Here is a 57671-nt window from a genome sequence, read left to right as displayed (position 1 = left end):
TCTCACGCCCCTTTTGGCTGTTCATCCTTTCGATTCAACAGTACATATTCCCGTTTATATCGCGAATTTTGTGCTTATGGACTATGGAACAGGGGTTGTTTTTGGTTGTCCAGCTCATGATCAGAGAGATTTCGATTTTGCGCGTAAATATGATCTTCCAATAAAACCCGTGGTTTTGCCAAAAGGAGAGCAAGCAGAAGATTTTGTCACACCTGAAACACCTTATACGGGTGATGGGGTGATGATCAATTCCAGTTTTTTGGATGGTTTGACACCCCGACAAGCTTTTGAAGAAGCTGCTAAAAAGCTTGAAAAACAAATGCTCAATGGGCAACCGCAAGGGAAGAAAACAGTGCAATTTCGTTTGCGTGATTGGGGGATTTCACGTCAACGTTATTGGGGGTGCCCCATTCCGATGATCCATTGTACAACTTGTGGGGTTGTTCCTGTTCCACGTGCCAATTTACCGGTTGTGTTGCCTGATGATGTTACTTTTGATCAACCAGGAAATCCTCTTGCACGACATGAAACATGGCAAAATGTTACTTGTCCTTCCTGTGGTCAACCTGCCAAACGCGAAACCGATACCATGGACACATTTGTTGACTCTTCTTGGTATTATGCACGCTTTACGGCTCCTTTTGCGCAGGGACCTGTTGACAAACAAGCAACAGCTGAATGGTTGCCTGTGCAACAATATATTGGTGGAATTGAGCATGCCATTTTGCATCTTCTTTATGCGCGCTTTTTTATGCGTGCTATGAAATTGGTCGGTCATGTGACGGTAGATGAGCCTTTTAAGGGGCTTTTTACCCAAGGGATGGTGGTGCATGAAACCTATCGGGATGATCAAGGGTGGGTTTCTCCAGCAGAAATTTCGATTGTTGAAAAAGATGGAAAGCGGTGTGCTTATAAATTAACCGATCAAAGTGAAGTGACGATTGGTTTGATTGAGAAAATGTCAAAATCAAAAAAGAATGTCGTTGATCCTGATGATATTATTGCATCTTATGGCGCTGATACTGTGCGTTGGTTTGTGTTGTCAGATTCTCCTCCCGAGCGGGATGTCATTTGGACAGAATCTGGTGTTGAAGGTGCACATCGCTTTGTACAGCGTGTTTGGCGCCATGTGGCTGTGAGTGCTTCTATTTTAAAGGATGTGGCGCCTTGTGCAGGGCATCAGGGAGCGGCTTTGGAACTCTCAAAGGTCGCACATCGCACGCTCCACGCTGTAGAAGATGATTTGGAAAAATTCGCTTTTAATCGGGCTATTGCACGCCTTTATGAATTCTTGAATATTATGGCGCCGTTGTTAAATAGGATAGAAAGTGTTGACGATGAAATGAAAGCTTCTTTACGTCAAGCTATGGATTTTTTTCTTGCTATGATTGCACCCATGATGCCCCATTTAGCAGAAGAATGTCATGCTGCTTTAGGGGGAAAAAATTTAATATCTGCGCTTGCTTGGCCTATTTATGATCCCACGTTAACCGTTGCGGAATGCTATACTTTGCCAGTACAAATTAATGGTAAAAAACGCGGTGAGGTGAGCGTTGCAGCAACTGCTGATGAGGTGATGATTAAAGAAGCGGTTTTGGCGTTAGATTTTGTAAAGGCGCAGCTAATTGAAAAGCCTGTGAAAAAAATCATTGTTGTTCCACAAAGGATTGTGAATGTCGTTTTTTAGAAGTTCTATTCTTGTCATTTTAGCTGGTGTATTCACACTGTTGTGTGGATGCAAAGTTGAACCGCTTTACCGTCAAGAGTTGCAGAGTGCAATGACAATGGATTCTGCTTCTTATGGGAATCCTGCTTCTGGATACCCTTCTGGACAAGCTTCTTTGGGATTAGCGCAAAAGCTTGCTTCTATTGTTGTGGAAGAACCTTCGGATCGTTTTGGACAAATGGTGCGCAACCATCTGCTTTTTCTTTTGTATGGAAATGGTGCTAAACCTTCTCTACCTGCTTATCAATTGGCATTACAGATATCCGTCTTTACAAGAGAATCTATGCAGATAGAGGTTGATTTCGAGAAAAAGAGAAAGGGACGACCTTCTGTTGGAACTGTTATGAGCAGAGCTTCTTACACTTTGCAGGATATGAAAAATACTCTTGTTGCAAAAGGAACAGCAATGATGAATGCATCTTTTGAGCGACTTCGTCAAGAATATGCAACGCTGCAAGCAGAAGAAGATGCAAAAAAACGTGTTGCGGAAGAGTTGGCTGAACAGATCTTTTTGTTACTTTCAAAAGATCTTTCCAATAAAAATTCTAGATATTAAGCAATATTTTGTCCTGTTTTTTTCCAGTCGTCGAGGAATATTTGCAACCCTTTGTCGGTGAGAGGGTGTTTGACCAGTGCTTTTAAGATTGCTGGTGGAACTGTTGCAATGTCAGCACCACTGAGTGCTGCTTCTTTGACATGATTAACGGTGCGGATTGAAGCGGCCAAGATTTGTGTTTCAAAGTTATAGTTATCATAAATTGTGCGAATTTCATGAAGCAGTTCACTTCCATCATTTCCACAATCATCAAGTCTACCAATAAAAGGTGAAACGAATGTTGCGCCTGCTTTGGCGGCTAATAAGGCTTGATTGGCAGAAAAACAAAGGGTGAGATTTGTTTTTAGTCCTGCTGCTGTGAGGGCTTTACAGGCTTTTAATCCATCGAGTGTTAAAGGAAGCTTGATACAAATATTGTCGGCAATCTTTGCTAAAACAGCTGCTTCTTTCATCATGTTTTCAAATTCTGTTGCTGCAACTTCAGCAGAAACAGGTCCGCTAACGAGAGCACAAATTTCTTTTGTAACATCAAGAATATTGCGTCCTGATTTTAGGATAAGAGAGGGATTGGTGGTGACACCATCAACAAGGCTTAAATTCTGTAACTCTTGAATTTCTTCAATATTGGCGCTATCCACAAAAAATTTCATCTCTAACCTCTTCTTTTTAGCTTTATCCTATTTTTTGTTATGCGCTATTGTTGACTGCAAAAGCAAGAGAAAGAATTAATATCTGTGTAAAGAACAAGAATGCTATGGTGTTAATCATGTACCCGTTTTCGGTAAAGAAATATGATTTATCGTTTCCACACCCATTTCATAGTGTTACTCGTGATAAGGTATAGAATTCATTGCGTACCAACATTTTTGCGTATTGGCATCTTTGCGTAGCGGTGTTTTTATATTTATGGAAATAAGCTAGCATTATCAAACACTTTGCTCATTTCCTATTTGCGATTGCTCTTGATATTTGAGAGTGCATCATAAGATACCTTCCTTTTTTAGGGGGTATGTTTAACTTTGTTTTTGATGAAAGCGGATGGATTTATTTTGTCGTAAAACACTGTTGAAGAACGCCTGTAAAATTTTACGCATGAAGGGTTTTTTTATGGTCAATTACATTGATTTATTCTGTGTTCTCCATTCTTCAACAATACGCTTTTGTGCTGCTTGTATTGTTGCTTGATTCTCAATCAAGCTGAAAGATGTATACACGTGTTTTCACGTTTTGGCACAAAGCCAAGGTGAATATTGTAACGGCTCCATTTGCAATATTATTCTCCCTATAATTAAAATCATGGGATACTCTTTCATCAATAAGGATTTACAAATGTTCCTCGATGGGGTTGAAATGAGAAAAATTCATCGTATTGAGGGTTTTATTACGATAGGTAAAATGATGATTATATCTTTATAAATCAGTTTGTTGAAGATAAATTGAGATATGAGGCGGTAAAAAAATAAAAGTGTGCGTTGGGAAGAAGTCATACTATGGGATCGCTTTGTTGAAGGATGCACTTAACCGATAGCATGTTGAATGCTTAATAGTGATGCGCTTTATTTGCACAGAAGAATGGCGCTGTTTTTTTTTGCTATAGAGTTTTTTATTATAGACGATGAGATTGGTTCTTTTATTGGCACTTTGGTGATGAAATGAGTATTAAAAAGAATTTTTGTTAGAAAAGTGTTGTAATCGGGGGGATTGAATCCTGCAATGAATTTTATAAGAGTGTTTAAAGATTAAGGTTTAGGCCTGTTGGTGTTCAATAGGTCGTAGATTGGTTTAAAAGATGAATTCAAACATGATAGAGGAAAAGATTGTATCCGTATTGGTTCCTCTTCCTGTTGCTCACGCTTATAGTTATAAAGTTCCATCTTCTATGGAGGTGAACGTTGGTTCCTTTGTTCGGGTTCCGTTGATGGGGCGTGAGCTTTGCGGTTTTGTTGTGGACGTTGGAGAGCAGACAGCCGATGGGCAAAAGTCTGCTCCTGTGGCGCGTGAAAAATTACGCTCTCTGCTTCATGTTTTTGATTGTCCCCCATTAAAGGCAGAAATGATCACATTTTTGCGTTTTGTTAGTCGCTATACAATGGCACCTTTTGGTCTTGTAGCACGATTGGTTTTGTCGGTACCGGCTGCTTTAGAGCCGGAAGCGCAGATGCTGGGTTTGCGATATTGTGGTGGAAATGTAGAACGTCTCACACCAGCGCGATCACGGATTTTGGAATTGGTGCGTAATGAGAAGATATGGACACGTTCTGGTCTGGCACATGCGGCTGGAACTTCGGTTTCTGTTGTTGAAGGTTTAAAAGCGCTAGGAATTTTTGAAGATGTTAAGGTTCCTGCTCCTGATCTTGTGGCAATGCCTGATCCTGATTTTTGTCCCCCTCAGTTGCAGGGAGCGCAAAATGAAGCAGCAACATTATTGCGGGAAGGTGTTTTATCTTCTCAGTTTCAAGTTTTTTTGCTTGATGGTGTTACCGGATCAGGAAAGACGGAAGTTTATTTTGAAGCGGTCGCTCAAGCCTTCAGAGGAGGTAAGCAGGTTTTAATTTTATTGCCGGAAATTGCTTTAACGCAGCAGTTTTTAGATCGTTTTTATGCACGCTTTGGCGCTGCGGCAGCAGAATGGCATTCTGATCTGACGCCACGTCGTAGAGAACGCGTCTGGCGGCAAGTTGCAGAAGGGCGGGTGCGTGTCGTTGCGGGGGCTCGTTCAGCACTTTTTCTTCCCTTTCATGAGCTTGGCTTGATTGTTGTCGATGAAGAGCACGATAGCGCTTATAAACAAGAAGAGCGCATTTTTTATCATGCGCGTGATATGGCTGTTGCACGGGGCTCTTTTGAGCATTTTCCTGTTATTTTATCTTCAGCAACACCGTCGATTGAAAGCCAAGCCAATGTTTTAAAAGGGCGTTATCAAAAGGTGCATTTACCTTCCCGTTTTAAAGAAGCTGCACTTCCACAGTTGCGGGTGGTTGATATGCGCCAAGGAGGGGTGCAAAAGGGGCGCTTTATTTCCTTTGCTCTTGAAAGGGCTTTAAAACAAACGCTTGATAAGGGCGAACAAGCTCTTCTTTTTCTTAATCGTCGTGGTTATGCACCTTTGACTTTATGCCGAATTTGCGGACATCGTTTTCATTGTACCGATTGTTCAAGTTGGTTGGTAGAACATCGTGCGCAAGGGCAACTGAAATGTCATCATTGTGGATATCATGAACCATTTCCTGAAGCCTGTCCTGAATGCGGAACCTTAGATCATCTTGTGGCTTGCGGACCAGGTGTGGAAAGAATTGCCGAAGAAACACAAATGCTTTTTCCTCAAGCGCGATCATTGATCCTCTCAACAGATCTCAAAGGAGGGATTGGGCAGTTGCGAAGCGAATTACAAGCCATTGCCAATGGCGATGTGGACATTATTATTGGAACACAGCTGGTTGCTAAAGGACATCATTTTCCCAAGCTCTCTCTGGTTGGTGTTATTGATGCTGATCTTGGTCTTGCCAATGGCGATTTACGCGCAAGTGAACGTACCTATCAGCTGCTTTCTCAAGTTACCGGAAGAGCAGGGCGTGTGGGATTGAAAAGTTTAGGATTATTGCAAACTTATCAACCAGATCATCCGGTCATCAAAGCCTTACTTGCATGCCAGCCAGAAGATTTTTACACACGTGAGATTGCAGCACGTCAGCATTATCATTTGCCTCCCTATGGGCGGCTTGCCTCTTTGATCGTGTCTGCACAACAGCGCCAAGCAGCAGAACATTATGCGCGCGCATTGCGTCAGGCAGCGCCACGGGAAAAAAATATCTCGGTTATGGGACCAGCAGAAGCGCCTTTGGCTTTGGTTCGGGGGCGTTATCGTTTTCGGCTTTTGCTGCAAGGACAGCGTTCTTTTGATATACAAGGGTTTATACGTGCAATGCTTAGCGGTACACCCAAAATGCCCAGTTCCGTTCGGGTTCAAATTGATATTGATCCGCAAAGTTTTTTCTAAAACCAGTATCGCATAAGTGAAGATCTCTTTGCTTAAGGTGCTTTACTTGAACTCTTATATTATTCAGAATAAGCATCCAGGCAGCAAAATATGATACATGTCCATTGCATTAAGTAGAGCCACGGGAAAAAATATCTTTGTTATAGAACCAGCAGAATCGCTTCTCTTCTTCGAGGGCACTATCATTTCGGCTTTCACTTCTTTTTTGTATGAGGGACAGTATCTTTTTGATAGGCGATTATAAGGGCTGAAAATGTTTAGCTGTACACCCAAAATACCCAATTCTATTCGAGTTCAAATTGATATTGATCTATGCTTCTTCTAAAATCAGTGCAATATAGTGCCATATAAAGTGAAGCTATGTGGGCTTAATGAAGGTCATGTTTTTGATAAAAAAATTTGAAAAGAGAGAATTTGTCGATATTTGAAGCTTATCCGGTATGAAAAATGATATATTGTCATTATAAATCAAAGTTTTGTATATTTAAAGAGTGTGCTTACAAGAAAATATTACTTGGTGAAATTTTTTAAAAGGAGTGGGTATTTGAAGAAAAAAGAGCAATGTTTTCTTTAATTTTTAGGAGGATATTCATTGTTTTTTTCTTTCTTATCAGTTTGAAATAATAGACTTTTTCAATCGCAGCTGCATCTCATTAAAGGTCTTGTGGTGATAAAGGGAGTGTTTTTTAGAGAAGAAGTGTTTTGTTATGGTGGCAAGGGCATTTGAAGAAAAATCAAAGAGAGTGAAAAAATCGCTCAGAGAATGTCAAAAAGAAGCATAAAAAAACTGTGATGCCATCCTGTATATCTAAAAAAATGCTTTTCAAAAATATTTTGAATATTTTATTAAAATTTTTAAAAAGCAGCGATTTGTGGTGTTGCGAGTCGGCTATGTCTATGCTAGAAACCAAGTGATTTTTGTTCTAGGTTTTAAGAAAAAGATTCTTAAGATTGAGAATGTCTGTTTCATTTCATCTGATAACTATCAGAGAGTCGCTCAAGGGAAAGAGGCGGTATTTCGTGTCGGATTCATTTTCTCTCATACCGCTGCCGTTGGTAGATCAACGCTATGCGCAAGCGCTTTTTGATTGCGTTCAAGAAGCCGGAAACGTTGAAAAGGTTGAAAAGGCAGTAGAGGATCTTTTGCTTGTTTTGGAGCATAAGGATTTAAAATGCTTTGTGCTTAGTCCATTCTTTTCAGTTAAAGAGCAAATTAAGGTGATGCAATCTGTTTGTGCAAACATCAAATTTGCTGATAAAAACGCAGGGCAGGTCATTGGTAATTTTTTACGCGTTATTGCAATAAACCGTAGGCTTAGTGCCGTATTTGGTATTTTACGTGCTTTTCAGCATTGTGTTGCACGCGCTCGTAGGCAGGTTACTGCGCAAATTGTTTCTGCGTGCCCTTTAAGTTCTCAACAAAGACAAGAGTTGTGTGAGGCTTTGGAAGGTGTTGTTGGAGGAAAAGTCTTGCTGCACATCATTGTGGATCCAACAATTCTTGGTGGATTAATCGTTCGTGTGGGATCGTCTCAAATTGATACGTCTCTTCTCACAAAATTGTCTTCACTTAAGCTTGCATTGAAAAAAGAGGTCAGCTGATGGATATTAGACCATCTGAAATTTCAAAAATTCTAAAAGAGCAAATCAAAAACTTTGACCAAAAGGCTGAGGTTTCAGAAATTGGTTGGGTTCTCTCTGTAGGGGATGGTATTGCTCGCGTTTATGGTTTGGATAATGTCCAAGCAGGGGAAATGGTCGCCTTTCCAAACGGTGTGCGTGGTATGGCACTCAATTTGGAAGTTGATAATGTTGGTGTGGTCATTTTTGGCTCAGATCGTGATATTCGTGAAGGTGATTGTGTAAAGCGGCTAGGCGCTATCGTCGATGTTCCTGTGGGTCCCGCTTTGCTTGGGCGTGTGGTTGATGCGTTGGGAAACCCTATCGATGGGAAGGGGCCCATTAAAGCAACAGAGCGTCGTCGTGTCGATGTTAAGGCTCCTGGAATTATTCCGCGTCAGTCTGTCCATGAACCGATGTCGACCGGATTGAAAGCGATTGACGCACTCATCCCTATTGGACGGGGGCAGCGTGAATTGGTGATTGGTGATCGCCAAACAGGAAAAACAGCAATTTTGCTCGATACATTTTTAAACCAAAAACCTTTTCATGAGACAGGGGCTGGACGAGAGCAAGACAAAGTTTATTGTATTTATGTGGCTATCGGTCAAAAACGTTCGACGGTGGCACAATTCGTTAAAGTTTTAGAAGAACGTGGAGCGCTGGAATATTCTATTATTGTTGCAGCGACCGCTTCTGATCCAGCACCACTGCAATTTATTGCACCTCTTGCTGGGTGTGCTATGGGTGAGTATTTCCGTGATAATGGGCAACATGCTTTGATTGGTTATGATGACTTATCAAAACAGGCGGTGGCGTATCGTCAAATGTCTCTTTTATTGCGTCGTCCTCCAGGTCGTGAAGCTTATCCGGGAGATGTTTTCTATCTGCATTCGCGTCTTTTAGAGCGGGCTGCGAAGTTGAATGCGGAAAATGGATCTGGGTCGTTGACAGCTTTGCCGGTTATTGAAACGCAAGCAAATGATGTTTCTGCCTATATTCCTACAAATGTGATTTCGATTACTGATGGGCAAATTTTTCTAGAGACTAATTTGTTTTATCAAGGAATTCGTCCTGCTGTAAATGTTGGTCTTTCTGTATCGCGTGTTGGTTCTGCTGCACAAATTAAGGCAATGAAGCAAGTTGCTGGCTCGATTAAAGGTGAATTGGCGCAATATCGTGAAATGGCAGCTTTTGCGCAGTTTGGCTCTGATTTGGATGCGTCAACCCAGCGTCTGTTAAATCGGGGTGCGCGTTTGACAGAGCTGTTGAAGCAGCCGCAATTTTCTCCGCTCAAAACAGAAGAACAGGTGGTGGTTATTTTCGCGGGTGTGAATGGCTATCTTGATGCTTTGGCGGTTTCTGATGTTGTGCGGTTTGAGCAGGGACTTTTAGTGCTTTTGCGTAGTGATTATCAAGATCTCTTAAAGGCAATTGCTGAGCAAAAGCAAATAACAGATGAGCTGAAAGATAAGTTGATAACTGTTCTTGATACTTATGCAAAAAATTTCTCGTGATGAATTGATGGAATGCTTGAATGGCTTCACTAAAAGATCTTAGAGACCGTATCGCTTCGGTTAAAGCAACACAAAAGATTACCAAAGCTATGCAAATGGTTGCAGCGGCAAGGTTGCATCGTGCTCAAGAGGCAGCGCAGTCTGCACGCCCTTATGCGAAGAGAATGGCTGATATTTTGACCAGTGTTGCTGCTGATGTAGATGGTGTTGATGCGCCTACTCTTATGCGTGGTACGGGGCGCGATGATGTACATCTTTTGGTGGTGTGTACTGCTGAGCGCGGTTTGTGTGGTGCTTTTAACGTGCAAATTGCTCGTCGTGCACGTGAACAGATTAAGGCATTGTTGGCGGCTGATAAAATAGTAAAAATTATCACTGTGGGTAAAAAAGGCGCGGATATTTTATCGCGTGATTACAAAGGCTTGATAATTGATCATATCGATTTGCATGCTGTAAAGCGAATTGGTTTTGCAGAAGCAGTGATGATTAGTCAACGGATTGTTGATTTATTCAATGAAGGCGCTTTCGATGTTTGTACGCTGTTTTATTCTGAATTTGTTTCCGTAATTAATCAGCGTCCAACAGCTTTGGATTTGATTCCAATGGTTGCTCCAAAAGCAACTGTTAGGGCAATAGATATTGTGGAGCAAACCGATCATAACAAAGGTTCACAATCGATTGTTTATGAATATGAACCTGATGCTGCGTCTCTTTTAGAGGCCCTTGTACCACGTAATCTTTCGGTGCAAATCTTTCGGGCTTTGCTAGAAAATGTTGCTGGTGAAATGGGCGCCAAGATGACAGCTATGGATAATGCATCGCGCAATGCGGGTGAAATGATTAGTAAATTGACGGTGGCTTATAATCGTCAACGTCAAGCACAGATTACGACAGAATTGATCGAAATTATTGCGGGCGCTGAAGCGCTTTAAATGGAGAAGGTAAGGATTGATGGTAAAAGCAGTAACCTCAAGCAAAGGAACAGAAAAAGGTGAAAAAAAGAAACCAGCTGCTCGTTCCAGCGTGAAAAAAGCCGCTTCGAAATCTCAAGTGGATGTAAAGGCTTCCTCTGTACCTGCGCGTGATGCAGCTAAAGATACACCTGTAAAAAAAGATACATCCGCAAAAAAAGAAGAGCGTGCAAAAGGCGCTGTTGGTGAAATCAAGCAGATTATTGGTGCTGTTGTTGATGTGCAATTTGAAGGTGAATTGCCAAATATTCTCAACGCTTTGGAAACAGAGAATTTAGGCAATCGCTTGGTATTAGAAGTTGCGCAGCATTTGGGTGAAAATACCGTGCGTACGATTGCTATGGATACGACTGATGGTTTGATGCGGGGCCAAAAGGTTGTGGATACAGGCACACAAATTAGCGTTCCTGTAGGAGAAGCAACGTTGGGACGTATTATGAATGTGATTGGGGAACCGGTGGATAATGTGGGACCAATCGCTTCAACCAAAACACGTTCTATTCACCAAGAGGCACCTGAATATGTTGAGCAATCGACTGTTTCGGAAATTCTTGTCACCGGTATTAAAGTCGTGGATTTGTTAGCCCCTTATTCTAAAGGAGGTAAAATTGGCTTGTTTGGTGGTGCTGGTGTTGGAAAAACCGTTCTCATTATGGAGCTTATAAACAATATTGCAAAGGCACATGGTGGCTATTCTGTATTTGCTGGTGTGGGAGAACGTACACGTGAAGGAAATGATCTTTATTATGAAATGATCGAAAGCCGCGTGAATGTGAATCCAAAAGAGAATAATGGTTCAACGGAAGGGTCAAAGTGTGCCCTTGTTTACGGGCAAATGAATGAACCACCAGGAGCGCGTGCGCGTGTGGCTCTTTCAGGATTGACAATTGCAGAAAGTTTCCGTGATGAAGGACAAGATGTTCTCTTCTTTGTGGATAATATTTTCCGTTTCACGCAAGCAGGAGCTGAGGTGTCTGCTCTTTTAGGGCGTATTCCTTCTGCTGTGGGGTATCAGCCAACTTTGGCAACAGATATGGGGGCGTTGCAAGAACGTATTACTAGTACAAAAACAGGCTCTATTACTTCCGTTCAGGCAATTTATGTTCCGGCAGATGACTTGACGGATCCGGCGCCGGCAGCGTCTTTTGCTCATTTGGATGCAACAACTGTTCTTTCGCGCTCTATTGCGGAAAAGGGGATTTATCCAGCGGTTGATCCGCTTGACTCTTTCTCGCGTATGTTGGATCCATTGATTGTGGGGGAAGAGCATTACACTGTTGCTTGTCAAGTGCAAACCATTTTACAACGTTATAGAGCGCTTCAGGATATTATTGCTATTCTTGGAATGGATGAACTTTCTGAAGATGACAAATTGCTGGTGGGGCGGGCGCGTAAAATTGAACGTTTCCTTTCGCAACCTTTCCATGTTGCGGAAGCCTTTACTGGTTCACCGGGGAAACTCGTTCCTTTGGAAGAGACAATCAAAGGCTTTAAGGGGCTTTGTGCTGGCGATTATGATGATTTGCCAGAAGCTGCTTTTTATATGGTTGGTTCGATTGATGAAGCACTTGAAAAAGGAAAGCGTCTCATGGCAGAGGCTTCTTAGTAAGAAGCTTCTTATTCAAGAGAAAACTGTCATGGGTATTTTTCGTTAAAAAGGACGAGTCGTTGGAGAAAACGGAGAGTCCTTATATCGGGTATTGTGGAGACTTTTGTGGAAAACAATAGAGAAGAGCATTTTTTATTTGAGCTTGTATCGCCTGAAAAAATTGTGTTTTCAGAGCAGGTCGTGTCTGTTGTTCTTCCTTCAGCCTCAGGTTATTTGACAGTTATGGCGCATCATGCGCCATTGGTGGCAAGTATTGTGTTGGGCAGTGTTCGTGTTCGCACCTCTGTGGGTGAAAAATTATTTGTTGTATGCGGGGGCGTTGCAAATATTACCTTTTCAGGCTGCTCTTTATTGGTAGAGCACGTTGTGGCTGTAGAGAATCTTTCTTTTGATGTATTAGAACAGCAGATTTTGCAGATTCAAGCGACGTTAGAAGGAGGGACAAGTGATGAGGACAATCATAAAATAGAGGCTTTTTTCCAGCAGTTGTCAGCTGATGGTGCTGTGTTGATAGAAGCGTAGCAGAGTTACAGGAAAAGATGACATGAGCGGAAAAAAGAGTACGGTTGTGTCTGCTAAAAGGAGTGCAAAACCTTTTCCTCATCCTGGTCGTGTCTTTGCGGGACCTTTGCCAAAGTGCTTTGTTTATATTTTTGCTTCTCTTATTTTGCAATGGGCTTATGGTTTAGGGGCTAATATTGTTCAGTCTAACATTGTCCATCTTACGGGTGATTTTCATGCAACTTTGGCCGAGACGACATGGCTGGTAGCGGCTTATATGGCGCCAAATGTGAGTGTAGCGATTATGTTGATCAAAATCCGCTATCAATTTGGGCTGCGCGCTTTTGCTGAATTATCAATTCTTGGCTTTGTTTTGGTTTGCGTGTTGCAGCTCTTTGTTACGGATTTGCGTTCTGCATTGATTATTCGCTTTTTTGCTGGGATTGCTGCTGCTCCTTTGGCTTCGCTTGCGCTGCTTTATATGATGGAGGCTTTTGCTCCAGCAAAGAAGTTTACTGTTGGTCTTAGTTTGAATTATATGAATGCGGCTTTAGCGGCACCTTTATCACGTTTGATTTCTCCTGATTTGCTGGAAAATGGTGGTTTTTCCAGTCTTTCCGCTCTGGAAATGGGGTTGGTTCTTATCAGCTTGGTCTGTATCTATACTTTGCCTCTTACTCCTGTTGTGCGTAGTAAGGTTATTCAAAAATTAGATTGGATAAGCTATGGTTTGATTGCTCTTGGTCTTGGATTAAATGCTGTGATCATGTCTGTTGGCATATTGTATTGGTGGTATGAAGCACCATGGATTGGTTGGGGGCTCGCACTTGCTATTTTCTCGTTGGCTATTGCTATTATTATTGAGCTTAATAGAGAAAAACCGTTGATTGATCTCCGTTGGATTTTCAGTAAAGAAATGGTCCAATCTGTTTTTATTTTATTTATTTTTCATGTTTTTTTATTGGAGCGGTCAAATTTGCCCGTAGGGTTTTTTAATCTTTTTGGTTTGCTCAATCGTGAGATGGCGCCCATGTATCTTGCGGTGACATTAGGGATTCTGTTAGGGGGGGCTGTTTGTGTCTTTTTTTTACGGGCGGGGCGTGAGGATTATTTTTATTTGTTGTCTTTGGGTTGTTTGGCGTTAGGAGCTTATTTAGATAGTCATGTAAACCATTTAACGCGCCCACAAGATATGATGTTGAGCCAAGGGTTGGTGAGTTTTAGTTATGCACTTTTTTTGCCTCCGGCTCTTTTCAAAGGGTTTGTGATCGCTGGTGAGCGAGGACCGCGTTACGTTTTAAGTTTTATTGCTGTTTTTTTGCTAACGCAAGTGACAGGGGGATTGATGGGGTCGGCTTTTTTTGGCAGCCTTCAGTTTTATTTTGCCCATAAGAACTTTGAGTCCTTAACACAAAATATTATTATTACTGATCCGCTTATTTCTGGTGAGATGAATACTTTATTTTCGCCTTCTTATGGTGTTTCTGTTCCCAATGGCTTGAGAAGTGAGCAGGGTACTTCTATGTTGATAGAGAAATTTAAGTTAACAGCAAATATTTTTGCTTATGATGACGTTTTTCGGCTTTATTTTTATATTTCAATGGTTGTATTCGTTATTTTTCTTGTCACAATGATTGTTAAGTCATGCTCTTTGCGTGCATTAGAAAAGTAGAGTAATGTCATAGAAAGAGGGGTGCAAAAAATGATAAAAAAATTACGGTCAAAAGCTACGATTGTTGCATTCCTATCGGGCATTACGGGTGTTTTGCTGATTTTGTGGGCTTGGAGGCTTCCTCCTTTTGTGAGTAACATTCAAATAACGGATAATGCTTCTATTAAGGGCAATGTTACTCTGGTTAGTTCACAGATCTCTGGGGTGATTGCACGGATTTATGTGCAAGATTATCAACGTGTTGAAAAGGGAATGCTGCTTTTTGAGCTCGATGATTCTCTTTTTCGGCAGCAGCTTGCACGGGCACAGGCTGTTCTCGATTCAAAAAATGCAAAACTGGCAAGTATTGAATTACAAGCACAGCTTTTGCAGGGCGAAATTAATACAGCAGAGGTGGAATTGGCGCGTTCACGAGCATTTTCCAATGTTGTTCCAGATAGTAAAAAGTTAGGTTTTGGTGATGCGGCAAGTTCTGTTTCTCGTCCTCTTTCACAACTCTTGACAGCTCTCGAAACAAAACGCCAATTGCAAAAACAATTGGATCTTGAACGGCAAAGTTTACAGTCAGAAATTGCGGGAGCGAAGGTGAGTGTTGAGTTGGCAAAACTTAATCTCGATCACACAAAGATTTTATCTCCTCGAACAGGCTATATTGGATTAGTTGGAGCGCGGGTAGGGCAATATGTTATGCCGGGGACACAATTGGTCTCTGTTATTTCTGATGATATTTGGATTATTGCTAATTATAAGGAAACGCAACTTTCTCAGATGCGTGTGGGACAACCGGTTGTTTTTTCTGTTGATGCATTGAACAACAAAAAGTTAACAGGGCGTGTGGTTCGTTTTGCACCTGCTACAGGCTCAGAGTTTTCATTGTTAAAAACGGATACGACAATTGGTAATTTTATCAAAATTGCGCAACGTATTTCAGTACGGATTGCTTTAGATCCTGGGCAGGAAGGAATTGAAAAACTCATTCCTGGCATGTCCGTGGTTACCTATGTAGATACTTCGCAGCGAGTCGATTCTGGAGGATGAAATTTTGGGTTTTTTCAGTTTAATTTTTGCGTCATTTACTTATAGCAAGTGGTTGTTTACATTGGAAGATTTCGTTTGGTTTGCTATACTACATGTTTTAAAGCTCTTAGGCTTCTTATACTTTTATGTCATGATGTAAAATAATGTTCCTTAGAATATTAAAGCGCATGCATCTTTACTCACTTCCATTTCTTTTGAACTAACTCAGTAGGGGGGGTGGAGTATTGGAAGCTTTGCTTGTGGTTTTGCACAACACTGTCCTTTGAGGTGTGGTGTCACCGCATGTTTGGAAGATGGGGGTAGGGGGAAGCCAGATAAAAAATTGGATTATAGACTGGGTCGGATGGGAAACTTATCCTTTTGGGTGAGGGCGTAAAGTTAGGAGGAAGACGTAAAGTTTATATTTTGTAAACCATAAAAATGCCCGTTTTAAGGCGGGCATTAAAAGGGAAGGTTATTGGTTGTGTTATTAATTTTTACGGATCAGTAAGAAGCTTACTAAAACGACTCCTGCTGCTAATGCGAGGGTTTTTTTAGGATTTTCTTTCGCTTTTTTCTTTAATTCTGTAGCATGTTCGTTGAGGTGATAAAGTGCGTGACGGCCTTTTTGTTTCCATGTGTTAAACAGCTCAGAAATATTTTCAAAGCTATCATTTTGAAAACTCCAATGATTTACGGGGACCAGCTCTCTTTTTAATTGTGCTATACGTTTTTTAATTTTAGCATTTTTTCTATGGGGTGAAAATAGACACATTTATTGACTCCTTCATGTGTTAAATTGTTGTGTGACAGTTGGGATGGTGTTTGGGGTTTTGCTATAACGGCTTGAACATTGAAAGGTTGCATTGATAATGCCGCGCGTGGGTGAGATGAGAATTAAAAGTTTGGGTTTAATGAGGCATTTCTTAATGTACTTGAGTTCATTTCGTGATGGTGTTTGTTAAGGATGTAAGGTAAAAATTTTTACAAAATGGTGTAAGATTCATTCATAAAGATGGTGGGCGATGTCTTCATTTTTTTGTTTGTTTAAAGTGTTGGGATAGCTTTTGGCACTTGAAATAGTTTATAAGGAGTTTTTATCTATCTATTCTCTTGTGGCTGTAGGGAGTGGTATTGATTGATTCAATTAAGAAGATTTAAAATGAGGAAATCTTACGATATTTGGGGTTGCTATTCAAATTTGTAAAAAATAGATTATTATAAATCAATATGTTGGATTAATTTGGCGATGTCTTTCATGCATTTTTAAAAATTGCGCTTTGATAGGCGTTATCTGTTGTGTTGTAAAACATTGTTTTGTGGTGACGTTGATTAAGGTATCGGCATGCAACTTAAAAATACAGTATTGTCTCTGTTTTGTTTCAGTTTCTTTTTGAAGCAACCAAGTGTAGAAGTATAAACTTGAACAGAAGTAGTAGAACTTATCCGGTGCGTCTATAGAATGAATCTACCTATGAATTGTATTGCATCAGTGTTAGTAGGTAGAACCTTTTGAGAGCAATCTGTTAAGATTGGTGGGCGGTGTAATTTTCGTCCTTTGAAGCGCGGAGGAAGTCAATGTAAATAATGATTGATAGCGCAGGTTTTAAAAATTTGAGGACTTGATGAGTACGACCTATTTTTTATCTAAACCACTTGAGCGTCGTCGATCTGTTGGTGTTGTTGTTGGTGATGTGATTATTGGGGGGCAGAGCCCGATAGTTGTACAGTCAATGACTAATACAGATACCGCTGATGTTGATGCAACTGTTTCTCAAGTAGCTGCTCTTTGGCAAGCTGGTTCACAATTGGTTCGAATTACTGTTGATCGCGATGAAGCGGCGGCGGCTGTACCAAAAATACGGGAGCGATTGGAGAGGTTAGGATTTTTTATCCCATTGGTGGGGGATTTTCATTATATTGGTCATAAGCTTTTATCTGAGCATCCTGCGTGTGCTGAGGCGCTTGCAAAATATCGCATCAATCCTGGAAATGTTGGTTTTGGCGCAAAAAAAGATCGTCAATTTGCAGAAATTATAGAGATTGCTTGTCGGTATCATAAACCTATTCGCATTGGCGTGAATTGGGGCTCTCTTGATAATGCGTTGTTAACACGGCTTATGGATGAAAATGCACAGCAAGAAAAACCCTTATCTGTGGCTGAAGTGATGCGGGAAACTGTTGTTCAGTCGGCTTTGCTTTCGGCTGCTTTAGCAGAAGAGTTAGGATTGGGGCGTGATAAAATTATTCTTTCTGCTAAAGTGAGTGATGTCCAAGATCTTATTGCTGTTTATACCACCTTGGCGGCGCGTTGTGATTATGCTCTTCATTTGGGATTAACGGAAGCTGGGATGGGAACAAAGGGCATTGTTGCTTCTTCGGTGGCTTTGGGTATTTTATTACAGCAAGGGATTGGTGATACGATACGAATTTCCTTAACACCAAAACCTGGTGGTGATCGGACACGAGAAGTAAAGGTGGGGCAAGAACTTTTGCAAGTGATGGGGTTTCGGCAATTTTTGCCTGTTGTTGCGGCTTGTCCTGGTTGTGGGCGCACAACCTCAACGGTCTTTCAACAATTGGCACAAAAAATTGAAGCAGATTTATACAAAAATATGCCTGTTTGGCGTGAAAAATACCCTGGCGTTGAAAGCTTGAAGGTTGCTGTGATGGGATGTATCGTCAATGGACCGGGGGAGTCAAAGCATGCGGATATTGGAATCTCTTTGCCTGGAGTGGGGGAAAGTCCTGCGGCACCTGTTTTTATTGAGGGACAAAAGGTAAAAATTTTACGGGGTGATCACATTGCTGAAGAATTTGAAGCGCTTTTGAGTGATTATATTCATACACGCTTTGGGCAAGGTTGAGGTAAAAATCGCATAAGGTTGAAGTAAAAAGGGTGTGTCGTTTTTTTTTAAACAAGCTGTCTTCAATGTGAAGATGGTGCTGTTGTATGCTGCTTTAGCTATGGTCAATACTGTTGTTGGTTGCTTATTATTTTAGGTAAAACCAGATGATATGCCTGTTTTAGAATCAGAAGCTTATGAAGGATATTAATGAGTTTGAGTGTGTTAAGACTATTAAGCAAAACGATATGAATACTTTAAATAGATCCGTAAATGTTGTTGCTGGTTTTTTGGCTGCTCTTGAGACAGTAAAATATTTAACGGATTCTTCAAATATCAAATTATAGAAAGAACATTGTTTATTGATTTTTCAGGCATTTTCCCAGCATTTTTTGGGGTATCAAATTGATAGGATTGGAAATCCTTATAGCGATTATAGTCCTATTTGTCGTAAAATGTAAGCTTTTATATTGATATAAAATGATGTATACGGGTGCCTTTTTTGGCGTTATTGGGGGAGTGCATGACAAGTATATTAGCGTTTGGCTTTTTATTTAACGGTATAAGGATTTTAACTGGCGCCTTTATTGTCTTTATATGCTTGAAAAAGGCTTAACGCTTATTGATATAGGTGTCATTAAGTCGTTTCAGGCTTTTATTATGATGGTTACCGATATTCCTCTGGGATATTTTGCTGATCGAAAAAGTTATAAAATATCGATCGTTTTGGCAGCGGCTTTTGCTGCCACATGGCTCTTTCTCATGGGATTTTCTACAAGCTTTTATGGTTTTCTTTTGGCAGAAACTTTTAATGCCTTATCGCTGACATTAATTGCTGGAGCCTATAATGCTTTACTTGTTCAATATGCAAAAGAAAAATTGACATCCACTAAAAAAGTGCTTGGTTCCAGCTCTCAATATAATTACATCGGCATGTTTATATTCAGTTTAATCGGGGCATATTTTGCTGATTATTCTAGCCAATATATATGGTATATCGCGGCGTTTTTAATGTTGATGACGACACTATTTGGTTTGTTTTTTCTTGATGACTTGAAGGGGGAGAAAAAACCAAATAAAGCGAATTCTCTCATTTGTGAAGCTAAGGAGATGTTATCTATTTTTATTAAAGTTCCTTATATCTCTTTATGCTTTTATTTTTCATTGATTTTTTTCAATATATTCTCGCAGTATTGGCAGTGGATATTTAAAGATCATAATATTAATGTCACTTATTTTGATCTTGGTGTGACATTTTCATTAATATTGCTCTCTCAGCTCTTGGCTAGTTTTCTCTTTACAAAACTAAGTGAAAGAGTGAATTTTATTTTACTGTTGTTTCTTTCGGCTTTACTGATTTCTACAGTCGCTTTCTTTGAACCAAGAAAAGAAATGGCTGTCATTTTAGTCTGTATGATTTTTTATCTCATTAAGTATACATATCTTCGTGTAGAAGTTATCTTGCACGATAGTATTAGTGATCATTTCAGGGCTACATATGAATCTTTCTTGTCAACCGTTGGGAGATTTAGCTTATTGGTATTTTTTTACATGAGTGCGTATATGGTCAATATATTTGGCTTTTTCTCACTCGTTTATATTTTTGCTATTTATTTATTGATTTACTTGTTGGCGGTATTTTTTTTAGAAGGAACTCTCAAAAAAGTTCAGTGAAAATATTAACTTATTACGATACGTATTTTATAGGGTTTCATAGTGGGGCAAGGCTTTTATTTATTAAGGCGCATCGTTGTTTTTGCATGTTGAATGAGAAAGCTGAATAGTCTCAGTTATTCTTATTTAAAATCTATGTATGTTGAAGCAATCAAAGTCATCTGCTTGTACGTTATAAGTGGGCGTGGCATAATAATCGTTAAAAGGGAAATAAAAATGCTGCTCATGAATATTGCACAAAGAGTTGCTGATAAGATTGGACGCTGATAAAGAAAATGATTGTGCCAGATTATATGCTTATTAAGGAATGGTGATGAAGCAGTTTTCCCCATTTTCATTGGTTCCTTGCTGCTAACCCTTTATCTCATTAGAGCTAATTTAAGCAGTCGGACAATTTATAGCCTGTCCTCATAAGAATTCCCGTATGATCGATTTTGATATTTTGATGATCTATTTTATTGTTGGTATATTTAGCGGATTTTATTGCTGTTTTCTTTAAAATATCAATCATCTTGTTGAGATAATTTTTTTACGTTGTACATTCTCATTTTTGAGTATTTTCTCTTTGATTGTGGCGTTAGCTCTGTATTTTCTGATGTTAGAAAATACTCTTAATCCAGATAATAAACTTATCTATGGAAACTTTGAATGATATCTCCCCTCGTTGAGAGGGAATAAAACCAAGTACAGAAATATTGTTGAGTACAATTTGCTATAAATAAGCCACAAGAAAACAGCATATATTGATATATTTGATAGGAATCTGTTAAGCCGTACAAATTATGGTCATTAAAAGGTAAAGCGATGAAATCGTTATCCATAACGCGTGTTGTAACATTTATAACTCTTTTTTTGTATCTGTGTTGTTGGGATGTACGCGCGTAGATAGTCTAGAGTAGTATAATAAACTTTACGAAGAATATATAAGTGAAAAATACGAGGCTTTTGAACATTTTCAAAAGCAGGAACAAGCAAGAAATTTCGTCTATAGCCGTGGCTATCAGAATATCGTACCAAAGTTTGACATTATACGGCATCGTCACATACTGATTGTTTTATGTGGACGTTTTGTTAATTTATTGCGTGGTGATTATAATGAATGGATATCAGCAGATATGTTACTCAATGTCATAAGCAGTTTGCGTTATGACTATAATTGGAGAGAAAGCGATTTTATCTGGGCCTATAATATGTCTATGAATTCTACCGACCCCATGATTGATTACGCGAAAAAGTTTCTTAATTCTTCAAGTGAAAATGGCATGAGTTTCAAAACACAAATGATTGATCTCGTGTCGAGTATGAGGACCGGTGATGATGAAAATGTTAAACAAATAGCGCGTTTTTGCATAGAGCTAAACACGATATATGACATGATGAAACCAAGAAGAATTTACAAATGACATTGAATGGATAATGAGAAAAATTCTCTCGAAGGATATTCAATGGCTATAATACTCTTGATAATCGCGGCATTTTCTTGGCCATGTTGCATGTTTTTTTATTATGGCTTCAAAAGGTGGACATATTTTCCAGCTTTTACAACAGGCATAGGTTCACTTACAATGATGCTTTTCATCTTAATAAGAAAATTGCACTTAAAGGAGGAAATTTGCACTTGGATTGAAAAAACTACTTATCACAAATTAGATTGCGCTATTATATATAATAATAAGGATTTTCTTTATCTTTCTGTTGCAATGATCATTCTCTGTTTAATCTTATCAATTCTCTTTTTATGTGATGAATTGAATAAACGAGATAAAGAGTGTGACGAATTAAAGTTGTACAGTGATCAAGATTATTATTCAATTGAAGTTATTACACAATTTTGTAAATAAAAATGTTTCTGCTTTTGAAGGAGCATGCCGACACAATCATTCACTTTTCTCGCTCCCAATGTTGCGGACAGCTCTTGGCTTTTAAGACGGTTCATAAGAGGAATTTTTTAGTCTTTTCTTTGATGTTTTGCCCCACACGGCTTTTCCCGCTTGTGACGTGTAAGCAAGTGATTTTGATTGATTTAACATACACAGATTTGAAATGAGAGAATCTTACGGTATTCAGGGTTCTTATTCAAGTTGAGCAACCACGAATTATCATTATAAATCAATGTGTTATATCTTTCTTGCTAAGAAAAGAGAGATCGGTAATAATACTGCTTTGGTCTTTCGTTCTATTGAAATTAGTGGTTTTATTTATCCTGTTATGCCGTAACATACTGTCATTTGAGGGGTGGTGAAGGTAGCCTGTTTGATACATTAAGTATTTTAAGAAGTGCATGGTGAATATTCTTAAGTCTGTTTATCGAGTCTTTAGTTTAAGTGAATCGCATGCGTGGAAAGCGAGAGAAACCTACTCGGTAGGAAACTAGACTGTTTACAGAGTAGATTAGGTTAAAAGACTTTGTTCTTTGAGGGTGGCATAAAAATCAAAATAGCCATTATGTTCATTTTTTTCTGATATTTTAAATACGAGCTTCAAAAAAATGATGCTTAAACTAAACAACGAGCACTTTTGTAAAAGTGTTTTTAGAGAGCAAGCAATACACGAGTGAATTTACAGAATATAACCATATTTGATCTTCTACAACAAGATAGCGTGGAAAGGCATAAAAATTACGATTCTCTACTGAGGGCATTGTACTTCTTTTATTGTTTTTTGCGGGTTTATAAAATGCCTGGTTTTATACTTATTCTGTTTATTTTTTGCCTTATCGTTAGAAGATTAAAGATATAAAGGAGAAAACGAGTTTTCCTCTTTCCGGTTGTTTTTTATTCGGCTTTAAAGCACCCACTGTAATATCTTTTAAAACATGGTGATTACGCATTTTCACATTTTGTTTCTTTCAGTCTTTAATGGAAGGCATTTTTCATGCAAAATAGGATACCCAGAATGCATTTGTGTTATAAATTCACGCGGCTTGTTTTAATGAAATTCTTCTTAAGATTTGTCGCACCCATTTCATGATAAGGACTATAATGGAGATTAATGGTAACGTTTCTTTGAAAAGTCTATTATGCATTCAATAAATATGATGGTGTACACTATGTACAATAGGGTGGATGAAGTTTAATTTTGGCGTATTGCACTAAAGTGTGCTGCTTGTTGGAGGGGGAGTGCTTTAGCGCCAAAAGGATGTAAGAATGCTTCTGCTTTACTGATGAGTGTATCTCGCTTTTTTTGGGTTTCTTTAATGCCGTAAAGATGAACAAAAGTGGCTTTTTGTGCCGTTTCATCTTTCCCAGCCGTTTTTCCTAGGGTTTGCGTGTTGGCGGTGACATCAAGAAGGTCATCGGTTAATTGAAAGGCTAAACCAAGATAGGTACCAAAATCAGTAAGCTTTTCAGTTAATTCTTTAGATGCATTGCCAATGATGGCACCTGCTTGGCAAGCAAAGCTTATCAGGGCTGCTGTTTTCATGTGTTGTAGAGTGATAATGTCAGTACTTTCTTGCGGTCTTTTTTCAGCTTCAAGGTCCAGCATTTGTCCACCTAACATACCGCCAAGTCCTGCCGCTTGTGCAAGAGACGTGATCAGCTTGATTCTAATATCTGTAGATAGATTACTAGCTTTATGGGCAATGATTTCAAAGGCAAATGTTAAGAGGGCATTGCCTGCTAGAATTGCTGTTGCTTCATCAAATGCTACATGGACAGTGGGTTTTCCACGCCGGAGTATATCGTTATCCATAGCGGGAAGATCATCATGAATGAGCGAATAACAATGGATACATTCTAAGGCACATGCAACATCAAGAGAATGTTCTACAGGGACATCAAAAAGTGCAGCACTTTGAATTACAAGAAAAGGACGCAAGCGTTTTCCACCGTTCAGCACACCATAGCGCATGGCTTTGATTAAATTTTTAGGGCGTGAAATTTCACCAGTTTGGATTTGATCACTTAACAGGGTATCAAGCCGCTTTTCAACGGTATTTCCATGTTTTGCAAGAAGGGTGGTAAATTCGTGCATTCTTGCTTCCTTTGTTTTTACAAAAATGAAATTATGAAGTTTAAAGAGAAAGGTTGTTGCTTTTTCTTGTTTTCATAAATTGGCGTCGTTTTTTATTAAAAATCCACTTCTCTTTTTATCTGTATCTCTACTGTATGCGCAAATCCCTTTTTAAACCAAATAAAAATTGAATGAAGGGCTTATAAAAAAGCTTTCATTGGTGTATAAAATTCTTAAATTTTGCAGTGTTTTTGATATTCATTTGATTATTGTGACACCATTTTTGATAACAGGAAGGTCATTTTTGGTAAGAGGAGGATCATTTTGACATTGCCTCTTCTTTTTTATCAGTGTATAATATACTCAAATTTTATGGTATTTTAAATGAAGCATTGTCATTTTTGACATTGCTTTTTCTGTTTTAATGGATTTGGAGTGTCTTTTTATGGCTGTACCTAAACGAAAAACCTCTCCAGCGAAGAGGGGCATGCGCCGTTCGGCTGATGCTCTGAAGGCGCCGACTTATATCGAAGATAAAAATTCTGGTGAATTACGTCGTCCTCATCACATTGATTTGAAAACGGGAATGTATCGTGGGCGTTCCGTTTTAGTGGTTAAAGACTGAGCATTTTCTTTCTTTTCCAGAGGTCAACTTCTTTTATTTCATCGATCAATGCACGCTTGGGGCGTGCATTTTCGCTTTAAGATGAATGTTGAGGTTCCCTTGCGTCGTCTTCTATCGATGTGGAACAGGGAATGTATCGTGGGCGTTCTGTTTTAGTGGTTAAAACTTTAGCGTTTTCTTTCTTTTCCAGTGGTGGATTTCTTTTATTTCATTAGTGAATGCATTGGGTAAGATGCGTTTTTCACTTTTTCTTGAGAACATGTGTGGGATAAAGTTTTGCTGTAGAGAAATGATTCTATTGTGGGAGATGATTTTCTTGTTTTCTTGAGAGGCTATAAGGGATTGCTTGTATCAGTGTCTTTTATGATGACTTCGTTAAGAGCTTGGGTATTGATATAAGTTAGTTCAGTAATAGAATCATTTTGTATCGCACTTAATCTTTATTGACTATAGAGAGAATCCTATTAGACCGTAAAATATCATCGTTTAAGGCGGTTGATCTATGTAAGGATTTAAGCATACCGGTGTTTTCCGGTGTTTGTTATGAGAATATTTAAGGCAATGGTTTGTCTATAGACTTATATTGTGACATGTGATTCTCCTTAAAAAAATAGAGATCGACATCACATTGATTTATAAAGATCATTTGTTGTTTTGCGCCTTGAATGGAAGCTCTATCGTAGGATTTTCTCATTTCAAATTTTTCCCCATGTTGAATCAATGACAATCACTTGCTTTTCGGTCACAAGTGGGGCTGGCATGTGGGTGAAAACTCTATAAAAAAGGAAAAATGTTTATAATGAATATTTTCAAATGTAAGAATTGTTGTAACATTGGGGTTAAGTGTATGCTGATGCCAGCGTGCTTTCTTATGAGCAGAAAAGAGAAAACCGTTACAAGACAGAAGTTGTACACATTCAATAATCTTTAGTGCTTTTTATGATAAAAGTGCATGAGACTTTTCTATGAATATCACGCTGTCTTTTCATATTTTTGAACTAAGAATTGTCCATATATTTTTCGTATTTTTGTGAATATAAGGGATTTGTTGCGAACAGCTTGTAAAAATAAGTAAACTTAAAACCAGATATGTTATGTGTGGGGGTGAGCAAAGTATTTTATCAAAGCCGGTACGATTCTCCAGTTCATAGCTGGTTTATGAATGATTTTATAGTGTTTCTTACCTAAGTTTATGATTTTTTTGTTATCTGTTCATCACTAGACAACATATTGATTTATATATATAATTCATTGTTTTTCATATTGAATTAGAACCCCGAATAACGTAAGATTCACTTATTTCAAATCTCTCTATCTAGAATCAATCAAAACCACTCGTTTGCACGTCACAAGTGGGATGAGTGTGTGGATAAAATTTGTATAAGAAAGGACTAGAAATGGTTCTTATGAATCGTCTTAAGAGCCAAGGGCTGTCGTAACACCCACGAGCTGGAAAATATAATGATGGTACCGGCTTGCTTCTTCACAAACGTAAGAGATGGGGGTGGTCAATGGATTTACCGTTATACCTTTCACGGGGGCCGCGAAATGGGCTTGGGAGCGTTGCGAGATGTTTCTTTAAACAAGTCCGTGAATTGGCAATTGGGTGGGGTGCTGTTTTACGTGAGGGGCGTGATCCCATTAAAGAACGTGAGAAACAAAAGCGTGAGGCAATGCGCAATCTCCATTATTTAAAAAATATTGCTTTAGATGCTTTTGAAAGCCGTAAAGCTGAATTAAAAAATGATGGTGAGGCGTGTGATTGGTTTTTACACTGACGCCTTTATATTCTCCCCAAATTAGGTTGTCTGCCCGTTTCAGAGATTACGCAAACTGAGATACGCAATACGCTTTCTCCCATTTGGCATGCAAAAGCTGGAACAGCTCAGACAGCACTGAAGCGTCTTAATCTTTGTCTTAAACATGCGGTTGCATTAGGGTTTGGATGTTGATTTACAAGCAAAAAAAGCACGCGCGCTCTTAAGGTAAGCAACGTCATAAAACGTAAAATAGACCAGCTATGGATTGGAAAGATGTCCCTGCTTTTTATCAGTTACTCTGTAAAACACAAAACATAACACAACTGGCTTTGCGTTTGCTTATCCTGACAGGCGTTCATACTAATCCTTTGCGTCATATTCGTGAAGATCAGATTGAAGATGATATCTGGACAATTCCTGCTGAGAATATCCAATCTTTAGCGGTTTGTTTGAAACAGAGATTGAGACTTTTAAGAGTTCTATGAATCATTCTAGATTTTATGTGTCCGATTGGAGTAAGAATATTGCGTATATCTCGTAATCTCTGAAATGAGAAACCTCATTTGGGAAAAATATGAAATTGAAAGGGCAATGCTAACGTTCATTTTTATTGTTATTTTTTAAGTTAATTTTACAGCTTTCAAAAGTATTTGGAATGCCTTTTACAGAATGGAGATGATGGTTTTAGTTCATGCTTTTTTTATCGCGTTTTTTAATGGGGGGAATGCTTCTCATGCAAAATAGAGTGCCCAAGACAAAATATGCTTATGTTGTACTGTCACGCTTTTTTTAAAAGGAATATTTTTCAATATTTGTGGCATCCATTTTATGACGGTGTTTTTGAATGTTCCAATGGTTTTGTAGAAGGGTAAATGGTAAAGTCTCGGTGTAGTGTATAAACGGCACTATGATCTTTACGCTTAATGAAAAAGCAAGCCTGCTGCCTTACACATCTTGCCAGATTCCAATGTTGGTATATCCTTTGGTGCTTGAGACAGTGTCTCGCTCTTTTTGTACAGTTTTTACCCACAGATCAGCTCCGCTTGTGATTGACAAGCAAGTGATTTGATTAATTCAACATGAGAGCAATTTGAAATGAGTAATCTTACCATATTCAAGATTCTAATTTAATATGAATAATGCTAGATTATGATGATTAATCAGTTTGTTATCTATGAAGAAAGAAAATAAGGAGGAGGAATTTGTCGAAAAGTTAGATTGTTTATAGATTGGCGCTGGTTAAGAAACTTTGTCCTTAAGGGCAGAGAGGATGTTAAAAAATAAAACCAGCTTTTCGCTGGTTTTATCGAAATATCATCATTATGATGAAAGAGTGTATTATGCAGCGTAGACAGCTTTACTGTTTTCATCTGTTTCTTCTCTCTCAGTTTTAAACTCGCGTTCCGGCTTGTTGGAGAGATGCATCTCTATGAGATTGATAGCTTCTGTTTCAGAAAGACTATTGATAACCGCAATTTCACGGGCCATTCTTTCAAGAGCAGCTGTATAAAGTTGGCGCTCAGAGTAAGATTGTTCAGGCTGTAGATTAGAGCGGAAAAGATCACGGACCACTTCGGCGATACAAATAAGATCTCCTGAGTTGATTTTAGCATCATATTCTTGTGCACGACGTGACCACATGGTCCGTTTAACGCGTGCTTTTCCACGTAAAACTTTTAAGGCACGTTCGACAGAATCACTAGCAGATAATTTACGCATTCCAACGGAAAGGGCTTTTGCAATGGGGACTTTGACATCCATCTTATCTTTCGCGAAATGAATGACAAAAAGTTTTAATTTATGTCCTGCAACTTCTTGATCTTCAATCGCTATAATTTGTCCTACTCCATGCGTAGGGTAGACGATATATTCAGAGGTTGCAAATTCTTTGGTCTTGGAAGACGTTCCATGTTGGGATGCCATATTTTAGTTTACTCCCTTATGATCAACAAATGTATCGGAAAACAGGTTATAAACCTGAGGGTTGAGTTTTCTTTAACCAAGTATATTGTACCAATTAAGTGAGCATAAAAGCCGAGTACTTTTAAATCAAAAAAAAATACACCGCTTTACTATAACAAGCAAAGAAAAATACTTAGAAAGATGATCATGTTAAAATAACACTAACATCAAAATTTAAAAGAATCAATCATTTCGCTTAAGGATTTTTTATTTTTACAAGAGAAGTCTTTCAATCGTTGAAGGAGGAGAGTGTACACTTTATCATTACTCTTCGCCACTTCCTGGATTTTCTGAAAAATACTTTTCTAATTTATTTGGAACACCATCCATTTCTTTTGCTTGAGGAAGAGGATCTTTTTTGGTGGTTAGATTAGGCCATTTGTTTGCATAATGAAGATTGAGTTCTAACCACTTTTCTAATCCTGGTTCTGTATCAGGTAAAATCGCTTCTGCTGGGCATTCTGGCACGCAAACACCACAATCGATGCATTCATCGGGGTGAATAACAAGCATATTTTCCCCTTCATAAAAACAATCAACTGGGCAGACTTCAACGCAATCCGTATATTTGCAGTGAATGCAGTTGTCGGTTACTACGTGGGTCAAGATCAAACTCCATTTGTTACTTTAATTCTCTTTAGAGGAAAGTGTGTGCGTGTTTTTATGATTGGTGAGTTGATCGCGTAGTACAGCTAGTTTCGCAAAAGGTGAATCAGGATTAAGGCGCTTTTCTTTTTGAAAGGGCTTATGATTTGCATGTTTCCCTTGGGATTTGTGGAACTTATGAGAGCGTTTTGCTTGTGATGGTGCTTCTTGAGGGGAATTTTCATTTTTGTATTCCGCTTTTTTTACAGCGTTCTTCGATTTATTTTGCCACTTATTTCCTAATTTATCACGTTTTTTTTGTGCATGGTGGGGAAATTGATGCTTATAATGCCATAACAAAATAACTTTATCTTCTTCTGTAGAGCGAGGGGATTTGGCAAAATTCCCAACAGGTTCAGCTGCTGGTAAACGATTGGTTTTATGGAGATGTTTTTCAATACCAGAGGATGAAGTGTTTGGGAATGAGGTATTTTTTTCTTCTCGTGTTGTTTCTAAATCGCTTACTGTTTGCCATTGACTTCCAACGCATTCTGCTGCAGGAACATCTTGCATTGCCCTATTGACAGGGGAAGAGGCTTGGTGTGCAAAGAGATTTTGTTCAAAAACAGTATTGCTTATGCTGTACGATTGATAACCAAGTCCTTTGAGGATTTCTTCCATATCGTTTCCATTGGCCCCAAGAATGGACATCATGGCTGGTGTAACAAAAAAACTTTTGCCATCATAGGCTCCATCGGGTTTAGGATCACTTCCTTGTTTCCAATGAAGTGCGGGACGGATGAGATTGGCAAGACGTTCTAAAATATCAATCCGTACAGCACGTTGTCCTAAGATTCGGTAGCCGGCTAATTGATAAAATTGGCGGTTATAGGTAGGGTCAACAATTAAAGAGGTTCGACCAGCAGATAATGCTGAAAAAACTTCACCCAAACCAGTTTGATCTTGTCCCGCATTTTGAAGATTCCACAGGAGAGTAATGGCTTGAACCGGAGCAGGTTTAAGCATTCCGGCAACATAGATATGAAAAGCGCCAAAACGCACGCCTAGACGCCGAAGAACGGCACGTGATTCTTGCGCAAGGTTTTTGACAATGTCTAAGACTTCGCGGCGTGGTAAAATCCCTAAAGAGTTAAAAAGTTGTAAAGCAAGACTGTTTGTTGAATCCGTTAAATTATCAGCATTGCGCAAATCAAACAGGGGTTTTAAAGTCGTTTCAAAATGAAAGGTGACAAAGCGTTCTAATCGTTTCACAACGTTATTGCGGGATTCTCCCGTGAGTTGTTCATCTGCTAAAACAATCAGTTTTGGTTTAAAAAAATCTTCTGTTGCTACAAGTTGTCCTACGGGTTGACCAATCCAGCGCACAATTCCATCAGAACTGAGGGTAAAATCTCCATTTGCAGAAGCACAAAAACGTGTCGCGCGTTTGGAAAAAGCAAGAATCAAATTCTCATTCTCTGTTGAAATTTGCTTCTCAGCTATTTGATCGGTACTGTTTTTGTTGGCATAAAAACGAAAACCTTCAAATTTACCCCTTCCGTGTTTTTCAATGAGAATATCATCTTGAAGAATCTCATTCTGTTGAACAATCTTGCTATCCATGATCATTTTCTTTCTCAGTGTGACACTGGTCAAAAGCTTTTTGCGACAATTTCATAATGGTGCTCTTTCTTTAACACGTTTGTTGCGTTTGCTTCAATCACTCTTGTCATTTTTTGCTGTTTCTTTGCGCCTTTAAAACTTGAATGATTCTTTTTTCATTCAGTTTTCATTCAGTTTGGATGCTTTATATTTGCAAATTACACTTATTAGTTGTATTGTAAAGCTAAAAGCATAAATAAATTCTTCAATTTAAAAGGAAACGGAACCGGTTATCAAAAAACGGCATTTCTTTTGCATGATCACTTTATTTTTTTGCTGTTTTGTCATGAAAAGTGAAGAGAAAGTTTTTTCAAATATTTCATAGGCTAAAAGGCATATTGTAAAGGCATTTTGCAGGTGAAATTGTGTCTTATGTCAAGAAGTTTTACCATGACAGTAAAAAAAACAATTGCGATTATAAAATTACACGTTAAAGTAGTGGTCACAGAAGTTAACAACTTTTGCGTTCTTTTTAAGCGAAGAACAATGATGTCGTTGCCAAATCAATTTTGATAATTTTAATCGCAAGGGGTTATTATGGGTAATCTTTCAAATGCTGTTTATAAAAGCAGCAAAAATTATAGCGATGCAGACAAAAGCTTAGGACGTAATATGATGCGTTCTGCTATGCAAGCACCTTATCTTGAACGACAAAAAGAGCATGATTTGGCTCTGCGGTGGAAAGACAAACGTGATGATGATGCCATGCATCAAATTGCAGCGGCTCATATGCGTTTAGTGATTGCTATTGCTAATCGCTTTAAACGTTTCAAAATGCCATTGGGGGATTTGGTACAAGAAGGGTATGTGGGACTATTGGAAGCAGCTGCACGTTTTGAACCTGATCGGGAAGTGCGTTTTTCAACATATGCAACGTGGTGGATCCGCGCTTCTATTCAAGATTATATTTTGCGAAATTGGTCAATCGTTCGAGGGGGAACGAGTTCTTCGCAAAAAGCACTTTTCTTTAATCTTCGGCGTTTGCGTGCAAAACTGATACAAGATGATAGTGCTTTGTCAAAACAGGATATTTTTCGCACAATCGCTGAAAAACTCGGTGTTTCCGTGCGCGATGTTGAAACGATGGATTTTCGTTTTTCCAGTTCTGATAATTCCTTGAGTGTTTCTGTTTCTGAGAACAGTGATAATCCCATTGCTAAGATGGATGTTTTGGTGGATGAGAGTCCTCTTCCTGATGCTTTAATTGAGCAAGTCATTGATGGTCAACGGCGTACACAATGGCTTTACGATGCGTTGCAAATTCTCAACGAACGGGAGTTGGAAATTATTCGCTTTCGTCGCTTAAATGAAGAGGGGGCGACTCTCGAAGTTTTAGGTGAAAAGTTAGGAATCTCGAAAGAGCGCGTGCGTCAAATTGAAGCTAGGGCTTTGCAAAAATTGCGTTCTGCTCTCCTTACGATTCATTCAGAAGATGCTTACGATATATAAGCAGTGAAAGGCTTTTTGGGGGGGAAGAGAATATATTAAGTGGGGGCATATGAGAATATGATAAAGTCAGTTTTAGGGGATGTTCATATTTGTTTAGGAATATGCCTCCTTGGGAGTGCTACTGATAAACAGAGGAAGATAGGGGGCTGTTAGTTGGAGGAAATATATATATATATATCAAACGGAGACCTATAAAGGCATGATGAAGTTGGATTTTAAAGTGTTCCTCTTTATTTTCGAATATGCTTTAAGGGGGAGGGCGTGATACAGGCAGAAAAGAATCAAAACTGTAACGGATGAGAAGAAAGGCTTATTCTGTAATAATTTTCACTTTTGTACCTGCGGGTAAAGTTTGCGTTGGTGAGAGGGCGTTGAGGATGCGAAAGAGTTTTTCTTTATATGGTGTGTATTGCATTTTATCTGCAAGATTGGCAACGGTTTCTCCTTGTTTAACACGGACAACACGGATTTTTAAGGGCTGCAATTTTTTTAACTGTGAAGATGAAAGAGAATGAAAGCTTTGTAGCGTTTTTTGGGCAACCTCTGCAAAATTTCGAGAATTATATGGAGCGGCCGTCAAAAAACGAAAGATGTGGTTGTTGAATGGAATGACAACCACATCAAATTGCCATTGATCATTGGTAGCATAGGCCCGCGCTCCAAGTAAACTTTGGCTTTGGGATTCTTGGCGCATAAATTCTTGATTGGGGAGCCCTTGAATTGTGATGGGGCGGATAGATGATTGATCTAGACCGATAATCCAGCCGCTTTTCAAATAATCACTCGCAGATATTTCAGCAGGATGTGGAATAGCATCAAAACGAATCGCAATTTTATCTGGTCCACTGGCCCAAACAGTGTGTGCTGAATGTTCTATTGTAAAATTGTTTGGAACAGAAAAAGCTATGCGCAATTGTGGGTGAATAAATTGGTTGCCTCGTACAAAACCTGTATAAAAGCCTCCTCCAAAAATTATGCCATCAATGCTTTTGAGAAAAGAATCATGATCGGATATTTTACTATTCCCTTTACTGATTTTACGCGCTTTTTCTATCGCAAGCCGAATGCGTTGAGGGGTAGTTGGGTGGGAGGCTAAAAAATCTAGAGAGGCATTTTGGGTGCCAGAAATATTACGAAAAGCACTGTAGGCTTCCATTGTTTGAAGAAAGCGTGGTGAAGCAAAAGGATCATATCCTGATTGTTGGAGCATTTCGAGCGCAAGGGAATCAGCTTCCAGCTCTTGATTGCGGGAAAATTGCGCGAGTTGTTGCTTGTTTTGCATAGGGTTATGAAGTTTTTTGCCAATAGAAGAAAGAAGACGTGAAGACATATGATTGGTCATCTTTAATTGGGCTTCTTTTTGCAGGCGTAAAATGCCATGATTGGCTCTGATATGTGCTATCTCATGGGCTAAAATGGCTGCAACTTCTGAAGAATCATTGGCTAATGCCAGCATACCACGAGTGATGTAGATCGAGCCGTTGGGGAGCGCAAAAGCGTTGATAGTTTCTGAGTTTAAAATTGTTACAGAATAGCTTTGATGAGAACTATGGGATGCAACTGCTAGTTTACGGACAATCTTTGCTAAAAGGTGTTCAAGTTTTGCATCATGATAAGCGCCACCATACATTTGCAAAATACGTGGGTGTTGCAGAGCGCTTAATGTGACATAGATATTGTGGTTGTTGGTACGTTTGATCGTTTTAGAAGAAGTGGAAGAAAGCCTATCATTTTGAGAAAAGGGTGTATGACAAGCTGAAAGGAGAAACGTTAAACTTATGAGAGTGGCTTTATACAGGCAAGAGCGAAAAAGAAAATTGCGGTGAAAAATGGGGTGCGTTGGACCATGGTGCACATTATTTCTGCGGAGTAATTTGGCAAATTGCATTTGTATCTTTGTATCGTATGTTTCTTTAAGAAAGGCATTAAGAATAAGGATTCGTTTGGCTATATCACGCTTTTTGTTTATAAAAAATGACTCTCACTTATAAAAAGATGCACTGTAAAGAAAATTTTGTGAAAGGCAAAGTATGGCATGACAACATTTACGATATTATTAAATGGGGATGTTCATATCACTGATCGTTTGCTTAATAAAATTCAAAACAGTCGGGTAATTGCTGCTGATGGTGGTATGCGTCATGCGGCAGCGCTTAATGTGACGCCTGAGTTGTGGTTAGGGGACTTTGATTCATCAGATGAGAACTTAATACGTCAATATAGTCATGTTCCGCGTGAAGTTTTTCCCTCTGATAAAGATATGACAGATAGTGCTCTGGCATGTGAAAGAGCGCTGCAAAATGGCGCTAAAAAGCTTATTTTATGCGGTGCTTTGGGAGGGGAGCGAAGTGATCATAGCCTTTCTCATATGACGCAAGCGTTGATGATGGCTGAAAGGGGTATTTCAGTGTTGTTGACAAGCGGTTTGGAAGAAGGTTGGCCGGTTTTGCCAAAGCCTTGTTCATATGATTTGCCTAAAGGGTGTTTGTTTAGTCTTATCGGTTTTTCTGATTTAAAAGGTTTAACGCTTAAGGGAGTAAAATGGCCAATTTGTGACAAAAATGTGTCATTTGGCTCTTCTTTAACACTTTCTAACCGTATTTGTGGAACCTTTTCTTGCCATTTAGGTTCTGGAAAAGCTATATTGCTAGTGTCTGTACCTATTCCATAAAGCTCTTCCAATATATTTTGAATAAGGCAGGGGGGGGCCTAGTGATGAAGTGCCGACATAAACGATATATGTATTGATCTTGAGAAGGAAAGGTTTTGATATGTTAAAATCAATTTTTAAAGTGGCCGTTGTTGCAGCCATTGGTTTCAGTTCAGTCGCTTGTACTACAAATGATGAACGCGTTGCACGTTACGGCGTAGGAGGAGCAGCAATCGGTGCTTTGGCTGGAACTGCTATTGCTGGAAGTACGCCTGGAGCAGCACTTACCGGTGCAGCATTTGGTGCTTTGGCTGGAACAGTAACAGGTGCAGCTGCAAATCAAAGAAAACAACAAAGACAGGCATCACAATTGTGCACGTATCGTGGTCGTAGAGGGCATGTTTACCAAGCACCTTGTAGACAAAGAGTTCCTGTACGGCAATTGTGTGCTTACCGTGATGCAAGAGGGGTGATGTATCAAGCACCTTGTCCGCGCCGCGTTCGTTAATGGCGGTGCCGCTTCTGCGGCTTGACCGCATTTTCTTAAATTTTGGAAAAACGCCTTTGCTCAATCAAGCTTCTTTATCGGTTGAGCAGGGGGCGCGTATTGCGTTGGTTGGCCGTAATGGTTGTGGAAAATCAACCTTATTAAAAATTGCCGCAGGAATATTAGAACCTCATGGTGGCGAAATTTTTCGCCACCCGCGAGTAACGCTCCGTTATGTCTCACAAAATCCGGATTGTTCAGGATTTGAAGATATTAATGCTTATATGGAAGCGGGGCTGGATGATATATCTGATGTTCAGTGGATTAATACGCTTCGCACAAATTTAGGGTTTTCTGGGACGGAAAAATTGGAAACGCTTTCGGGAGGCGAAAAGCGGCGTGTTTCATTGTTACGGGCCATTGCTGCAAAACCCGATATTTTGTTCTTAGATGAACCAACCAATCATCTTGATTTACCAACCATTGAATGGCTGGAAGCTGTTTTGGCTTCTTTGCGTTCAGCGATTGTGGTGATTTCCCATGATCGGCGATTTTTAGAAAATGTTACGCGGTCAACGGTATGGCTTGATCGTGGCACAACCAAAAGACTGGAAAAGCGTTTTTCTGAGTTTGAAAATTGGCGTGATAAAGCACTGGAAGAAGAAGCCATCGAACAGCATAAATTGGGGCGCCAAATTGCTCGTGAAGAGCAATGGTTGCGTTATGGCGTGAGCGCACGGCGTAAGCGTAATGTACGGCGCTTAGGCGAATTAAAAGACTTAAGACAGCGTCATCAAACCTATAAAGGGCAGCCAGGAAATGCACTTTTGACAGCAGCAAAAAGTCATGATTCTGGGCAATTGGTGCTTGAAGCAAAGAAAATTTCAAAATCCTATGGTGATCGCATTATCGTGAAAGATTTCTCTTTGCGCATTCAGCGGGGTGATCGAATCGGTTTGGTAGGACCCAATGGAATCGGAAAGACAACGCTCCTTTCTGCATTAATTGGGCAAGAAGCCGTGGATAGTGGAACGGTGAGGCATGGCTATAACCTCTCTATGGCATTGCTTGATCAGCAACGTATTTTAAATGAAGAAGAAACTTTAGCGCATTATTTAACGGGGGGAAGAGGTGATACTCTTGTGATCAATGGGTTGGAGCGGCATGTGGTTTCTTATATGAAAGACTTTTTATTTTCACCGGAACAAGCACGCACTCCCCTTAAAGAATTTTCTGGGGGAGAAAGAGCACGCCTCATGCTTGCACGACTTCTTTCTCGTCCTGCAAACTTTTTGATTCTTGATGAACCGACCAATGATTTGGATATGGAAACTTTGGATTTGTTGCAAGAATTTATTGCTGATTTTGCGGGGACAGTATTGTTGGTCAGCCATGACAGAGACTTTTTAGATCGTACTGTAACGCATATGTTGGCACCTCAAGGTGATGGTCATTGGGTTTTGTATGCGGGCGGCTATAGTGATATGATGGCGCAAAACCAGCATGCTCTTCGTTTACAACGCAAAAAAACAGAATTATCGCAACGTAAAGCACCTTCAAAATCTCATGCGGGAGAGCTTTCAAAACAGGACACATCAACAGATGATCGCTTGATAGGGCGGGAGAAAAAAACACGAGGTAAATTGTCTTATAAGCAGGTTTATGCATTGGAAAAATTGCCTGAAGAAATTGCTGTTTTACAGGACGAAATCAAAAAAATTGAGCAAGAACTCTCTGATCCAGCCCTTTATCGCAGTGATAAAGAGCGTTTTGAACGTTTATCAACAACGTTGGCAAAAAAGAAAAATACTTGCACACAAAAAGAAGAAGAATGGTTAGAACTTGAAATTTTACGCGAAGAAATGGAAGCGCGTTCACGGTAATGTTTCAGATATTAATATCTAAACATTTTAATTCGTATTGCATCATCGCTTTTCTTTAATTTGTTACAAGAGTTTGTGGCTGATTTAGCGGGAACAGTGTTGTTGACGAGTTATGACAGAGACTTTTTAGATCGCACTGTAACATATAGCATCTCAAGGCGATGGTCATTGGGATTTGTATACGGGGGAGCAGTGATATGGTAGCGCAAAACAAGCATGCTCTGAGCTTACAAGGCAAAGAAACAAAACTATCTTTGCCGTAAGTTTTTTCAGAATTTCGTATATGGAAGTACGCCAATTCCCTTGCATACTTTGCCAGTCCCCAATGTTGCTACAGCGCCCCTTAGAACTTGAGAGCATTCATAAGAAATATTCCCCTGTCTTTACCTTATGCTTTAAACATACCACCCCCACTTATGACGGAAAAGCAAAAGATCCTCATTGATTCTAACGTAAGAAGTGTTGTGATGAGAAAAGCTTACTGTATTCGACATTATGATTTGAGTTTAAAAATGATGATTTGTTAAGATAAATCAACGTGTTATTGTGACATTGTCTAGGAGGAGAAAATGATGGCAATTAAAACAAAGCGAACAATTTCCACATTGATCGGTTTAGAAGATGCAGCTGAACTGTCTTCTTATTTCCTCCGTAATGCGAATCATCTGCGTCCTTTTGAACCTGTTAGATCTGATGGTTACCACAGCCTAACAGCTTGGGAAACACGAGCCAATGCATTTGCTTATGAAAGCGCACAGGGACAAGCATACCGATATGCTGTACGATTAAAAAATGAAAACACAGTCATCGGTGTTGTGAATTTTACAAATGTGGTTCGGGGTGTTTTTCAAGCCTGTCATCTTGGTTTTTCTCTTGATGAAAAACAACAAGGCAAAGGTCTCATGTTTGAGAGTTTATCGGCTCTAATACGCCATATCTTTCATGTTTATCATCTGCATAGAGTGATGGCAAATTATAGACCTGAGAACATAAAAAGCGAACGTTTATTAAAACGCCTTCATTTTGAAAAAGAAGGCTATGCCAAAGACTATTTGATGATTTCTGGAAAATGGAGAGATCACATTCTAACCTCTCGAATCAATGATCTTTATGAGTCCGTTAATAGATTCGAATAAAGTTTTGATAAGGGTCTTTTTATCAAATGTGTAAATATGCTGCACTTTTCCCTATCCTAAAAGACGAAGATCCTTAACCACCTCTTCTTTTGTAAACGGTTCAGACTCTCGTTTAGCGGGTTTCAACTGCTGACCGCTTTCATATGTTTCTTTTCGTAGATAATAAATTGATTTATCATCATAATTCATTTTTTTCAATTTGAAGAGAGTCCTCAATATCGGAAGACTTTCTCACTTCAAATTTATAGATGTTTAATCATAAAAAACACCTCTCTTGCACATCACAAACTGGGTTGGCATACAAGTGAGGGTTTATGTGGATAAACAATGATTGAAGAACAAGAATAAAAATTCTCTGTATAAATCCTTTTAAATGTGAGGGCTGTTGCAATATTGTGTATTCTGTGACCGATAGTCTCGTTACAAGTTACACAAACGGCTTATTGTTGGGTGAAATTTTTATACATTCATTTATTTTTTGCCATTTGTTTTTTGTATTTTCTTTTCTTAAGAAAATTTCCAATGTTATCAATGGTTTTAATTCATACCAAGCGCATTTTTATAAAGTTCAATGATTGCTTCTTCTTCCATTCTTTCATGCTCTTCTTTTTTACGCAGCCGTATAATGCTTCGAACAGCTTTACTATCAAAACCAGAGCCTTTAAGTTCAGTGTAAACGTCTTTAATATCATCAGAAATGGTTTTTTTCTCTTCTTCTAGTCGTTCAATACGTTCGATAAAAGAGCGTAATTGGTTTACGGATATAGCGTGTGTTTGATCGGTTACTGTATCGTTCATTGTATTTTTCTCCAGGTTATATATTTTAAGTTGTTTTTCGACGACGAATTTATGTTAAAAAAGCTTGAAAATAAAAAGTAAATCAAGCTACACAGCTTTTTTACAAATTGACTTTAAATATTTTGTAAAATTTTTAAGATATATGCATTGATAAAAGGGCTATAAAAAGAAAAATATAAAAATATACGTTTTAGATTTGAAAAGCTTTAAAAAAAAGAAATGTGTAATTTGTTTTGAGAATTTGGCATTATAGAGGAAGTTTTGTGATTTTAAAAAAGCGATATTGGGTGTTTCAGAAAGGATTAAAAGTTTTTCTCTTGAGCATTTTGCTCTTGTTTCCCCTTGTTGTTTTTGCAAAAGCTGACTTTAGAGTTTGTAATACAACCCAACAGTCTGTAGGGGTTGCTCTTGGATATCGTACATTTTCAGGGTGGGTGAGCGAAGGCTGGTGGACGGTACCAGTGACGGAATGTAAAACTTTAATTGAGGGGCCCCTTGCTTCACGGTTTTATTATTTTTATGCGGAAGGGGCACAAAAAAAAGGGAACTGGGCAGGCTCTGTGACCATGTGTGTGCAAGATAGCCAATTTACTATTCAAGGGGTTCATGATTGTTTCCCTCGAGGATATCAAAAGGCTGAATTTAAAGAGATCGATACCGGAAATCAAACCAGTTGGATGGTACAGTTGACGGATGAGTCTTTGTTAAACAATTCAGTTATACCTTCTCTTTCAGGAAATTCTCCACCGTGAAACGTGCACGTAAAGTAAAAATTATTGCGACTCTTGGTCCTTCTTCTTTTTCTCGTTTGATGATTGAGAAGCTTTTTAGGGCAGGAGCAGACGTTTTTCGTCTTAATATGAGCCATACTGATCGTGATATGCTGGGTGATTTGGTCGAGTCTATACGAGAAGTTGAAAAAACAGTTCGACGCCCCATTGGTATTTTGGTGGATCTTCAGGGGCCAAAACTGCGTGTGGGGCGTTTTGCTAAGGGGCAAGAAGATTTGCGTGTTGGGCAAAGCTTTACATTAGATAATCGCGATGTTCTTGGCGATGCGCAGCGTGTTTTTTTCCCTCATGAGGATGTATTTGCGGCTGTTAAACCAGGGGACCGGTTGTTGATTGATGATGGAAGGGTGGAACTGCGCGCGCAAGTATGTGATGGTTATTCTGTCCAGTGCCGCGTGGTTGCTGGTACCCGTATTTCTGATCGAAAGGGTGTCAGTTTTCCCGATACAATTTTGCCTTTTGATTCGATGACGTCAAAAGATAAGGAGGATCTTCAGGCTCTTTTACAGCAGCCTGTTGATTGGGTTGCTCTTTCTTTTATTCAACGTCCAGAAGATATTATGGCGGTGCGTCAGTTGACGAAAAGTAAGGTGTCTTTGATGGCTAAAATCGAAAAGCCTCAAGCCTTGGAGCATATAGAGAAGATTATTGAAATTTCCGATGGTATTATGATTGCACGGGGTGATCTCGGTGTGGAAATGCCTCTGGAAAAGGTCCCTGCACTTCAGATGGAGTTGATAAAAGCTTGTCGTTTAGCTGGAAAACCGGTTGTGGTGGCAACACAAATGCTCGAATCAATGATCACATCTCCTGTTCCCACACGCGCAGAAGTCTCAGATGTTGCTACAGCAGTTTATGCAGGAACAGATGCGGTGATGTTGTCTGCTGAATCTGCTTCTGGTCGTTATCCTGAAGAAGCTGTGCTTATGATGGACCGAATCGCGCGACAAATCGAACAGGATCACACTTATGCCGCTCAGGTTGGAGCACAACATCCAGCACCAGAATCAACAGGAACGGATGCGATTTCTCTTGCTGCGCGTCAGATTGCTGAAACACTTGCTCTATCCGCTATCGTTGCCTATACGGCTTCAGGAACAACGGGGGTGCGCGCCTCTCGTGAACGCCCTAATAGACCGATTATTGCTTTATCGCCCATTGTGGAAACAGCAAGGCGTTTGGCTCTCGTTTGGGGGCTTCATTGTGTGGTCACGCAAGATGCTCGCAATTTAGAAGATATGGTTGATCGAGCAGCAGCCATTGCATTTCAGGAAGGCTTTTGCCAAGGAGGGGATCGTTTCCTTGTAACAGCCGGTGTTCCTCTTGGAACGCCCGGTGCGACAAATCTCTTGCGTATTGCTTCTGTCTCTCAAGATGGAACGAAAGGGATTTGAGCCGTTTACGCATGGTGTTTTTTCATGCGCCTTTGAACAGGCTTTAAAAACAACGGGTGTGCGCTTCTTGTGAATGCCTCCATAGACCCATTATTCTTTTATCTCCTATCGTAAGATAGCAAGGTGTTGCATTAGGTCGTCCAGTTTGGGGATGGAAGCAGATGCGGTGATGTTGTCTGTTGATTTTGTTTTAGTTCTGAGGAAACTGCTTTTACGGTAGGCATTTAATGGGAGCCCCCCTTTTATTTCATTGAGACAGATTGGGGATTGCTTTATTGATGTTTATACGAGCGAGATGTTTATTGATAATGAGAGTTCATTCTTTCGCTTTTTGGATAAGAGCCTTGAAATTTTTCCCATTTTAAACTTTTGCAAACAGAATTGAATAAAATTAAAATTATGTGCCTAAAAAATCGTACTGGTATGTTATGAGAAAAAGTGATGGGTGAATGTGTTTTTAAAATATGCTTTGTCGAAGCATTTGCAACATATTGATTTATAATGATAATTTATCGTTATTAAACTTGAATTAGAACCCCGAATTCCGTAAGATTTTCTTAAATTTATTTATGTTTTGTTAATCATAACTCTTTGTTTGTACATCACAAGCGGGTGGGTTTTATGGGAAAAAGCTGTACAAGAAAGGCGTCCCTCTTATGAATCGTTTTACGAGCCAAGGGGGCTATCGCAATATTGAGGTCTGACTATAATGATGATGCCGACTTGCTCTTTCTTTTATTAAGCTTGGAGATTTTGAGGGGTGGGGAGAGAAATATGGATTATTTGTTATAAGGATAAAAATAGCGGTAGAGGATGTTTTCAAGAGCTATTATTGTTGTTTATGATGTTTGAGGTTGTATGAGATTAACATACTCTTCGGGTTTGACTTTTTTCCTGCTCTAAAGGATGAAAATACTTAATTCACGCTGGTTTATAAATGATACGGTTCTTTTCGGTGGGTTTCATCGGATGGACATCTCAGGTGCAAAGACTCCATGGTGCTTATAGTATCAAATAGCGGTGTTTTACGGTATAATAGATAAGGTTATTTTTTAATATATATTGAATCTGCTTGATATTATCTAAGGGGCAAGGATTTTGGACATGCATTCATAGGGAACATGAATATAGCTCTTTTTTTCGAAGGGTGCTTTATTTGTTTGTTGCTGTTGTCATTTATATGATTTTTTTACAATGATGTTGATTTTGTTATCTTATTGCGCGGTTAAAAGACATTTCATTTGAAATGTGGTGATATAAGGCAGTCTCCTTGATGTAGGAAGCGTTTGTGCGGAGGTGAAATATTCAGGGTAGGGCTTTCTTGTTGAGGTTTAAGTTAATCCCATAAGTCGTGAGTAGCTGGAATCCTTCCTATAAAAAACCAGACTGTTTACACACTGGTGTGGGTTTAAGAATTTTTATCCTGTGAGATGTGGCGGACAAGTCAAATCTCTGGTTTATTACGCGCTGATGTACTTTTTAGAAATCTTCCTGTTCTTGTTCTTGAAGGTTTGTGCGGTTTTGATCATCTTTGAGCAATTGGTTGGTGAGATTTTCAATGCGTTGTGTGGTGTCACGCATAATTTTCCCCATGGTGCGGTCTCTTTCGTTGTGGAGTCGTAAAAGAGTATTGTAGTCTTCTTGTAATTTTTTATTTTCTCGTTTTATTTCTTCCATTTCATCAATAATCATTATGCCAGCCATAACCGATAAACGATGGTCGCCAATTTCACCAAAATTGTTCTTTAAATGTGTGATATATTGATCCAATTGAGCAGCAAGCGCAATAAGACGACGTTCTTGTCCTTTGTCACAAGCCATGCGATAAACTTTACCATCAATGGTAACGGAAACAGTTTCCATACATTCAAACCTTTATCTATCAATGACAACACGAATTGTTTCCATTGCTTTAATAAGACGTTTGGAAACTTCTTTGTTTACGGACTCTAAGCGTTCAATTTGGGCTTCAGCTTTGTCAAGCGCTTGGGCAAGATGGCTGCGGTCAGCATTCATTCGTTGGATTTCTTCTTCCCATTCGTTATTTTTATCAATAACGGCATTGCGGTTTATTATGGTGATCTCTAAAGTTCTAAGTGCCTTTTCTAGGTGCTCTAAAGCATCTTGTAGAACTGTAGTCTCTTGGTTCATTGCTTTTATCCTTTGGGTAATTGTATCCTTTATCAATGTGTTATGCAAAAACGAATCACTTTCACTCTTGTGTTGTGTGCATTTTATTTTTAAGTATGTAGGATATTTTAGCAAGCAAAGCAGGGGATAGATATAAATTAAAAGCTGGATTTTTTGCGCGTATTGGCATAAATGACATGGATATACAGAACGCGTGAGGGGAATGTTATTAATATTATTGAAGTGGTGGCAAAAAGTCTCACGCTAATGGTTAGAAAATAGTATTTCTTGAGAATTTTAAGAGAATACGGAAAAAGCAACAGAATAACGTATTTAACGAAATGGTCGAGTATTCATGACAAACACCCACCAACAGAATCAGATGGCCAATGCTATCCGTTTTCTTGCTATTGATGCGATTGAAAAAGCAAATTCTGGTCATCCGGGCTTGCCAATGGGAGCAGCCGATATTGCTACGGTTCTTTATACAAGATTCCTTGCTCATGACCCCAAAAAACCTCGCTGGCCTAACCGTGATCGTTTTGTGTTATCAGCAGGACATGGGTCTATGTTGCTTTATGCTCTCTTGTATCTTTCTGGTTATGAAGATATTGGCATTGAAGATCTCAAAAATTTTCGCCAATTAGGAGCAAAGCTTGCTGGGCATCCAGAATATGGGCATGTGGCAGGAATCGAAACAACGACTGGTCCTCTTGGACAAGGGTTGGCTAATGCTGTGGGGATGGCTCTTGGAGAGCGTTTGCAAAATGCTCGTTTTGGTGATCTTATCAACCATTACACTTATGCGTTGGTGGGCGATGGATGCCTTATGGAAGGGATATCTCAAGAAGCACTTTCCCTTGCTGGTCATTTGAAACTCAATAAGCTTATTGTGTTGTGGGACGATAATAATATTTCTATCGATGGAGAGATTTCCCTTGCTGACAGTACAGATCAGATTGCGCGTTTTAAGGCATCTGGTTGGGAGACACATAAAGTCAATGGGCATGATCAAGCAGCAATTGCGCGGGCTATTGAGGCGGCACAAAATTCCGATAAACCAACTTTGATCGCTTGTAAAACAACAATTGGCTTTGGAGCACCCAATAAAGCGGGTACCAATAAAGTTCACGGAGCCCCTTTGGGCGCACGAGAAATCACTGAAACCCGTATCGCGTTAGGGTGGGATGCTGAGCCTTTCGTTATTCCAGCCGATATTCTCGATAATTGGCGCTTGGCTAGTCTCAATGCTGCTAAAAAACGCCAAAAATGGGAAGAAAAATTTGCTGATCTTCCTGTCTCAGAGCGTGTGGAGTTTGAAAGATTGATGCGGGGCGATCTCGTGGGCGGATTTGATGGCGCTATTGATACTTATAAACAGAAATTGGTTGAAGAGCGCCCCGTTGTTGCTACGCGTAAAGCTTCGGAAATGGCTCTTGAAGTGATCAATGAAGTCGTTGTTGAGACTATTGGTGGTTCGGCTGATTTAACCGGATCTAATAATACAAAAAGTAGCCAGATGAAAAGTATCTCTGCTGAAGATTTTTCAGGGCGCTATCTGCATTATGGAATTCGCGAACATGCAATGGGAGCTGTGATGAATGGTCTTGCCCTTTATGGCGGCTTTATTCCTTATGGGGGAACCTTTTTATGCTTTTCTGATTATATGCGTCCTGCTATGCGTTTGTCTTCTCTCATGGGGTTGCGGGTGATTTATGTCATGACTCATGATTCTATTGGTCTTGGTGAGGATGGTCCGACCCATCAACCCGTAGAGCATTTGGCTTGCCTGCGTGCAATGCCTAATCATTTTGTGTTCCGTCCTGCCGATGCTATGGAGACAGTCGAGTGTTGGCAATTGGCTTTGAAAGCATGCGGGACGCCTTCTACCTTGGCTTTAAGTCGACAAAATCTACCGCTTTTGCGTCAAGAGTATGAAGAAGAAAATCTCTGTATGCTTGGTGCTTATGAATTTCTAACAGCTAGCGATGATGCACAAGTGACGCTGTTTGCTTCTGGTTCAGAATTGCAAATTGCAGTGGAAGCACATGCGGTGTTAGAAGAAAAAGGCATCCCAACGCGTGTGGTTTCTGTGCCTTGTTTTGAACTTTTTTCTCAACAATCTCTCTCCTATCAGCGTGCTCTCATTGGAGATGCACCAATTAAAATTGCTATTGAAGCTGCTGTCGCCCAAGGATGGGATCGTTTTATTGGCTGTGATGGTGTGTTTATTGGTATGGAGGGCTTTGGGGCAAGTGGAACAATTGATGCCCTTTATGCGCATTTTGGTATTACTTGGGAAAATGTTGTTGCCACCGTTGAAAAAGAGCTGGAAAAGATCAAAGAGGAAAAGACAAAGTGACAGCTTGTGTTGTCATGAATGGGGTGATTGTAGGGCATCATATTCTGTGCAGTATTGTGGATGATCTTGTGCATTATTGTGGATAAGTGAGTGAGTGATCAAGATATTGACATTGTGGGAATTAATGATTTTGGATTGGTGAAATACCCATTTATTGTGTTTTAAATGTTGTGCTTTTAAAAATTGATGAGGAAACATGTGAAATGACAGTTCGTGTTGCAATTAATGGGTTTGGTCGTATTGGTCGCAATATTTTACGTGCACTTGTGGAAAGTGGACGACAAGATGTTGAAGTGGTTGCAATTAATGATTTGGGATCGGTGGAAACAAATGCCCATTTATTACGCTATGATTCAGTTCATGGGCGTTTTCCTGGGATCGTTAAGGTGGTAGGGGATGCTATTGATGTGGGAGGTGGTTTAATCAAGGTATGCGCAGAGCGTGATCCTGCTCAATTGCCTTGGAAAGATTTGGATATCGATATTGCTTTGGAATGTACGGGTATTTTTACTGCGCGTGATAAAGCAAGTGCTCATTTAGATGCGGGGGCAAAGCGTGTTCTTATTTCTGCGCCTTCTGAAGGAGCAGATCTTACGGTTGTCTATGGGGTTAATCATCAATCTTTAAGCAGCGAGCATCGCGTTGTTTCAAATGCTTCTTGTACAACCAATTGTTTGGCGCCTGTTGCACAAGTTTTACACAACACGGTGGGCATTGAAAAGGGCTTTATGACAACAATCCATTCTTATACGGGTGATCAACCTGTGTTGGATACAATGCATCGGGACCTTTATCGTGCACGTGCGGCAGCTCTTTCTATGATTCCTACCTCAACAGGAGCGGCAAAAGCTGTGGGATTGGTCTTGCCAGAATTAAAGGGATTGCTTGATGGTGTATCGATTCGTGTTCCGACCCCTAATGTTTCTGTGGTTGATTTGACATTTATCGCTAAGCGTTCCACAACAATCGAAGAAATTAATACAGCTATTGCTACTGCTGCACAAGGTTCTTTGAAGGGCGTTTTGGACACGACAGAAGAAAAGCTCGTGAGTTGTGATTTTAATCATAATCCTCATTCAGCTATTTTCCACAATGATCAAACCAAAGTGATTGATGGTAAGCTCTGTCGCGTTCTGGTTTGGTATGATAATGAATGGGGCTTTTCTAACCGTATGAGTGATACTGCTGTAGCTTTTGCTCAGACAATATAAGAGGACCTCAGGGTCCTCTTTTTATAAGGAAAAGTCTCATTTTTGTGCAATTTTGAGAAAAACAGTTAGAGGCTGTTGTTCTCATGCGCTAGAGAGAAGAGGCTATTGAAACATTGATGATGTGTTTTGTTTTAATACTGTGTCAATACGTGCTTTTAAAAGATGAATGAAAGAGTAAACTTTTAAAAAGTAAGATCTGAACGAGATACCCTTTGAGAAAACGTTAGAAAACAGGAGATGTAAACTCTTTTTCCTAGAAGTAAAAGGAAGCTTTAATAGAGATCAAGTTGAGCCAGTGCATTTGTTTGCCACAATGGAATATGAAGATTAAGAGCAATGGTGGGCTTTTGTACATTTGACGATAAAAGCTTTGGATTTTTATTAAGCAAAGGGTGAGAGATAGGCTGTCGTGGATCTCTTGTAAAAGCAAAGAGGGGGATAAGTGGAAAGAAAAGTGGGCAGGGTTGTTGGATGCGTTTTTATTTGAAACAATGGAAAGTGAAGAGGAAGCAGTGATGGGGTTTCACACACTTGATGATGTTGATGTTTTGGGTAAACGTGTTCTTGTGCGGGTGGATTTTAATGTTCCTATGGCACTGGGCAAAGTTTGTGACGAGACACGTCTTGTACGGCATAAAGAGACACTCATTGAGCTACAAAAGTGTGGTGCTAAACTTATTCTGCTTTCTCATTGTGGTCGCCCTAAAGGAAAGGTAGAGCAAGAGTTTTCACTCCGTCCTGTTGTGCAAGTGCTGGAAAAGATCATTAATCAGCCGGTTGCTTTTGCTCCTGACTGTATCGGTTCGGCGGTGCAGGTTGCAGTTGAGTCATTACAAAATGGTGGTGTTTTACTGCTTGAAAATGTTCGTTTTTATGCTGGTGAAGAAAAGAATGATTGTTCTTTTGCAGAAGCTTTGGCTCATAATGGAGATCTCTATGTTAATGATGCTTTTTCAGTTTCTCATCGTGCCCATGCTTCGGTGGAGGGAATAACGCATTTGTTGCCTTCTTATGCAGGACGCTCTTTGCAAGGTGAATTGCAGGCATTAGAAAAAGGACTTGGCAATCCAACACGTCCTGTAATTGCTCTTGTGGGAGGTGCCAAGGTTTCTAGTAAGCTTTTTGTGCTCAATCATTTGGTGGAAAAAGTTGACTCCTTAATTATTGGTGGGGGGATGGCTAACAGTTTTTTAGCTGCGCAAGGTATCCATGTAGGGAAATCACTGTGTGAACATGCATTGATGGAAACGATAAAAAAAATCATTAAAAAAGCGCAAGAGTGTCACTGTACGCTTCTGCTCCCTCAGGATGCTGTCGTTGGATTTCGTTTTGAAAAAGATGCACCGCATCGTCTTTATGACATTGAAGATATTCCACAAGATGGCATGATATTGGATATTGGGACGCGCTCTATTGCGCATATCAATGCTGCGATAGATGAAGCTGCTACTCTTGTGTGGAATGGACCCCTTGGTGTTTTTGAGATGTCTCCCTTTGATAAGGGAACCATTGCCGTTGCACGCCATGCAGCAGAACGTAGTTTGACGGGAAAGTTGGTTTCAATTGCGGGAGGGGGCGATACGGTTTTTGCCCTTAATCATGCCGGTGTTGCCAATGATTTTACTTATCTTTCGACTGCTGGAGGAGCTTTTTTGGAATGGATGGAAGGAAAGACCCTTCCTGGTATTCTTGCCCTCATGCAGGCTTAAAGGGCTTCTTTGAAGGGAAGGTTAAAGAAAAACTATACAGTCGTGTAGAGTGTTTTTGATAGTGTTGCGCATTTTTAGAAATTAAGACAAAATAAAGAGGAATTTTTTATGAATGAACGGCTTGAAGATATTTCACTTGCTTTGGTGCATGCGGGTAAAGGTATTTTGGCGGCAGATGAAAGTACGGCGACCATTGGAAAGCGTTTTGAAAGCATTGGTGTTGAATCCAATGAAGATAAGCGCCGTGCTTATCGTGAAATGCTTTTTAGTACAAAAGAAGCGATGGAAAACGCCATCTCTGGGGTTATTTTATTTGATGAAACCATTCGGCAAAAAGCATCAACTGGGAAAATGTTGACGGATCTTATTCGGGATTCAGGCGCTTTGCCAGGGATTAAAGTTGATACCGGTGCAAAACCCTTGGCTGCTTTTCCCCAAGAAACAATTACCGAAGGGTTGGATGGTCTTCGTGAGCGGCTAAAAGATTATTATGCTTTGGGAGCACGTTTTGCTAAATGGCGTGCGGTAATTGCTATTGATGAATACACTTTGCCAACAAGAGGCGCCATAAGACAAAATGCACAAGCTCTTGCACGCTATGCTGCCTTATGTCAGGAGTTCAATATTGTGCCCATTGTTGAGCCGGAAGTGTTGATGGATGGATCATCGTGTGGGCATTCAATTACACGCTGCTTTGAGGTGACACGCACTGTTTTGCAGGCTGTCTTTAAAGAATTGTTTGAAGCTCGTGTTCTTTTGGAGGGGATGATTTTAAAGCCCAATATGGTGATTGATGGAAAGGATGCTCGCAAGGCTTCTGTTGAAGAAGTTGCTGAAAAGACTGTCCAAGTGCTTAAACAGACTGTTCCTGCCGCTGTTCCCGGAATTGCTTTTCTTTCTGGAGGGCAGTCTGATCAGGAAGCAACGGCGCATTTATCTGCTATGAATTCTTTGGGCGTATTGCCTTGGAAATTGACCTTTTCCTATGGACGAGCACTGCAAGCAGCTGCCTTAAAAGCATGGGCGGGAAAAGATGAAAATATTGCTGTTGCACAGAAGGCCTTTCGTCATCGGGCTCGGATGAACCATCTTGCGGCTTTGGGACAATGGACAAAAGAACAAGAAAAAGTGTGCGATTGAAGCACAAGCCCTGTTCTTAAATGCGGAGAGATTTTGCATGTTTCTGCGTGATTTTTGGTGCCCTCATCATGATAAGAATGGCGGGGGCATTTTAGGCTTAAAAGCTTTCTCAGAGAGTTTTTTCCTTGGACCTTTTAAAAGTCTTTAATGGGTGCTATCGAGAGATAAGATTGCGGGAGAGGTGCAATTTCGAGAAGGGGAGACAATGCTAGGAAATTTGTGAATGCACAGCACTTTAGTATGGTGTCGTTCATGAGGTGGTACTTACTTTTTGCGTGAAAATCATAAAGCTCATACTGTATTGAAGAGTTTGATATTGTGATATTTTTTCTTTTTCATGTTATCATTACTTGTCATCGGCAGAATTCATTTGATTGCAGTTTCAAAGGTGGATTAAGCGGGTAGATTAGAAAGTTGCGATTTCTGAGCGGATTGGAATACAGCTTATGAAGCTTTTCTACGTCAGGATAGCTTCCTCTTCAATGGGGGTAGTTTTTCTATTAACGAGCGAATTGAATAACTCTTGCGAAAGAAAATAGATTTGCACCTCAATAAAACACCTATTTTTTCATTAAAATGGATAAATTTTTCTTGTATTTTTTGATGATATAATTACAAATGTCTAACTTCATAGCATCTTGGCTTAAAACGGGGGGAGTTGTGGACGGTATATCTTCTAAAAATAACAGTATATCTTCTAAGAATACAAGCATCAAAAGAAAAAATCGATACGCAGAACAGAGCTTTTCTGCAATTATGATGCGAAAATTGTGCAATATGGTGCGTGGGGTATTCGAAGGGATCTTTACAGTATTTACTTTCACAATTTTTCTTATCCTGTTCAACATACGTGGACCGGTTCATGCCATACTAAGCTTCTTTTCGGGTGCGAGTGGATTAGCGTGCTTTTTCTTTTTTGTCGGATACTACTTACAACGCCGCGAAGCAACAGCAGATGAAGCCGGTATATCGCTCACATTAATCTTAGCAATTGGTGAAGGCGTTTTTTCTATTTGCTGCATGTATGCTATGTGGGGTTACGACGCTCTCTTGTTCCGTTTAGCACCTCCTGGGTATGTTCTTATTCTCCCTGAATAAATAGGGTGCAATTCGTTTGCATACAAATCAAAATGAGAGGCTGTCTGCCTCTCAAATTCTTAATAATCGCTCTCCAAAATCATAACATCAAACCCGCTTTTAATGAAGGGACTAACAAGCCTTGGGTCCTTAAGCCTCAAGGCAACCCTTTACAAGGGCGGTGCGCCTAACGGCATCCTTGACCTTAAGACACTCAAATGGCTTATTTTGTTTTTCTCATGTATGATATAAGGGGAAAGCTTCTCATCGTGCCTAAATGGTAACTTATCGTGTGTTAAATGGAAAAATGAGAAAAAGCATCTTTATGCAATATAATCCAATTATGATTTTTTGATTTGAAGATAAAGGGTTTAAAGTTCTACAAGACTGATACGATAAAGGGGGGAAGTTGCCTATCTTAGAAACTAAGGCGTATTTTAGGTGCTCTTGATATAGCTATCTCACCAAATGGTTTTGAAGACTTATCCTTTTAGCTCTATTCACTAAAAGGTCATTTTGAGGGGGCTTGGCTAATGAATGTAAAGGAAAATTAGCACGTAATATTTCGCTTTGCTGGTATAGATGCTGAATGAGTTAATTATCGAGAGGATCACTGAAGAGGGAGCGCTAAAAAATGGTGAAAATCCTCCGTACTTCGGTGAATTCGTGGTTGAAGATATAATCGTAGAACTTGGCTTATCTGTTCCTGAAACAGCTGAATGGTTTGAAATGGTTAGGGTGTCAGTTCTGCATATGCTTGACTCGCTATACAAAAAAATTACGATTTCGTGCAAGCTTTAAAACATAAATACCCTAAAGATATATCCTCTTTGTACATGTTCTTATCATCGTTAAAATGCCTTCTTAAAGCACGACAGGGGATGCTATAAAATTGAGAGCTGTAAAATATATGGGGCTTGGAGGGGGTGAGAAGATGGTGTTCAATCGAAGTACTCTATCCTTATTTTTATGGGCTATGCCTGAAAGAGAGAGCTGGAGAGACAATTTATGAGCAAAGAGAAAGTGTTTTGAGGTTGCGTGTCTGCAAGAGCAGAACAGTAGTCGTGGTGATATTTAAAAACAATAAATTTGATAAAATTTTACAATTTTGCCAAAAGCCAGTTTATTATAAAAGCTGTTGCTTATACGCGCTCATACAAAAGTTATAAGAAGCCCAAAAGTGCTAAAAAAGTCTTTGCTCTTTTTCAATAAGACGGATCTGCAAACAATATTCAAAAAGTGTTCGTGTGTTTGAAAGAGAATAAAAGGATATTCTTGCAATAGAGAGAAGCGTATTTGTGAATTACAATTTGTCATGATTTTCGGTAAACACTATTGTTTAGAGCGGTGAGAGAGGGCATGAAAAAATTTTAATATTCAGTTTTTTAAAGAGTGTGGTCAGTCTTTAGGATAGAGCTTGTGTCCCTAGAGCCTATCAAGTGAGCCCGCATAAAGGCTTCAAGAAAGCGAGCACCTATTATACTTTTTGCCAGCGTATACTCTTTTGTCGGCGCCCCAATATTTTGACAGCCCTTAGAACGTAAAGGGGCAAGGGAGGTATTTTACCTCTTTCTTGTACTGTTTTACTCCACACGCCAACTCTGCTTGTGATGTGCAAGCCAAGAGATTTTGTTTGACTCACTATGAGGGTTTGACATGAGAAAATCCTATGGTATTCATGATCTTTCATGAAAAACAATGAATTATCCTTATAAATCAACGTGACAGTGCTGTTATGAAGAGAACTCCTTGCACATCTTAATAGCCCATAGAGATTTAACTGGGTATTATTTTATATTCTGTACACAGAAGTGTCTTTATAAAAATACTCCATCTTGCGCAGAAAAAAGAACAGCCCGTTAAAAAAGAAAAACATCTCAATGCTTGCTTTTCTTTTTTCCATGAGAGATTTAAATTGATAAGCCTGTCTGAAAAGAGTGCTGTTTATGCCCTTAAAGATACTGCTCTTGTATCAAGATCACTTACTCAGGCGAAAATTGGAGTTTTGCGAGGTAAGCATAAACGCCATTTTTTGCCACAAGTTCGGCATGGGTTCCTTCTTCCACAAGGGCGCCTTTATCCATAACAAGAATGCGATCTGCTTTTAAAATTGTTGCCAAACGATGTGCAATGACCAAGGTTGTGCGGTTTTGCATCAACCCTTCTAAGGCGTCTTGCACCAACTTTTCACTGTTTGCATCTAAAGCCGATGTTGCTTCATCAAGCAGCAACAGGGGTGCATTTCTTAAAATTGCCCGCGCAATACCAATGCGTTGTTTTTGTCCCCCAGAAAGCATGGTACCGCGTTCTCCTACTTGCGTATCCAAGCCATCTGGTAAAGCTTGAATAAATTCAAGTGCATTAGCCGCTTTAGCAGCAGCAAGGATTTCTTCTTCATGGGTATTTTCAGTTCCAAAAATAATATTATCACGCAATGTTCCATCAAAAATGGCAACATCTTGTGGAACATAGGAAATTGCACTGCGTAAATCTTGTAAAGAAAGGCGATTAATTTCTGTGCCATCCAACCGAATTGTTCCATTTGTCGGATCATAAAAACGAAGGATCAAAGAAAAAATGCTGCTTTTTCCTGCTCCAGAAGCCCCAACAAAAGCAACCGTTTCGCCTGCTTTTACAGAAAATGAAAGCGAGCGTAAAACCTTCTCTTGTGGTCTAGAAGGATAGGTAAAATCAACTTGATCAAAAACAAGTTCACCTCGAACAGGTTGCGCCAATGATAAAGGATTTTTAGGTGCTACAATAGTAGGTTGTTCTTGTAATAATTCGGCAAGCCGCTCAGCAGCACCTGCTGCTTGGATTAATTCTGCTCCCAATTCCGATAATTGCGCAAAAGTAGAAGCTCCAAAAACCGCATAAAGGACAAATTGCCCTAATGTCCCTCCTGTCATCGTTCCATTCAAAACATCGCGCGATCCGATCCATAAAACAGCAACCACACTGCTAAAAACCAAAAAAATTGCAAACCCCGTAAAAAAGGAGCGCAAGATTACAGAAGCACGTGCTGTTTGAAAAGCACGTTCTATCAATTGTGAAAAACGTATTGTAACGAGTTTTTCAGCGGTAAAAGCTTGCACAGTGCGAATAGCACTTACCTGCTCTGTAGCAACAGCATTGGCATCTGCGAGACGATCTTGCGCCGCGCGGGTACGAGAGCGAACTTTACGTCCAAAGACTACCAAGGGAATGGCCACAACAGGAATAGCTGCTAAAACCAACAAAGACAATTTAGCATTGGTGATCACCATCATCACGACGGCTCCGATCACGATAATCAGCTGACGCAATGCGGTAGAGGCGGTAGAGCCCACAGCTAATTTTATTTGTGTGGTATCTGTTAGAAGCCTTGAAACAATCTCTCCTGAATGTGATCGATCAAAAAAAGCAGGAGAAAGTTTCATAATATGGACAAACACATCACGCCGTAAATCGGCAACAATCCGTTCTCCTAAGGTGATAACACAGTAATAACGGGCTGCTGAAGCAAATGCGAGAAACAAGGCTAAGATAAACAAAATTCCAAAGTAAAAATTGATATGTCCATGGCTTGAAGTAGAAAACCCATGATCAAACATTTGGCGGATAGCCACAGGCAAAGCTAATGTGACTAGAGCAGCAACAGATAACGCTAGAAAAGCAAAGATAAACAACCAACGATAGCGCAAAAGATAAGGAACAAAAATTGCAAGCGAAGAGAATGAAGATTTTTTAGGGGAAGACTTTGTCGATTTTTCTGAACGAGAACGTAATGTCATAAAATTTTGCTCACTGTATTGGATTTGTAACACTTGATACAATGATGTATCTTGAACACTTGTTTTTTGATGCGTGCTCAGTTATAGGAATAAATACTTTAAATCAATGTATCAAAAAGACAAAGGAAGTGCACTTAAAAAAACAAATAAGTGCTATTTCATTCTATAAACGCAAAAGGTTTGACGCATGAAAGCGAATATTCACCCCAACTATCATAAAATTACCGTTGTTATGACGGATGGAACCCAATATACGACGCGCTCTACTTGGGGAAAAGAAGGCGATACTCTTAATCTAGATATTGATCCAAGAACGCATCCGGCATGGACAGGTGGCTCCCAAACACTCGTAGATCGTGGTGGTCGTCTTTCTAAATTCAAAAATCGTTTTGGTAATATTGGCATGTAAAAGCCTCCTTTTATGGGGTACAAAGGTTTTAAACAAATCGATTGCAAATGGATGGATTTTTATCCTATCAAAGAGTGCACTTTAAATATTAATTCAAAAACGCATCCGACATAAACAGATGGGTCTTAAACACTTATAAATCATTGTGGTTGCGTTTTTAAATTCAAAAATCATTTTGAATATATGCATAAATCCTTTCTTCCCTAGAGTATAAAGACTTGAAATAAAATAATTGCAAACTTTTCTTCTTTTTTTGGAACTGAACATACCCATGGAGAGGAAATTTTTGCCGCTTCTAAAGCTGCCAATGTATTTGAATTTATTCAAGCTTTACCAGATGGCTTGGATACGCAAGTAGAAGAACGTGGTACCATGCTTTCTGGGGGGCAAAAACAACGCATTGGTATTGCACTGGCGATTTTAAGAAATGCACCCCTCTTGTTGCAAGCCGGCACCGTCATTATATTTGCCAACTCGTGGATGTTGCTACAGCCCTTGGCACTTGAGATAATTTATTATAGGCATTTTAAGTTCTTTCTTAATAGTTTTTTATTCACGCGGGCTCTCTCCGCTTGGTACGTACAAAAGACATGGTTTTGATTGGTTCACCATGGAACATGGTTTGAAATGAGAGAATCTTACGGTATTCGGGATTCTCATTCAACCTATAAAATAATGAATTATTATTATAAATCAAAATGTTGCTGCTTGATGAAGCAACATTTTCTTTAGATGCAAACAGTGAAAAGTTAGTGCAAGATACCTTAGAAGGATTGATGCAAAATCCTAAATCCTAGTCATTGCACATCGTTTGGCAACAATTTTAAAAGCAGATCGCATTCTTGTGATGGATAAAGGCGCCCTTGTGGAAGAAGGAACACACAACTCATTATAAAAAATAATGTTTATGCGCATTTGGCTCAACTGCAATTTTCATCTGAGTAAGTGATCTTGATACAAAAGCAGTATTTTTAAGGGCATAAACAGCACTCTTTTCAGACAGGCTTATCAATTTGAAACTCTCATGGAAAAAAGAAAGGCAAGCATTGAGATGTTTTTCTTTTTTAACGGGCTGTTCTTTTTTCTGCCTGACATTTTTATAAAGACACTTCTGTGTATAGAATGTAAAACGATGCCACGTTAATCTCTATGAATAATTAAGGGGAGAGTTCTCTTCATAACAGCACTGTCACGTTGATTTATAATGATAACTCATTGTTTTTCATGAAAGATCTTACATGGAATTTCTCGTTTCAAATTTGATTATGTTGCATTAGTCAAAACCATGTCTCTTGCATATACCAAGCAGGGAAGATTGCGTGAAGTAAAAATACTTAAAGAAAGAATAAGTCTTCTTCATGAAGCGTCTCAAGTTTTAGGGGCTGTAGTAATATTGAGGGGATTAGGAAAGTGTATGATGATGTCGCTTTACTAAAAAAGAGCCGATAAATGAGTAGAAAGACGCTTTTTATCAATTTTATAAAACAAGGTGAGCACGCAGCCATGTTTTGCTGTGTTAGGCTTTTGAGTACTTTGAACCAATATTGTGGGAGTGCATTTTAAGAATTATAAAGCTCTTCTTAAAAGTGCATAAATCATTAGAGCAGTACAATTAAATACAAATTGTTTTATTTTACCAATAAAAATATCTATATTTTGTTTATTTTTTTCATAAAAATAGAATATATAGCAAATCCTGAATCAATTATATACATATTGATACAATATCGAGGGATCGATAAAAGAGCTGCGTTAAATACTGGTGAGAATAAAAGAAAGCAAGAATGAGTGATCACGATACTTTCATAGTTATAGTAGGAATAGTTATAATAGGGAGCATAATCTATAGTCTTTGGTTAGCAAATTATCAGAAAAAGCAATTAAGTGAACAACTTGAGCAATATGAGAAATTATGGCAGCTAAAAGATCGAGAGTGCGCGATATACCAAGATATTATTGCACAATGGGAACAAAGGCTTGTTAAAAAAACTCAAAAAATATCGCCAAAATGGATTAAACAATGGGATGAAGAAGTAAAAGAATGGGAAAGGAGTATATTAGAGATAAAAAAAATTGGATACATTTCTGAATCTTATGAATCTAAAAAACAGCAGCATCCAATGGTACAAGATATTTGTGCTCAAGGATATGTAGATATATTTTTTCTCTATGAAAAGGCGCTGGAAGTAGAATTTACTGCTGAGCACATCGAAAGAATAAATGAATTAATGATGCGTCCAATTTTTAAAGAAACTTATCCTAAAGTTGTGCGATTCATGAGACAGAATGGTGTCACATTACGAAAGTTTGTGGACCCTTTGACGAAAAAAAAGCGCTATAAGCCTACAATGCTGTTGTTTCATTGGTGGTTATATATGATTGATGATATGATTACGGCTGAATATGAACAGCAACTACAAGACAAGGCTTCAGGATACTATGAAGAGTTAAAGTCTTTGGAAATTTATTATGAAGATATACCTAAATATACAGAATATGAAACGCTAGAAGAGATACTGTCTTGTTGGTATCTTAGTCTGCCTAGAGATGCTGAATTACTATGCATTTGTAAAAGAGAGCTTCTAGCATTATTGTATGATATTTCCAGTGCTTATAAAGCGGCAAGAAAAACTTTTATTTACTATAAGCAGCTTATTGATACGGTAAAAGAAGGATATATGGCCTTTGATAAGGATTGTCGTTACTCCACGGTTAGAAATGACATTGATGTTTGTAGAGAGAAAGATAAAGAAAAGAAAAAGGGGTTGCGTATTGCTAAAGAGACTCCAACATATGAAAAAGCCTATAAATTAGGAGTCATAGAATGGATGAAGTGGTCAAGTAAGAAATGTGATAATCAATGGATCTTTTGGAAAATGCTTGTCAAAATAGGAAATTCAAAAGAAAAATTAAAAATCATTTTTGGTGATGAAAAGGTAAATGCACTGGAAGAGGCTATCAAAAAAGATCAAGAACAGTTCGTGAGCGAATTTCAAGAAGCAATTCTCGAGAACAAAA

The 57671-nt window shown here is 39.3% G+C and carries 42 protein-coding genes and 2 pseudogenes (2 of these 44 running past the window's edge); 33 read left to right on the top strand and 11 right to left on the bottom strand.

Annotated elements, in window-relative coordinates:
• Positions 1-1687, top strand: partial view of a leucine--tRNA ligase gene (gene leuS, locus ACFINX_RS02580; protein WP_375638313.1) — the 3' portion only. Its footprint begins 956 nt before the window's first position; only the last 1687 of its 2643 coding nucleotides appear in the window; its start codon lies beyond the left edge, outside the window; it ends in the stop codon at positions 1685-1687.
• Complete coding sequence (gene lptE, locus ACFINX_RS02575) at positions 1674-2282, top strand: LPS assembly lipoprotein LptE (protein ID WP_375628707.1); 609 nt, start codon at positions 1674-1676, stop codon at positions 2280-2282. The genes leuS and lptE overlap by 14 nt, the downstream gene beginning before the upstream one ends.
• Here lptE and fsa read toward each other — a convergent pair.
• Positions 2279-2932, bottom strand: a complete 654-nt coding sequence (gene fsa, locus ACFINX_RS02570; RefSeq protein ID WP_375668291.1) for a fructose-6-phosphate aldolase — start codon at positions 2930-2932, stop codon at positions 2279-2281. The genes lptE and fsa overlap by 4 nt on opposite strands.
• A gap of 1151 nt (positions 2933-4083) precedes the next feature.
• On the opposite strand from fsa, the gene ACFINX_RS02565 reads away from it, so the two are divergent.
• The 8 genes from ACFINX_RS02565 to ACFINX_RS02530 all read left to right on the top strand — a co-directional run bounded on the left by ACFINX_RS02565 (position 4084) and on the right by ACFINX_RS02530 (position 15207).
• Positions 4084-6279: a primosomal protein N' gene (locus ACFINX_RS02565; RefSeq protein ID WP_375668290.1), complete on the top strand. Its 2196-nt coding sequence runs from the start codon at positions 4084-4086 to the stop codon at positions 6277-6279.
• A gap of 1020 nt (positions 6280-7299) precedes the next feature.
• Positions 7300-7881: an ATP synthase F1 subunit delta gene (atpH, locus tag ACFINX_RS02560; RefSeq protein WP_375668289.1), complete on the top strand. Its 582-nt coding sequence runs from the start codon at positions 7300-7302 to the stop codon at positions 7879-7881.
• The gene (gene atpA, locus ACFINX_RS02555) at positions 7881-9416 is read left to right on the top strand and encodes a F0F1 ATP synthase subunit alpha (RefSeq protein WP_375668288.1); all 1536 of its coding nucleotides are present in this window, start codon (positions 7881-7883) and stop codon (positions 9414-9416) included. The genes atpH and atpA overlap by 1 nt, the downstream gene beginning before the upstream one ends.
• 20 nt (positions 9417-9436) lie before the next feature.
• Positions 9437-10348: a F0F1 ATP synthase subunit gamma gene (locus tag ACFINX_RS02550; protein WP_375611723.1), complete on the top strand. Its 912-nt coding sequence runs from the start codon at positions 9437-9439 to the stop codon at positions 10346-10348.
• A gap of 19 nt (positions 10349-10367) precedes the next feature.
• Positions 10368-11993 (top strand): F0F1 ATP synthase subunit beta, encoded by a 1626-nt coding sequence (atpD, locus tag ACFINX_RS02545; protein WP_375611724.1) that lies wholly within the window; start codon positions 10368-10370, stop codon positions 11991-11993.
• A 108-nt stretch (positions 11994-12101) separates the two neighbouring features.
• On the top strand, positions 12102-12518 hold the full coding sequence (atpC, locus tag ACFINX_RS02540; protein ID WP_375611725.1) for an ATP synthase F1 subunit epsilon: 417 nt from the start codon (positions 12102-12104) through the stop codon (positions 12516-12518).
• Positions 12519-12540: 22 nt separating this feature from the next.
• A complete protein-coding gene (locus tag ACFINX_RS02535) occupies positions 12541-14169 on the top strand; it encodes an MFS transporter (RefSeq protein ID WP_375638260.1) in 1629 nt (542 codons plus the stop codon).
• 30 nt (positions 14170-14199) lie between these two features.
• Positions 14200-15207 carry an HlyD family secretion protein gene (locus tag ACFINX_RS02530; RefSeq protein ID WP_375611727.1) on the top strand — a complete coding sequence of 336 codons (1008 nt, stop codon included), beginning with the start codon at positions 14200-14202 and terminating at the stop codon, positions 15205-15207.
• Positions 15208-15676: 469 nt separating this feature from the next.
• Here the strand turns inward: ACFINX_RS02530 and ACFINX_RS02525 are convergent, their stop codons facing one another.
• On the bottom strand, positions 15677-15961 hold the full coding sequence (locus tag ACFINX_RS02525) for a hypothetical protein (protein WP_375611728.1): 285 nt from the start codon (positions 15959-15961) through the stop codon (positions 15677-15679).
• Between the two features lie 850 nt (positions 15962-16811).
• On the opposite strand from ACFINX_RS02525, the gene ispG reads away from it, so the two are divergent.
• From ispG to ACFINX_RS02510, 3 genes are all read left to right on the top strand, one after another.
• Positions 16812-18053 (top strand): flavodoxin-dependent (E)-4-hydroxy-3-methylbut-2-enyl-diphosphate synthase, encoded by a 1242-nt coding sequence (gene ispG, locus ACFINX_RS02520; protein ID WP_375668287.1) that lies wholly within the window; start codon positions 16812-16814, stop codon positions 18051-18053.
• 576 nt (positions 18054-18629) lie between these two features.
• The gene (locus ACFINX_RS02515) at positions 18630-19706 is read left to right on the top strand and encodes an MFS transporter (RefSeq protein ID WP_375668286.1); all 1077 of its coding nucleotides are present in this window, start codon (positions 18630-18632) and stop codon (positions 19704-19706) included.
• A 1079-nt stretch (positions 19707-20785) separates the two neighbouring features.
• Positions 20786-21109: a hypothetical protein gene (locus ACFINX_RS02510; RefSeq protein WP_375611730.1), complete on the top strand. Its 324-nt coding sequence runs from the start codon at positions 20786-20788 to the stop codon at positions 21107-21109.
• A 1669-nt stretch (positions 21110-22778) separates the two neighbouring features.
• Here ACFINX_RS02510 and ACFINX_RS02505 read toward each other — a convergent pair.
• Complete coding sequence (locus ACFINX_RS02505; RefSeq protein WP_375668285.1) at positions 22779-23681, bottom strand: polyprenyl synthetase family protein; 903 nt, start codon at positions 23679-23681, stop codon at positions 22779-22781.
• 424 nt (positions 23682-24105) lie between these two features.
• Between ACFINX_RS02505 and rpmF the strand changes: the two genes are divergently transcribed.
• Together rpmF and ACFINX_RS02495 are read left to right on the top strand one after the other, a co-directional pair.
• Positions 24106-24285, top strand: a complete 180-nt coding sequence (gene rpmF / locus ACFINX_RS02500) for a 50S ribosomal protein L32 (protein WP_005774555.1) — start codon at positions 24106-24108, stop codon at positions 24283-24285.
• 1475 nt (positions 24286-25760) lie between these two features.
• A pseudogene (locus ACFINX_RS02495) lies at positions 25761-26479 on the top strand (tyrosine-type recombinase/integrase); the annotation flags it as partial.
• Between the two features lie 904 nt (positions 26480-27383).
• Here ACFINX_RS02495 and ACFINX_RS02490 read toward each other — a convergent pair.
• The 3 genes from ACFINX_RS02490 to ACFINX_RS02480 form a co-directional block, all read right to left on the bottom strand.
• Complete coding sequence (locus ACFINX_RS02490; protein ID WP_273790499.1) at positions 27384-27968, bottom strand: CarD family transcriptional regulator; 585 nt, start codon at positions 27966-27968, stop codon at positions 27384-27386.
• A gap of 303 nt (positions 27969-28271) precedes the next feature.
• Complete coding sequence (gene fdxA / locus ACFINX_RS02485) at positions 28272-28613, bottom strand: ferredoxin FdxA (protein ID WP_015856977.1); 342 nt, start codon at positions 28611-28613, stop codon at positions 28272-28274.
• Between the two features lie 21 nt (positions 28614-28634).
• The gene (locus tag ACFINX_RS02480; protein WP_375613182.1) at positions 28635-30215 is read right to left on the bottom strand and encodes a hypothetical protein; all 1581 of its coding nucleotides are present in this window, start codon (positions 30213-30215) and stop codon (positions 28635-28637) included.
• Between ACFINX_RS02480 and ACFINX_RS02475 the strand changes: the two genes are divergently transcribed.
• Positions 30214-30351: a hypothetical protein gene (locus tag ACFINX_RS02475; RefSeq protein ID WP_375637565.1), complete on the top strand. Its 138-nt coding sequence runs from the start codon at positions 30214-30216 to the stop codon at positions 30349-30351. The two genes, ACFINX_RS02480 and ACFINX_RS02475, sit on opposite strands and share 2 nt — an antisense overlap.
• A 440-nt stretch (positions 30352-30791) precedes the next feature.
• A complete protein-coding gene (locus ACFINX_RS02470; RefSeq protein ID WP_375668284.1) occupies positions 30792-31703 on the top strand; it encodes an RNA polymerase factor sigma-32 in 912 nt (303 codons plus the stop codon).
• A 310-nt stretch (positions 31704-32013) separates the two neighbouring features.
• Here ACFINX_RS02470 and ACFINX_RS02465 read toward each other — a convergent pair whose 3' ends face one another.
• Entirely contained in the window at positions 32014-33591 is a 1578-nt protein-coding gene (locus tag ACFINX_RS02465; RefSeq protein WP_375668283.1) for a M48 family metalloprotease, read from the bottom strand.
• 147 nt (positions 33592-33738) lie between these two features.
• On the opposite strand from ACFINX_RS02465, the gene ACFINX_RS02460 reads away from it, so the two are divergent.
• The 4 genes from ACFINX_RS02460 (at position 33739) to rimJ (ending at position 37859) form a co-directional block, all read left to right on the top strand.
• The gene (locus tag ACFINX_RS02460) at positions 33739-34374 is read left to right on the top strand and encodes a thiamine diphosphokinase (protein ID WP_375668282.1); all 636 of its coding nucleotides are present in this window, start codon (positions 33739-33741) and stop codon (positions 34372-34374) included.
• 100 nt (positions 34375-34474) lie between these two features.
• A complete protein-coding gene (locus tag ACFINX_RS02455) occupies positions 34475-34861 on the top strand; it encodes a hypothetical protein (RefSeq protein WP_375645924.1) in 387 nt (128 codons plus the stop codon).
• Positions 34861-36723 (top strand): ABC-F family ATP-binding cassette domain-containing protein, encoded by a 1863-nt coding sequence (locus tag ACFINX_RS02450; RefSeq protein WP_375668281.1) that lies wholly within the window; start codon positions 34861-34863, stop codon positions 36721-36723. The genes ACFINX_RS02455 and ACFINX_RS02450 overlap by 1 nt, the downstream gene beginning before the upstream one ends.
• A 572-nt stretch (positions 36724-37295) precedes the next feature.
• The gene (rimJ, locus tag ACFINX_RS02445) at positions 37296-37859 is read left to right on the top strand and encodes a ribosomal protein S5-alanine N-acetyltransferase (RefSeq protein WP_375628687.1); all 564 of its coding nucleotides are present in this window, start codon (positions 37296-37298) and stop codon (positions 37857-37859) included.
• A 537-nt stretch (positions 37860-38396) separates the two neighbouring features.
• Here the strand turns inward: rimJ and ACFINX_RS02440 are convergent.
• On the bottom strand, positions 38397-38657 hold the full coding sequence (locus ACFINX_RS02440) for a DUF2312 domain-containing protein (RefSeq protein WP_005774567.1): 261 nt from the start codon (positions 38655-38657) through the stop codon (positions 38397-38399).
• Between the two features lie 263 nt (positions 38658-38920).
• Here ACFINX_RS02440 and ACFINX_RS02435 point away from each other — a divergent pair, with 263 nt between their 5' ends.
• Together ACFINX_RS02435 and pyk are read left to right on the top strand one after the other, a co-directional pair.
• The gene (locus ACFINX_RS02435) at positions 38921-39409 is read left to right on the top strand and encodes a DUF1036 domain-containing protein (protein ID WP_273790491.1); all 489 of its coding nucleotides are present in this window, start codon (positions 38921-38923) and stop codon (positions 39407-39409) included.
• A complete protein-coding gene (pyk, locus tag ACFINX_RS02430) occupies positions 39406-40842 on the top strand; it encodes a pyruvate kinase (RefSeq protein ID WP_375668280.1) in 1437 nt (478 codons plus the stop codon). The genes ACFINX_RS02435 and pyk overlap by 4 nt, the downstream gene beginning before the upstream one ends.
• A 1479-nt stretch (positions 40843-42321) precedes the next feature.
• Here the strand turns inward: pyk and ACFINX_RS02425 are convergent.
• Complete coding sequence (locus ACFINX_RS02425) at positions 42322-42705, bottom strand: cell division protein ZapA (protein ID WP_375668279.1); 384 nt, start codon at positions 42703-42705, stop codon at positions 42322-42324.
• A gap of 12 nt (positions 42706-42717) precedes the next feature.
• Positions 42718-42993, bottom strand: coding sequence for a DUF4164 domain-containing protein (locus ACFINX_RS02420; protein ID WP_005774573.1), 276 nt, complete (start codon positions 42991-42993; stop codon positions 42718-42720).
• 334 nt (positions 42994-43327) lie between these two features.
• Here ACFINX_RS02420 and tkt point away from each other — a divergent pair, with 334 nt between their 5' ends.
• The 6 genes from tkt (at position 43328) to ACFINX_RS02390 (ending at position 51272) form a co-directional block, all read left to right on the top strand.
• Positions 43328-45334: a transketolase gene (gene tkt / locus ACFINX_RS02415; RefSeq protein ID WP_375611738.1), complete on the top strand. Its 2007-nt coding sequence runs from the start codon at positions 43328-43330 to the stop codon at positions 45332-45334.
• Between the two features lie 203 nt (positions 45335-45537).
• On the top strand, positions 45538-46545 hold the full coding sequence (gene gap / locus ACFINX_RS02410) for a type I glyceraldehyde-3-phosphate dehydrogenase (protein WP_375640596.1): 1008 nt from the start codon (positions 45538-45540) through the stop codon (positions 46543-46545).
• A 515-nt stretch (positions 46546-47060) separates the two neighbouring features.
• Entirely contained in the window at positions 47061-48254 is a 1194-nt protein-coding gene (locus ACFINX_RS02405; protein WP_375668302.1) for a phosphoglycerate kinase, read from the top strand.
• Between the two features lie 108 nt (positions 48255-48362).
• On the top strand, positions 48363-49394 hold the full coding sequence (locus tag ACFINX_RS02400) for a class I fructose-bisphosphate aldolase (protein ID WP_375668278.1): 1032 nt from the start codon (positions 48363-48365) through the stop codon (positions 49392-49394).
• Between the two features lie 660 nt (positions 49395-50054).
• Positions 50055-50492, top strand: coding sequence for a hypothetical protein (locus tag ACFINX_RS02395; RefSeq protein ID WP_375613192.1), 438 nt, complete (start codon positions 50055-50057; stop codon positions 50490-50492).
• Between the two features lie 561 nt (positions 50493-51053).
• The gene (locus ACFINX_RS02390) at positions 51054-51272 is read left to right on the top strand and encodes a hypothetical protein (RefSeq protein ID WP_375668277.1); all 219 of its coding nucleotides are present in this window, start codon (positions 51054-51056) and stop codon (positions 51270-51272) included.
• Positions 51273-52453: 1181 nt separating this feature from the next.
• Here ACFINX_RS02390 and ACFINX_RS02385 read toward each other — a convergent pair.
• Positions 52454-54244, bottom strand: a complete 1791-nt coding sequence (locus tag ACFINX_RS02385) for an ABC transporter transmembrane domain-containing protein (protein WP_375638268.1) — start codon at positions 54242-54244, stop codon at positions 52454-52456.
• 187 nt (positions 54245-54431) lie between these two features.
• Between ACFINX_RS02385 and rpmE the strand changes: the two genes are divergently transcribed.
• The 4 genes and pseudogenes from rpmE to ACFINX_RS02365 form a co-directional block, all read left to right on the top strand.
• Positions 54432-54653, top strand: coding sequence for a 50S ribosomal protein L31 (gene rpmE, locus ACFINX_RS02380; protein WP_005774581.1), 222 nt, complete (start codon positions 54432-54434; stop codon positions 54651-54653).
• 228 nt (positions 54654-54881) lie between these two features.
• Positions 54882-55253, top strand: a complete 372-nt coding sequence (locus tag ACFINX_RS02375; RefSeq protein ID WP_375668301.1) for an ATP-binding cassette domain-containing protein — start codon at positions 54882-54884, stop codon at positions 55251-55253.
• A gap of 98 nt (positions 55254-55351) precedes the next feature.
• Positions 55352-55598 (top strand): annotated as a pseudogene (locus ACFINX_RS02370) (ABC transporter); the annotation flags it as partial.
• A gap of 839 nt (positions 55599-56437) precedes the next feature.
• On the top strand, positions 56438-57671 hold the 5' portion of the coding sequence (locus ACFINX_RS02365) for a hypothetical protein (RefSeq protein ID WP_375668276.1). It continues 50 nt past the right edge of the window; only the first 1234 of its 1284 coding nucleotides appear in the window; its start codon is at positions 56438-56440; its stop codon lies beyond the right edge, outside the window.

The sequence above is a fragment of the Bartonella sp. AP36NXGY genome, from assembly GCF_042195865.1.
GTDB lineage: Bacteria > Pseudomonadota > Alphaproteobacteria > Rhizobiales > Rhizobiaceae > Bartonella.
The sequence above is the reverse complement of the archived record's forward strand: the minus strand, read 5'-3'. Positions and strand labels throughout refer to the sequence as shown.

Bases quoted from the DNA above. Each gene is read 5' to 3' on its own strand.
- ACFINX_RS02550 (WP_375611723.1), top strand. From the start codon at position 9,437: ATGGCTTCACTAAAAGATCTTAGAGACCGTATCGCTTCGGTTAAAGCA.
- lptE (WP_375628707.1), top strand. From the start codon at position 1,674: ATGTCGTTTTTTAGAAGTTCTATTCTTGTCATTTTAGCTGGTGTATTC.
- rimJ (WP_375628687.1), top strand. From the start codon at position 37,296: ATGGCAATTAAAACAAAGCGAACAATTTCCACATTGATCGGTTTAGAA.
- atpD (WP_375611724.1), top strand. From the start codon at position 10,368: ATGGTAAAAGCAGTAACCTCAAGCAAAGGAACAGAAAAAGGTGAAAAA.
- ACFINX_RS02475 (WP_375637565.1), top strand. From the start codon at position 30,214: ATGATCATTTTCTTTCTCAGTGTGACACTGGTCAAAAGCTTTTTGCGA.
- gap (WP_375640596.1), top strand. From the start codon at position 45,538: ATGACAGTTCGTGTTGCAATTAATGGGTTTGGTCGTATTGGTCGCAAT.
- ACFINX_RS02470 (WP_375668284.1), top strand. From the start codon at position 30,792: ATGGGTAATCTTTCAAATGCTGTTTATAAAAGCAGCAAAAATTATAGC.
- ACFINX_RS02400 (WP_375668278.1), top strand. From the start codon at position 48,363: ATGAATGAACGGCTTGAAGATATTTCACTTGCTTTGGTGCATGCGGGT.
- ACFINX_RS02420 (WP_005774573.1), bottom strand. From the start codon at position 42,993: ATGAACCAAGAGACTACAGTTCTACAAGATGCTTTAGAGCACCTAGAA.
- ACFINX_RS02405 (WP_375668302.1), top strand. From the start codon at position 47,061: ATGGGGTTTCACACACTTGATGATGTTGATGTTTTGGGTAAACGTGTT.
- ACFINX_RS02565 (WP_375668290.1), top strand. From the start codon at position 4,084: ATGATAGAGGAAAAGATTGTATCCGTATTGGTTCCTCTTCCTGTTGCT.
- ACFINX_RS02535 (WP_375638260.1), top strand. From the start codon at position 12,541: ATGAGCGGAAAAAAGAGTACGGTTGTGTCTGCTAAAAGGAGTGCAAAA.
- atpA (WP_375668288.1), top strand. From the start codon at position 7,881: ATGGATATTAGACCATCTGAAATTTCAAAAATTCTAAAAGAGCAAATC.
- fsa (WP_375668291.1), bottom strand. From the start codon at position 2,932: ATGAAATTTTTTGTGGATAGCGCCAATATTGAAGAAATTCAAGAGTTA.
- ACFINX_RS02460 (WP_375668282.1), top strand. From the start codon at position 33,739: ATGACAACATTTACGATATTATTAAATGGGGATGTTCATATCACTGAT.
- ispG (WP_375668287.1), top strand. From the start codon at position 16,812: ATGAGTACGACCTATTTTTTATCTAAACCACTTGAGCGTCGTCGATCT.
- ACFINX_RS02480 (WP_375613182.1), bottom strand. From the start codon at position 30,215: ATGGATAGCAAGATTGTTCAACAGAATGAGATTCTTCAAGATGATATT.
- ACFINX_RS02530 (WP_375611727.1), top strand. From the start codon at position 14,200: ATGATAAAAAAATTACGGTCAAAAGCTACGATTGTTGCATTCCTATCG.
- ACFINX_RS02490 (WP_273790499.1), bottom strand. From the start codon at position 27,968: ATGGCATCCCAACATGGAACGTCTTCCAAGACCAAAGAATTTGCAACC.
- ACFINX_RS02425 (WP_375668279.1), bottom strand. From the start codon at position 42,705: ATGGAAACTGTTTCCGTTACCATTGATGGTAAAGTTTATCGCATGGCT.
- ACFINX_RS02390 (WP_375668277.1), top strand. From the start codon at position 51,054: ATGCTGAATGAGTTAATTATCGAGAGGATCACTGAAGAGGGAGCGCTA.
- tkt (WP_375611738.1), top strand. From the start codon at position 43,328: ATGACAAACACCCACCAACAGAATCAGATGGCCAATGCTATCCGTTTT.
- rpmF (WP_005774555.1), top strand. From the start codon at position 24,106: ATGGCTGTACCTAAACGAAAAACCTCTCCAGCGAAGAGGGGCATGCGC.
- ACFINX_RS02515 (WP_375668286.1), top strand. From the start codon at position 18,630: ATGCTTGAAAAAGGCTTAACGCTTATTGATATAGGTGTCATTAAGTCG.
- ACFINX_RS02455 (WP_375645924.1), top strand. From the start codon at position 34,475: ATGTTAAAATCAATTTTTAAAGTGGCCGTTGTTGCAGCCATTGGTTTC.
- ACFINX_RS02440 (WP_005774567.1), bottom strand. From the start codon at position 38,657: ATGAACGATACAGTAACCGATCAAACACACGCTATATCCGTAAACCAA.
- ACFINX_RS02385 (WP_375638268.1), bottom strand. From the start codon at position 54,244: ATGACATTACGTTCTCGTTCAGAAAAATCGACAAAGTCTTCCCCTAAA.
- ACFINX_RS02465 (WP_375668283.1), bottom strand. From the start codon at position 33,591: ATGCAATTTGCCAAATTACTCCGCAGAAATAATGTGCACCATGGTCCA.
- ACFINX_RS02505 (WP_375668285.1), bottom strand. From the start codon at position 23,681: ATGCACGAATTTACCACCCTTCTTGCAAAACATGGAAATACCGTTGAA.
- rpmE (WP_005774581.1), top strand. From the start codon at position 54,432: ATGAAAGCGAATATTCACCCCAACTATCATAAAATTACCGTTGTTATG.
- ACFINX_RS02450 (WP_375668281.1), top strand. From the start codon at position 34,861: ATGGCGGTGCCGCTTCTGCGGCTTGACCGCATTTTCTTAAATTTTGGA.
- ACFINX_RS02525 (WP_375611728.1), bottom strand. From the start codon at position 15,961: ATGTGTCTATTTTCACCCCATAGAAAAAATGCTAAAATTAAAAAACGT.